This is a genomic window from Mesorhizobium sp. ES1-1 (assembly GCF_020164785.1).
In the GTDB taxonomy this organism is placed as follows: domain Bacteria; phylum Pseudomonadota; class Alphaproteobacteria; order Rhizobiales; family Rhizobiaceae; genus Mesorhizobium.
Genome location: NZ_JAIUGX010000006.1, coordinates 1 through 57,671 on the forward strand (window position 1 = coordinate 1; position 57,671 = coordinate 57,671).

Consider the following 57,671-nt stretch of genomic DNA (forward strand, 5'->3'; position numbering starts at 1 on the left):
AATCCAGCCAGCATCTTGAATCACAAACAAGCCTCGATGGGAATCCTACGATTCTCCCAAAACAGGAAACGCTCTAGAATCCAGCAACCGGCCGCAGCCGAGGAGGAGCGACGGCGGCCAGAAGACAGAAGCATGAACAGATTTCACATAACCCGCCATGGACAGGACGACTTCGCGGAAATGGTCTCCAAGCAGGTGGAGCACGCACTTGCCCGCTATGACGAGGCGATCAACCAATCGACCATGGTTTCGGTCGGCAAAATTGCTGGCGGGATCGCCGCCGCCGTCACCTCGCTGTCGCCCAAACACCGGCGTGCCATCGACACCATCCATGCCGACCTTCCCGCGTTGGCCTCGAAATTCGTCCGCGCCCTGGCGGCGGAGGCCGCGCGCCGCACAGAGGCCGGCACCGCCGATGCTTCCTCGGCTTTGTCCGCACCCTTGCAGGCCGGCACCGAGCTCTCGCCTGCGCTGCCGCGGACCGACGATCTCGAATCGATGCTGATCGAGGACTGGGCCGGCCGGGTCGCCGGCTCGACCTATCTGGAAGAAAACCTGCGCATCGCCCGCTCCACACTGCATCGCTGGCAAAGGCGGGGCGAGGTCATCGCCTTGCGCAAGGGCGGCCGCAAGCATGTCTTCCCGCTTGCGCAATTCGTGGACGGCAGGCCGGTCGCCGGCATAAGCGACGTGCTGTCCCTGATCGGCAATCCGAGGCTGGCCTGGCTGTGGCTGACACGCCCGGCGGCGGAGCTTGACGGGCGAAATCCGATCGACCTGCTGCGAGCGGATCAGGTCGGCGAGGTTATTCAGGCCGCCCGGGTTTTCGCGCCGGGTTAGAGCTGGCGCCTTGCGGCTGTACAGACGACTTTCGTCCGGGGTTGGACTCCTTCCTCAAGTCCCCGCCGTATAAGCCGCGATCGCCGCCATGTTGACGATATCGCTGTCCTTGGCGTTCAGCGACACGATCTGCACCGGCTTGTTCAGGCCGACCAGGAGCGGGCCGATGACGGTCGAGCCGCCGAGCTCCTGCAGCATCTTGGTCGAGATCGAGGCCGAGTGGAAGGCCGGCATGATCAGCACGTTGGCCGGGCCGGTCAGCCGGATGAACGGGTACTGCGCCATGGCGCGGGCGTTGAGGGCGACGTCGGCGGCCATTTCGCCGTCATATTCGAAATCGACGCGCCGCTTGTCGAGAATGCGTACGGCCTCCTGCACGCGTTCGGAGCGCTCGCCCTGCGGATGGCCGAAGGTGGAGTAGGCGAGCATGGCGAGCCTCGGCTCGTAGCCCATGCGGCGGGCGAAACCGGCTGCTTCCTCGGCGATGTCGGCGATCTGCTCGGCATTGGGCATATCGTGCACAGCGGTGTCGGCGACGATCACCGTCCTGCCGCGCGCCAGAACGATCGACACGCCGATGACGCGGTGGCCGGGCTTGGCATCGATGACGCGCCTGATGTCGTCGAGCGCGGTCGAATAGTTGCGGGTGACGCCGGTGACGATGCCGTCGGCATCGCCCAGCGCCACCATGCAGGCGGCGAAATGGTTGCGGTCGTTGTTGATCAGCCGCTGGCAGTCGCGGAACAGGAAGCCCTTCCGCTGCATGCGCTCGTAGAGATAGTCGGTGTAGATCGAGTTGCGGCGCGACAGCCGGGCGTTGATGATCTCGACGCCCTGCCTGTCGAGGTCGATGCCGGCATGCCGGGCGTTCTCCTTGATGACATCGTCGCGGCCAAGCAGGATGGCGGTGCCGAGCTTCTGGTTCACATAGGCGACTGCGGCGCGCATGACCTGCTCCTCCTCGCCCTCGGCGAAGACGATGCGCTTGGGCTGGCGGCGGACGCGGTCATAGATGCGCTGCAGGGTCGAGGCGATCGGGTCGCGGCGGGCGGAGAGCTCCTGCGCGTAGCGGTCGAGGTCGAGGATCGGCTTGCGGGCGACGCCCGAATCCATCGCCGCCTTGGCCACAGCGATCGGGATGGCCGAGATCAGGCGCGGGTCGAACGGCACCGGGATGATGTAGTTGGGGCCGAATTTCGGCCGGTTGCCCTGATAGGCGGCAGCGACATCGTCGGGCACATCCTGGCGCGCGAGCGTGGCCAGCGCGCGGGCGGCGGCGATCTTCATGTCGTCATTTATGGTGGTGGCCCGCACATCCAGCGCGCCGCGGAAAATATAGGGGAAGCCGAGCACATTGTTGACCTGGTTGGGATAGTCCGAGCGGCCCGTGGCCATGATGGCGTCGGTGCGGATCTCGGCCACTTCCTCGGGCGTGATTTCGGGGTCGGGATTGGCCATGGCGAAGATGATCGGGTTCTTGGCCATCGACCGCACCATGGCCGGCGTCAGCGCGCCCTTGGCCGAGAGGCCGAGGAACACATCGGCCCCGTCCAGCGCGTCGGCCAGGCTGCGCGAATCGGTCTTGACCGCATGCGCCGACTTCCATTGGTTCATGCCTTCGGATCGGCCCTGGAAGACAACGCCCTTGGTATCGCACAGGATGATGTTTTCGGGCGAAAAGCCCATCGCCTTCATCAGCTCGATGCAGGCGATGCCTGCGGCACCGGCGCCGTTGCAGACCATCTTCGTGGTCTTCATGTCGCGGCCGGTGATTTCCAGCGCGTTGATCAGGCCGGCGGCCGAGATGATGGCGGTGCCGTGCTGGTCGTCGTGGAAGACCGGGATGTCCATCAGCTCGCGCAAGCGCTGCTCGATGATGAAGCATTCCGGCGCCTTGATGTCCTCGAGATTGATGCCGCCGAAGGAAGGCCCGAGAAAGCGCACGCAATTGATGAATTCGTCGGCGTCCTCGGTGTCGACCTCGAGGTCGATGGAATCGACGTCGGCGAAGCGCTTGAACAACACCGCCTTGCCTTCCATCACCGGCTTCGAAGCCAGGGCGCCGAGATTGCCGAGGCCAAGAATGGCGGTGCCGTTGGAAATCACGGCGACCATGTTGCCGCGCGTCGTGTAGTCGAAGGCGCGGCTGGGGTCCTCGGCGATAGCCAGGACGGGGACCGCGACCCCGGGCGAATAGGCGAGGCTCAGATCGCGCTGCGTCGCCATCGGCTTGGTGGCGACGACCTCCAGCTTGCCGGGACGGCCCATGGCATGGAATTCGAGCGCTTCCTGCGCGCTGACGGACGGGCCGCTGTTCTCGGTTTTCCTGGCCATGATGTCTTGATTTCCTCGCCGATGCAGCACCTCCTTGACATGGGTGCCTGTGTCCTTCCGAATTAAGACCACGCGCCGCTCGTGTAAACCGCCAAGCTCGGCAAAGCTGCTTCAAAGCGGATGGGGGCTGTCAGGGCTGCGAGCTGCAATGCAGTCTTCCCCTGCTTTTCTAGGCCTCGCCATTAAACCCGGCCATCACATCTGCTAGCTTACCGCGCATGAACATGCACATTCCGAACGAGCCCGACGGTTCCGAGGCGATGACGACGTTGCCAACGGCCTCTGCTGCCGTCACGCCGATGATGGAGCAGTTCATCGAGATCAAGGCGGCGAACCCGGATTCGCTGCTGTTCTACCGCATGGGCGACTTCTACGAGCTGTTCTTCGACGACGCGGAAAAGGCCAGCCGGGCGCTCGGCATCGTCTTGACCAAGCGCGGCAAGCACCAGGGCCACGACATTCCGATGTGCGGCGTGCCGGTGCATGCGGCCGACGATTATCTGCAGAAGCTGATCGGCCAGGGATTCCGCGTTGCCGTCTGCGAGCAGATCGAGGATCCTGCGGAGGCCAAGAAACGCGGCGGCAAATCCGTGGTGCGCCGTGACGTCGTGCGGCTGGTGACGCCGGGCACGATCACCGAGGACAAGTTGCTCGCGCCGTCGGAATCGAGCTTCCTGATGGCGCTGGGCCGGGTGAAGGGCGGAGCGGAACACGCCTTTGCCCTGGCCTGGATCGACATCTCAACCGGCGCCTTCCGGGTCTCTGAAACCACCGCCGACCGGCTGCTGGCCGACATCTTCCGCGTCGATCCGCGCGAACTGATCGTCGCCGAGCCGGTGTTCCATGATCCCGCGCTGAAAGCCGTGTTCGACGTGCTCGGCCGCGTCGCCAATCCGCAGCCGCCCTCGCTGTTCGATTCGGCCTCGGCGACGGGGCGTATCGCCCGCTTCTTCGACGTGGCGACGCCCGACAGTTTCGGCGCATTCTCGCGCGCGGAGTTGTCCGCCATCTCGGGCGCCATCGCCTATGTCGAGAAGACGCAGAAGGCCGAGCGCCCGCCCCTGTCGCGGCCAGAGCGCGAGGAGCAGGGCTCGACCCTGTTCATCGACCCGGCGACGCGCGGCAATCTGGAACTGCTGCGCACGCTCTCGGGCAGCCGCGAAGGCTCGCTGTTCAAGGCCATCGACCGCACAGTGACCGGCGGCGGCGCCAGGCTGCTCGCCGACCGGCTGATGGCGCCGCTGACCGATCCGGCCGCGATCGGCGCCAGGCTGGACTCGGTGTCGTTTTTCCGCGCCGAAACCAAGCTGTGCCAGGCGGTGCGGAGCAGCCTCAAGAGCGTCGCCGACATGCCGCGCGCGCTGTCCAGGCTGGCACTGAATCGCGGCGGGCCGCGCGACCTCGGCGCGCTGCGCGCCGGCTTCGAGGCGGCAGCGGCCATCGCCGCGACGTTTGCCGGGACCAGCCTGCCGGAAGAACTGACGTGCGCGCTCGCTGCCATCCAGGCGCTGCCCGAGGCGCTCGCCCGGCATCTGACGCAGGCGCTTGGCGACGAACTGCCGCTGCTCAAGCGCGACGGCGGCTTCCTGCGCGGCGGCTACCATGCCGATCTCGACGAGATGCGGGCGCTACGCGACGAATCGCGCAAGGTCATCGCCGGGCTGGAGCGCTCGCTGATCGAGGAGACCGGCATCCGCTCGCTGAAAATACGGCACAACAATGTGCTCGGTTATTACATCGAGGTGACCGCCAACCACCACGCCATCATGACCGGCAGCGATGGCGCCAAGGCGCGCTTCATCCATCGCCAGACCATGGCCAATGCCATGCGTTTCACCACCACCGAACTCGCCGAACTCGAGACAAAGATCGCCAATGCCGCCGACCGGGCACTCAGCATCGAGCTTGCCGCCTTCGATGCGCTGACGACGGAGGCGGTCGGCGAAGCGGAAAAGATCCGCGCCGGCGCAGAGGCGCTCGCGGTCCTCGACGTGTCGGCTGCGCTCGCGCTTTTGTCGGAGAGCGAGGCCTGGTGCCGGCCCGTGGTCGATTCCAGCCTCGCCTTCGAGATTGCGGGCGGCCGCCATCCAGTGGTCGAACAGGCATTGCGCCGCTCGGGCGACGGCCCGTTCGTCGCCAATGACTGCGACCTGTCGCCGGAAGGCAACGCGAAGAACGGCGCGATCTGGCTGCTGACCGGTCCCAATATGGGCGGCAAGTCGACCTTCCTCAGGCAAAACGCGCTGATTGCGATCCTGGCCCAGACCGGCTCGTTCGTGCCTGCGACCTCGGCCCATATCGGCGTGGTCGATCGACTGTTCTCGCGCGTCGGCGCTTCCGACGATCTGGCACGCGGCCGCTCGACCTTCATGGTCGAAATGGTCGAGACAGCGGCCATCCTCAACCAGGCCGGCGAACGCGCGCTGGTGATCCTCGACGAGATCGGCCGCGGCACGGCCACTTTCGACGGGCTGTCGATCGCCTGGGCGGCGGTGGAATATCTGCACGAGAAGAACCGTTGCCGGGCCATCTTCGCCACGCATTTCCACGAAATGACCTCGCTCGCCGGCAAGCTGGCGCGCCTGCACAATGTGACGATGCGGGTCAAGGAGTGGGAAAACGATGTCGTCTTCCTGCATGAGGTGGGCAAGGGCGCCGCCGATCGTTCCTATGGCGTGCAGGTGGCGCGGCTGGCGGGACTGCCGGAAGCGGTGGTCGACCGGGCCAAGGAAGTGCTGCACCAGTTGGAGGAAGGCGAGGTTTCCGGCAAGACCAATCGCCTCGTCGACGATCTGCCGCTGTTTTCCGTGGCGGTCCGACGCGAGGCGCCGAAGCCGGTAAAGAGCGATGCCGTCAGCGCGGCGCTCGGCGACATCAACCCGGACGAGATGACGCCGAGGGAGGCGCTTGAAGCGCTGTACCGGCTGAAGGGGCTGGTCGGGAAATAGTCAGATCATCTCCAGCCCGCGCTTGCGCGTCGGCGGCGGGAAGGCGCGGTCAAGATCGGCCAGATCCTCGCCCGTAAGCGCAATGTCGAGCGCTGCGACATTCTGGCGAACATGGTCCTGGCTGCTGGCCTTGGGGATGGCGATGACGCCCTCCTGGTGCATCACCCAGGCAAGGGCGATCTGCGCCGCCGTCGAATTGTGGCGGGCAGCGACCGCGTCGAGCCTTGCATTGCTCGCCAATGCGCCCTGCTCGACCGGCGAATAGGCCATCAGCGGAATGCCGCGCGCTCGGCTCCAGGGCGCGAGATCGTATTCGATGCCGCGCCGGACCAGATTGTAGAGCACCTGGTTGGTCTGGACATTGTCGCCGTTGGCCAAGCCAACCAGCTCTTCCATCTCCTCGGTGTCGAAATTGCTGACGCCCCAGTGGCGGATCTTGCCGGCGTCCATCAGGGCCTCGAAGGCGGAGACCGTCTCAGCCAACGGGATGCTGCCCGGCCAATGCAGCAGATAGAGATCGATGCGGTCGGTCCGCAGGCGCTTCAGGCTGTTCTCGCAGGCGCGTTGGACGCCTGCGCGCGACGCGTTGGACGGCAGCACTTTCGAAACCAGGAAGACTTCGTCGCGGCGCCCTGCAATCGCCTCGGCCACCACCTCCTCGGCGCCGCCGCCAGCGTACATTTCGGCGGTGTCGATCAGGGTGACGCCAAGATCGAGGCCGAGCTTGAGCGCGTCGACCTCAGCTACGCGACGGCGCGAATCCTCGCCCATCTTCCATGTACCCTGTCCGAGAACGGCGATGGCTTCGCCGGAGGGCAGCGTGGTGGTCCTGATGGTCGAAGGCATGGCAAACTCCATTGAGCTCAGATGGCGTCACAGGCCGAAAGATCCGGAATGGCCCTCGCGACGGGCATGGCCGCGGAAATTCTCACTTGGCCGGGTGGGCGGCGAGCCAGGCTTGCATCTGCTTGATCTCGGCCTCTTGCGCGGCGACGACGCCTTCGGCAAGTTTGCGGATCTCCGGATCCTTGCCATTGGCGAGCTCGACCTTGGCCATGTCGATGGCGCCCTGATGATGGGGGATCATGCCCCGGACAAAATCGACATCGGCATTGCCGGTATAGTCGATCATCATGTCGCCATGCATCTTGTCCATCGCGGCCTTGTAGCCCTGCGTCGACGGGCTTTCGGCACCCATCGCCATACCGGTCATGTCATGTTTCGCCTCCTCCGCCTGCGCCGGAACGCTTTCGAGGAAGACTGCAAGCAGCATTCCAGCCGCCATCAGCAACAGCACGATCTTCTTGGCCAGGGTCATTCAAGGTCTCCTTTGTTCGGGTTGGTATTTGGGGGCTGGGATCAGAGTTTCAACGCCCGCAGCCGCAACGCGTTCGATATCACCGAGACCGACGACAGGCTCATTGCCGCCGCAGCCAGCATGGGCGACAGCAGCGTGCCGGTGAGCGGATAGAGCACACCGGCCGCGACCGGCACGCCGAGCACATTGTAGAGAAAGGCGAAAAACAGGTTCTGGCGAATGTTGCGGATCGTCGCCTGGGCGAGGATGCGCGCCCTGACGATGCCGTTGAGATCGCCCTTGACCAGGGTGATGCCGGCGCTTTCCACCGCCACATCGGCGCCAGTGCCCATGGCGATACCGACATCGGCCGCGGCCAGGGCCGGCGCGTCGTTGACGCCGTCACCGGCCATGCCGACGATCTTGCCCTCGGCTCGTAAATCCTCGACCAGCGCGGCCTTCTGCTCCGGCAATAGGCCGGCGCGGACCTCGTCTATGCCGAGACTTCTGGCGATCGCGCTGGCCGTGCGCTCATTGTCGCCGGTCGCCATGACGATCGTCAGCCCCCTGGCGTGCAGCGACCTGATCGCCTCGGCCGTGGTGGCCTTGACCGGATCGGCGACGGCAACGATGCCGCCCAACACCCTGTCAACCGCAACGAAAATCACCGTTCTGCCTTCCGTCTGCAGAGAAACGGACCTGGCAGAAAGGGGCGTGATATCGATGCCGAGGTCAGCCATCATGGCGGCATTGCCCAGCGCGACCTTCCTTCCCAATACAGTTCCGGCCACACCCTTGCCGGTGATCGCCTCGAAGCCGCCGGCCTCGTTCACGTTCAAGCCACGGCTCGCGGCGCCCTCGACGATGGCCTCGGCAAGCGGATGCTCCGACCCCTTCTCCAGGCCAGCCGCCAGCACCAGCAATTCGTCTTCGGAAAAGCCGTTCGCGGCGAGGACGTCGGTCAGCTTCGGCCGGCCTTCCGTCAGCGTGCCGGTCTTGTCGACGATCAGCGTGTCGACGGAAGCGAAGCGCTCCAGCGCGGCGGCTTCCTTGATCAGCACGCCGGCGTGCGCGCCGCGTCCGGTGGCGGTCATGATCGACATCGGCGTGGCCAGGCCGAGCGCGCAGGGACAGGCGATGATCAACACGGACACGGCCGAGACGATGGCAAAGGCCAGGCTGGGCTCGGGGCCAAGGATCGCCCAAATCGCAAAGGCGGCGACCGCGACCAGCACCACGGCCGGGACGAAGTAGAAAGAAACGCGATCAGCGAGCCCCTGGATCGGCGCGCGCGAGCGTTGGGCCCTGGCGACCAGTTCGACGATGCGCGCCAGCGTCGTTTCGGCGCCGATCCGCTCGGTGCGCATGACCAGCGACCCGTTCTTGTTTAGCGTGCCGCCGGTCAGGGCATCGCCTTCGGTCTTCTCGACCGGCAAGGGTTCGCCCGTGATCATCGATTCGTCGACGGAGCTGCGGCCCTCCAGCACCGTGCCGTCGACCGGCACGGCGTCACCGGGGCGGAGGCGCAGGCGGTCGCCGGCCTTGACCGTGTCGAGCGGCACGTCGCGCTCGGAGCCGTCGGCGCCGATCAGCCGGGCGTTTTTGGGCGCGAGATCGAGCAGCGCGCGGATCGCCGAACCGGTCTGTTCGCGGGCGCGCAACTCCAGCACCTGTCCGAGGAAGACCAGCGCGACGATGACCGCAGAAGCCTCGAAATAGACCGGCACCGCGCCGCCATGGTCGCGGAACTGGTGCGGGAAGATGTCCGGGAACAGCGTGGCAACGAGGCTGTAGAGATAGGCCGCGCCAACGCCGAGCGAGATCAGCGTCCACATGTTGGGACTGCGATTGAGGATGGACTCCCAACCGCGATGGAAGAAGGGAAAGGCCGCCCAGAGCACCACCGGGCTGGCCAGCGCCAGTTCCAGCCAGACCATCATCCGTTCGTCAATCAGGCCCCGGAAGGTTAGGCCCAGCATCGGCGCCATGGCGATGACCAGCAACGGGATCGATAGGACGGCGCTGACCCAGAATCGCTTGGTGAAATCGATCAGTTCGGGGTTCGGCCCCTCGTCGCCACCCGGCACGCCCATCGGCTCCAGCGCCATGCCGCAGATCGGGCAGGAGCCGGGCTTGTCGCGGATGATCTCGGGGTGCATCGGGCAGGTGTATTGCGTGCCCTTGGGCATCGGCACCGGCTTCGGCCTGTCGCCGAGATATTTCTTCGGCTCCGCGACGAATTTCGTGCGGCAGCGCTCGCCGCAGAAATGATAAAGATGACCCTCATGTTCGGCGGTAGGTTTGCCGGCCGCCGGATCGACGGTCATGCCGCATACAGGGTCCCGCACCACGGCGGCGTCGCCGGCCGTAGCCTTCGGGACGCAGCAGCCGCCATGAGTGCCGTGCGCGTGATGAGCGTGGTCTGAATGCGTCATGCAAAAATGCCCAATGCCAGTGCTTAAACGCGGAGGTAGTGCTTCCAGTAACTGGAAGGTCAAGGGCGTATCCCGCTTTTTCCCGGATGACGCGGCTTGGTCTTGCGATCGCTGCAAGAAATCCGGACGCAGCCAGCGCCCCCGTGCTATTCAGCACCGCTTTCAGCCGGTTTCGATACCAATGTCGATTTGCCCAAAAATGAAATGCCTGCTCATCAACCTCGATCGGTCCCTCGACCGGCTCGCCCATATGAAGAGCGAGTTTGCCCGAATCGGAATTCAGTTCTCGCGGATCGAGGCGGTTGATGCCGAGAGCCGGCCGGATCTGGCCACAATGCCGCTGCGTGCCAAACGCCGAACGAAGATCCGTCTTGCCGACACCGAAATCGCTTGCCTGCTCAGCCACAGGGCTTGCTGGGAGATGATCGCCAAAGGCGGCGACCGCCATGTCGCCGTCTTCGAGGACGACCTCGTCTTCACAACGACGGCCGGGGCCTTGCTCCGCGATACCGGCTGGATTCCAGCGGACGCCGATATCATCAAGCTGGAAACCGTCTTCCAGAAAACCCTCGTCGGCCGCAAGCGCCTGGCGGCCGGCCATGGCTTCTTCTTGTCCCGGCTTCATGACGTGCATATAGGCACGGGAGGTTACATTATCTCGAGGCAGGCGGCTCGAGATCTCGTGGACGCGACCAGGGACATAGGAATTCCGGTCGACCAGTTAATGTTCAATCCGATCTTTCCGACATCGTCCGGCAAGAGGATCTACCAACTTGTGCCGGCTCTGTGCCTACAGGATCAGTACCTGGGCGAGAAATCCTTAGGCCTGCCAAGCCTGCTCAAGCTGGACCGGGTGAACGCCTGGAAGGAGAGTGGCCTGGCAGGACGCCACGCGAAAGCTCTTGGCAAGAAAATCACAAGCGAGTTCAATCGCCTGGGACGGCAGATAGGCAATTTCTGCCGGATGAGACGCAAGATGATCATCCCATTCGACCACCAGGACGAACGGATCCTTTCGCCCATACCCAGCGACACGAAAACGCGCTATAGACGCCGCCCAAAAGGCAAGGCCACCCATTACCAATGGCGAAAATCTCCCTGAAGCTTGAAGAACTGATCGACGGCGAAGCCTTGCGCCGCGAGATGACGGCGTTGACCGCCGCCACCGCCGGGGATGGCTCTTCACAAGCCGTGCGTTCCGCTGCCCTCCAACTGCTCAAGGGCAGATTGGCCGAAGGCCGCAGGACGGCCGAGCGGATGCTGAAGGAAGATGGCGGCGGCAGCGCCTGCGCGGCGCGGCTCTCCTATCTCATGGATGAGATCATCCGAGCCCTCTATGATTTCGCCGTCAAGCATGTCTACCGGGTCAAGAACCCGTCCTCGGCCGAGCGCATGGCCGTCGTCGCTGTTGGCGGTTACGGGCGCGGCACGCTGGCGCCCGGATCCGACATCGACCTCCTGTTCCTGCTGCCCAACAAGCAGACTCCCTGGGGCGAACGGACCGTCGAATACATGCTCTACATGCTGTGGGATCTCGGCCTGAAGGTCGGCCACGCCACACGCAACATCGACGAGTGCCTGCGGCTGTCGCGCACGGACGTCACCATCCGCACCTCGATTCTGGAGGCGCGCTTCCTGTGGGGCGAACTCAAGCTCTATGACGAGTTGATGCTGCGCTTCGACCACGAGGTGGTGCGCACGACCGGGCCCGAATATGTCCAGGCCAAGCTTACCGAACGCGACGAGCGTCACGCCAAGGCCGGCGAAAGCCGCTATCTCGTCGAGCCCAATGTCAAGGATGGCAAGGGCGGCCTGCGCGATCTGCAGACGCTGTTTTGGATCGGCAAATATTTCTACCGCGTCCGCACGGGCGAGGAGCTGGTCGACAAGGGCGTCTTCACCGAAAGCGAGTATCGCGAGTTCCAGAAAGCCGAGGATTTCCTGTGGGCGGTGCGCTGCCACATGCATTTCCTCACCGGCAAGGCCGAGGAGCGGCTGCATTTCGACATTCAGCGAGAGATTGCAGAACGTCTGGGCTATACCAGTCACCCCGGCCTGTCGGCCGTCGAGCGGTTCATGAAGCACTACTTCCTCGTGGCCAAGGATGTCGGCGACCTGACCCGCATCTTCTGCGCCGCGCTGGAAGAAGAGCAGGCCAAGCATGTGCCGGGCTTCAACCGCATCTTCCTCACCTTTCAACGCCGCAAGCGCAAGCTTGCCGGCACTTCGGATTTCATCGTCGACAACCACCGCATCAACATCGCCGACGACCTGGTGTTCGAGCGCGATCCGGTCAATCTGCTGCGATTGTTCTGGTTCGCCGACAAGCATGGGCTGGAATTCCATCCCGATGCGCTCAAACTGCTGACCCGGTCGCTCGGACTGGTCAACAAGTCGCTGCGGCGCGACGAGGAGGCCAATCGGCTGTTCCTCGACATCCTGACTTCGGACCGAAATGCCGAGCTCAATTTGCGGCGCATGAACGAGGCCGGACTGCTGGGCAAACTGATCCCTGATTTCGGCAAGATCGTCGCCATGATGCAGTTCTCGATGTACCACCACTATACGGTGGACGAGCACCTGATCCGTTGCATCGGCGTGCTGGCCGAGATCGAGCGCGGCGACGGCGAGACCGTCCACCCGCTGTCGCACACGCTGATGCCGGGGCTGAAGAAGAGCCGCGAGGCGCTCTATGTCGCCGTGCTCCTGCACGACATCGCCAAGGGCCGACCGGAGGACCATTCCGAGGCCGGCGCCAGGATCGCCCGCCGCATCTGCCCGCATATGGGGCTTTCGCCCGCCGACACCGAGACCGTCGCATGGCTGGTGGAGAATCATCTGGTGATGTCGATGACGGCGCAGACCCGCGATCTCAACGACCGCAAGACGATCGAGGATTTCGCCTCGATCGTGCAGTCGGTCGAGCGGCTGAAGCTGCTCCTCATTCTCACCGTCTGCGACATCAGAGGCGTCGGCCCAGGGGTCTGGAATGGCTGGAAGGGCCAGTTGCTGCGCACGCTCTATTACGAGACCGAGCTGCTGTTGACCGGCGGCTTCTCGGAAGTGTCGCGCGCCCAGCGCACCGCCGCGTCCCGTGAACGCCTTGCCGAGGCGCTGGCCGACTGGCCGGACGCGGCGCGCAAGCGTTATGTCGGCCTGCACTATGAGAACTATCTGCTGACCGTCGACCTGCCGGACCAGTTGCGCCACGCCGAATTCATCCGTGACGCGGACGCGGCCGGCAACAGGCTGGCTACAATGGTCAAGACTCACCAATTCGAAGGGGTTACCGAAATCACCGTGCTGGCGCAGGATCATCCGCGCCTGCTTTCGGTGATTGCGGGGGCTTGTGCGGGGGCCGGCGGCAACATCGTCGATGCGCAGATCTTCACCACGGCGGACGGCCGCGCCCTGGACACGATTCTCATTTCGCGGGAATTCGATCGCGACGAGGACGAGCGACGGCGCGCCGAGCGCGTTGGCCGGTTGATCGAGGACGTGCTGTCGGGCAAGAGCTGGCTGCCGGAGATGATCGAGAAGCGTACCAAACCCCGGCGCGGCGCCAAAGTGTTCAAGATTCCGCCGCGCGCCGAAATCCGCAACACGCTCTCGAACCGGTTTTCGGTCGTCGAGGTCGAGGGCCTGGATCGCCCGGGATTGCTATCGGAAATCACCGGGACGCTGTCCGACCTTTCGCTCGACATCGCGTCGGCCCACATCACCACTTTCGGCGAAAAGGTCATCGACACCTTCTATGTGACCGACCTTACCGGTCAGAAGATCGACAGTCCGGCCCGCATCGCCACCACCCGCAACCGGTTGATCGCTACGCTGGAGGGCATCGTGCCCGAGCGGGGCGCCAAGGCCAAAGCCGCCGCCGAGTGACGACAGCGCTCTCCTTGTCCCAATTTCGCAGGCAGTTTCCAGACTTATGAGCCTCATGAAGAAATTCGCAACGGTCGCGTCCGGCACGCTGATGAGCCGCGCGCTCGGTTTCGGCCGCGAGATGCTGATGGCCGCCGCCCTCGGCACCGGGCCGGTCGCGGACGCCTTCAACGCCGCGTTCCAGTTCCCCAACACTTTTCGCCGGCTGTTCGCCGAGGGTGCGTTCAACGCCGCCTTCGTGCCGCTGTTCGCCAAGGAGATCGAGACCCATGGCACAGACGGCGCCAAGCGCTTTTCGGAAGAGGTGTTCGGCGTGCTGTTCACGGCGCTGCTGGCCCTGACCATCGTCATGGAACTGTCGATGCCGCTGATCGTGCGCTACCTGGTAGCGCCGGGTTTTGCCGGCATTCCGGGCAAGTTCGATACCACGGTGACGCTGGCGACGATCATGTTCCCCTATCTGATCTGCATGTCGCTGGGCGCCATGATGGCAGGCATGCTGAACTCGCTGCGCCGTTATTTCGCGGCCGCCGTGGCGCCGGTGTTCCTCAACATCATCCTGATCGGCGTGCTTGCCTATGCTTGGTACAAGGGCTCGGACGCAGTGACCGTCGGCTACGCACTGTCCTGGGGCGTGCTCGCCGCCGGCCTCGTTCAACTGGCGATCGTCTGGGTCGCCGTGCGCCATGCCGGCATCTCGATCGGCTTCCGTCGCCCCAAGATGACGCCAGCCGTCAAGCGTCTGCTGGTCTTGGCGCTACCGGCGGCGATCACCGGCGGCATCACCCAGATCAACCAGCTGATCGGCACGGCGATCGCCTCGGCGCAGAACAGCGCGGTTTCCTCGCTCGCCTATGCCGATCGCGTTTATCAGCTGCCGCTCGGCGTGGTCGGCGTCGCCGTCGCGATCGTGCTGCTGCCTGAGCTGTCGCGGGCCCTGAAATCCGGCAATCTGATCGAAGCGGCCAATCTGCAGAACCGCTCCGTCGAGTTCACGCTGTTCCTGACGCTGCCCGCTGCCGCCGCGCTCTGGGTGATGTCGGAGCCGATCGTGCGGCTGGTCTATGAGCGGGGCGCCTTCGCGGCCAACGGCTCGACGCCGACGGTTGCGGCGATCCTGGCGATCTTCGGCCTCGGCCTGCCGGCCTTCGTGCTGATCAAGGCATTTACCCCAGGCTATTTCGCCCGTGAGGACACGCGCACGCCGATGATCTTCGCGGCTATTTCCGTTGCCGTGAACGTCACCACGGCCCTGACCTTGTTTCCTCGCATGGGAGCGCCAGGCATCGCCGTCGCTTCCGCGGTAGCCGGCTGGGTCAACGCCTCGATGCTGCTCGGCGTGCTGATCAGGCGCGGCCATTGGGGGCGCGACGTGCCGCTCCTGAAGCGCATCCCACGGCTTGTGCTTTCAGCCGTGATCATGGGCGTGGCGCTTTACTTCGCCGAGCACTGGTTCGCCGTCAGGCTTGGCCCCGGCTCGCCGCTGGTCGTCAAGGCGACGACGCTGCTGTCGCTGGTGGCCGGCGGGGCGCTGCTCTACTTCATCGCGGCCTTTGCCACCGGCGGCACCGATTTCGGCATGATCCGCCGCAATGTCGGGCGCAAGGCCGCGCCGGCCGCCGCAAAGACCGACATCGAGGAATAGCGCCCCTCGGTCCACCTTTAGGATCATCTTGATCGTAACGGTGTCTTCGTCCATAAGCGCGCCGTCGCAAGACTTTCGCCGCGCGCGAAACGGCCCTCCACAAGCCAAAGGAACAAGAATGTCCGCCTTCAAGCCACTCGTCTTTTCCGGTGTCCAGCCGACCGGCAATCTGCATCTCGGCAATTATCTCGGCGCCATCAAGAAATTCGTCGCCCTGCAAGACACATCCGACTGCATCTATTGCGTCGTCGACCTGCATTCGCTGACCGCGCAGCTCGTCCATGAAGACCTCGCCGACCAGACGCGGTCGATCACCGCTGCGTTCCTCGCCTCCGGCATCGATCCGAAGAAGCATATCGTCTTCAACCAGTCGCGGGTGATGCAGCACGCCGAACTGGCCTGGATCTTCAACTGCGTGGCCCGCATCGGCTGGATGAACCGCATGACGCAGTTCAAGGACAAGGCCGGCAAGGACCGCGAGAACGCGTCGCTGGGCCTGCTCGCCTATCCCTCACTGATGGCCGCTGATATCCTCGTCTACCGCGCCACGCATGTGCCTGTCGGCGACGACCAGAAGCAGCATCTCGAGCTGACCCGCGACATTGCGCAGAAATTCAACAACGACTTCTCCGACCGCATCGCCAGGCTCGGCGTCGGTGTCGAGATGCAGGTCGGCGAGGAGACCGTGCACGGCTATTTCCCGCTGACCGAACCGGTGATCGGGGGGCCGGCTGCGCGCATCATGTCGCTGCGCGACGGCTCGAAGAAGATGTCGAAATCGGACCCGTCCGACCTGTCGCGCATCAACCTGACCGACGATGCCGACGCCATCTCCAAGAAGATCCGCAAGGCCAAGACCGACCCGGAAGCTTTGCCGAGCGAGCTTGACGGTCTGGCAGCCCGGCCGGAGGCGGAGAACCTGGTCGGCATCTATGCCGGTCTCGCCGAAATGTCGAAGGCGGACGTGCTGAAGGAATTCGCCGGCCAGCAGTTTTCGGTGTTCAAGCCGGCGCTGGCCGACTTGGCGGTGGAAAAGCTGGCGCCGGTTGCCAGCGAAATGCGTCGCATTTCCAATGACCGTGCCTATGTCGACGCGGTGCTGAAGGACGGCGGGGAGCGCGCCGGCGTGCTCGCCGAGGGGACGATGAAGACGGTTCGCGACATTATCGGGCTGCTGCAGGCTTGATGGCGCCGCACCGGAATCGTACCGGCGCTTGCCGCCGGTACGCGGTGGTGGCAGATTGCGGCCCAAATGATACCGAGTAGATAGACATGGTCTCCAAACGCCTCAGCCGCGAAGCCGGTCATCGCAGAAAATTCCTGACGATCATCGACGATACGCCGGAATGCGAGCGCGCCGTCGCCTATGCTTCGAAACGCGCGCAAAGCACCGGCGGAACGCTGGTTCTGCTCTATGTCATCGAGCCTGATGATTTCCAGCATTGGCTGGGCGTCGAGAAGATCATGCGCGAGGAGGCGACCGCCACGGCGCGCGCCGCGCTCGACGTCTATGCCAACAAGGTGCGCCAGAAGCTCGGGATCGAGCCGGAGATCGTGGTGCGAGAAGGCAAGCCGACGGATGAGATCCACAAGCTGATCGAGGAAGACCAGGATATCGCCATCCTGGTGCTGGCGGCCGGCGCCGGCAAGGAAGGCCCGGGGCCGCTGGTCGGCGCCGTGGCCGGCAAGGGCGCTGCCTTCCCCATCCCGGTGACGGTGGTGCCGCAGAACCTTTCCGACGAGGAGATTGACAGCCTGGCGTGACCTGCCGATCGTCAGGTGGCTGGCCGGCGCCGCTCGAAGTGCGTGGCGGAGAACGCAAAAACATTCCGCCAGCCGAGTGTTGAGCCAATCTGTTCGCTTGAATGTCCGGCTGACTCGGCCTATTTAGAATTATTCCAAACTGGTTGCCCCAGACGGGCACGGAGACGGCCATGTTCATCCAGACAGAATCGACGCCAAACCCGGCGACGCTGAAATTCCTGCCGGGCAAGGAAGTGCTTCTGGAAGGCACTGCGGATTTCCGCGACGCCGACGCGGCCGCCGCGGCCTCGCCGCTGGCCGGCCGGCTGTTCGAAATCCCCGGCGTCACCGGCGTATTCTTCGGCTATGATTTCATCACCGTGACCAAGGATGGTCCCGACTGGCAACATTTGAAGCCGGCTATCCTCGGCGCCATCATGGAGCATTTCATGTCCGGCGCGCCTGTCATGGCCAAGGCAGGCCCTGCCGCCGAGACAAGCCAGACCGGCGAGTTCTACGACAAGGCCGACGAGGAACTCGTGGTCACCATCAAGGAGCTGCTCGACACGCGGGTGCGCCCGGCGGTCGCCCAGGATGGCGGCGACATCACCTTCCGAGGCTTCGAGAACGGCACGGTTTTCCTGCACATGAAAGGCGCCTGCGCCGGCTGCCCGTCGTCGACGGCGACACTGAAGCACGGCATCCAGAACCTATTGCGGCATTTCGTGCCCGAGGTGCAGCAGGTCGAACAGGTCTCGTAAAGACCGTTTCCCATCCGCTTTGCAGACAACAAAAAACCGGGCCAGATTGCCCGGTTTTCTGCTTGGGACGTCCGTTGTTGCCTAGACGGTCCGCGTACGAAACTTGTCTTCCTGCCAGACCATGATCCCGCCAGGGATCTTGGTCTTTACATCACGATGACCTTGGCGCCGACGGAGGCGCGGTCATAAAGGTCGATGATGTCCTGGTTGATCAGGCGGATGCAGCCGGACGACATCGCCTTGCCGATGGAATTCCATTCCGGGCTGCCGTGCAGGCGGTAGCCCATGTCGCCGCCCTTGTTGAACAGATAGAGCGCGCGGGCGCCAAGCGGGTTGTGCAGCCCAGGCTCCATGCCATCGGCGTACTGGGCCAGTTCGGGCTGGCGCTTGATCATCTCGCGCGGCGGCGTCCAGGTCGGCCATTCGCGCTTGAGCGCGATGTGGGCAGTACCATGCCATTCGAAGCCCTCGCGGCCGACGCCGATGCCGTAGCGGATCGCGCGGCCGTCGCCCTCGATGAAGTAGAGGAACTTATTCTGCGTATCGACGATGATCGTGCCGGGTCGCTCGTTGCTGTCGTAGTTCACTTCCTGCCGATGGTATTTCATCGGCACCTTCTCGATCGGAATGCGCGGAAGCTGGTAGCCGGCGTCGTTGACCGCGGCGTAGTCGTTGGTGAACAACTGCGAGCCGACTGTGCTGCAACCGGCAATAGCAGAGGACAGCGCCAGGGCGGCGACAATAGCAAACGACTTCATGCGCATGTGGTGATCCGATGCCCGTCCAACCAGCGGCACGAGTCGGCCGCTTTCTCGCCGACATTCATGCTGTCATTTGCTTTGCTTGCCAAGCGCACGATGCCTATATGTGGGAACTGACGCGCGGGTAAGCGGATCACTATGGCATTTCGGCAACAGGCCTCACAGGATTGTGAAGTAAATTCAATGGCCCAAGCGCACCACATGCCTGAAAAGGGGAATGCGCCGTGAATGTCGGTGATGCAGCCAAGCGCTCAGGCCTGCCGGCCAAGACTATCCGCTACTATGAAGAGATCGGGCTGATCAGCCCTCGCCGCGCCGACAATGGCTACCGCGACTATTCCAGCGACGACATCCACCGGCTGGCCTTCCTGCGGCGGGCCCGCAATCTCGGCTTTTCCATCGACGATTGCCGCCAGCTGATGGCGCTCTACCAGGACCGAAGCCGCGCCAGCCACGATGTGCGCGAGATCGCCGCCGCCCATGTCAAGGCGATCGAGGACAAGGTACGCGAACTGCAGTCTATGCGCTCGACCCTGCGCACACTGATCGACGCCTGCCATGGCGACCAGCGTCCGGACTGCCCGATCCTCGACGACATGGCGGGAGCAGAGCCGTCCGCCGGCCTTACCGCGCAAGCCTGACCGGTTTCGCTTTAGCCGAGACCTTCACCGGTTTTGCGACGAAACTAATCTGATGCCCTTCCGTTATATTAGCGCTGGCTTGCCTCCGAGCGGACGCTTGGAACGCAGATGCCGGCAGGGATCAGTGCCTGCGCGCAGATGGAATTGCCTTGAAGAAACCGCCTCTGCTACGAACGGCGCTGGAATATCTGTTACTGGTAGCCTTGATTGGGATGACTGCCTGGCTGGGCCTTTCGCATTCGCCTTGGCAATAAATGGCTGAGCAGCGTCCAGGGCGGCGCCGTTCGGCTACCGGGCGATGTCGCCGGACGCTCAAGTTCGGCCGCCGAACTCCATCACAAGACGAACCGCACCGCAGAAACAGGTTCAAACCGTGAACAGAATCTGGCATGCTGCCGGCATGCCAATCGTGTCTCCGATTCCCTTGAACCCGCTCATCGACGGTCGTCAGTCCGAGCGCGCCATGCTGGTGCGGCGCGGGGTGCAGCGGCTGTTGCGGGAGATGGGCGCGCATGTGCTGCCGGAGTTGTCGCTAGCCACCGGGCGCCGCGCCGACCTTGTCGCGCTGACCCGTCAGGGCGACATCTGGATCATCGAGATCAAGTCGTCGATCGAGGATTTCCGGGTCGACCGAAAATGGCCCGACTATCGGCTGCATTCGGACCGCTTCTTCTTCGCCACGCATCCCGGCGTGCCTTCGGATATCTTTCCGCAGGAATGCGGCTTCATCCTTTCCGACGGCTACGGCGCCGAGATCATGCGCGACGCGCCCGAGCACCGCATGGCGGCGGCGACGCGCAAGGCGCTGATGCTGCGCATTGCGCGCGCCGGCGCTTCGCGGTTGCTGGCGGCGGAACTCGCCGGTGTGTCGGTCCCGGCGTCGGACGGCGAGAGCGAGTAGCGCGCTACTCTTCCGCTTTGTCCGTACCGGTTGCGACAGGCGCCATCAGCAGCACCACGGCGCCGAGGATGGCGGCGATGAAGGAGCCGGCGAGGATGCCGACCTTGACAGCATCCTGGAGAGCGACGTCGCCTGCGAAGGCGAGCAGGCCGATGAACAGGCTCATGGTGAAACCGATGCCGCAGAGCAGCGAGATGCCGACCATGTGCGACCATGTGGCATTGGCCGGCAGGTCGGCGAGACCGAACCGTATGGCGAGGGCAGAGGAGCCGAACACGCCGACCAGCTTGCCGACGACGAGGCCGGCGGCAACGCCTAGAGTCAGCGGCTCCACCAGTGCGCTAGGGCTGAGGCCGGCGAGCGAGACGCCGGCATTGGCAAAGCCGAAGATCGGGATAACGACGAAGGGCACGATCTTGTGCAGGCCATGCTCGAGCCGGTGCAGCGGCGAGCGATCGAGATCATGGCCCGTACCCGCGGTGCGCTGGAGCGGGATGGTCAGCGCCAGGGCGACGCCGGCAAGTGTCGCGTGGACGCCGGATTTCAGCACCAGCACCCAAAGCACGACCCCAAGCACGAGATAGGGCAGAAGCGTCATCACCCGCATGCGGTTGAGCAGGGCAAGCAGGGCGATGACGACAAAGGCCGCGCCGAGATAGGCCAGTGACAGGCCGTTCGTATAGAAGATGGCGATGATGATGACGGCGCCGAGATCATCGATGATGGCCAGCGCCGTGAGGAAGATTTTCAAAGAGGCCGGCACGCGGCTCCCGAGCAGCGACAGAACGCCGAGCGCGAAGGCGATGTCGGTGGCGGTGGGAATGGCCCAACCGGAAAGCGCGGCGGTATTGCCCCGATTGATGGCGACGTAGACCAGTGCTGGAACCAGCATGCCGCCGGCGGCGGCGATCCCCGGCAATGCGCGCCTTGACCAGGACGACAGCTGGCCGTCCAGCATCTCGCGCTTGATCTCGAGCCCGACGAGCAGAAAGAACACGGCCATCAGCCCGTCATTGATCCAGTGCGAGACCGACAGCGGACCGAGATAGGCATGCAGGGCGGTGAAATAGGTCTCTGCCAGCGGCGAGTTGGCGACGATCAGTGCAAGGGCAGCAGCCGCCATAAGGATGATGCCCCCGGCAGCCTCGCCGTCGAGGAATGCGCGCAGGACGGAAACCGGCCGCTGCTTCAGGTCCTGCATGTCGCCTCCGTTAAGATGCAAATTCCGACTTTGCCCGATTAGTCTCTCTTACAAGCGTTTGCGCTGCCCCTCACCTGCCTGCCGGCATCCTCTCCCCGTAAGTGACGGGGAGAGGGACGCTCTTGCCGGCAGTTTGGCCAATCAGCAGCGTTTCAGGTGAACGCCGAAATTGCGGCCAGCCCCCTTCTCCCCCCACACTATACGCGAGAAGTGCCCGGCAGGGCGATGAGGGGCGGCGCCGACTTCTCCAACGGAATGCTCCGCCATAGAGAAACTGGTTCGAAGCAATTGCTCCGCGTTTTTGGCGATCCTAGCGCGGGGCGCGCTTGGCCAGGATGCGCTGTAGGGTGCGGCGATGCATGTTAAGCCGGCGCGCTGTTTCGGAAACGTTTCGCTCGCACATTTCGTATACCCGCTGGATGTGCTCCCAGCGGACGCGATCGGCTGACATCGGGTTTTCCGGCGGCGCGGCGCGCTCGCCTGCCGTGCGGGTGAGTGCTGCGAAGACGTCATCGGCGTCGGCCGGCTTGGACAGATAGTCGACCGCCCCCAGTTTCACGGCGGTCACCGCCGTGGCGATATTGCCGTAGCCGGTCAGGATGATGGTGCGCGAGTCGTCGCGCTTCTCACGGATGGCGGCGACCACGTCGAGGCCGTTGCCGTCCCCCAGGCGCATGTCGACCACGGCGTAGGCGGGCGGATTGGAGCGCGCCTTGGCGACCGCCTCCTCGACGCTCTCTGCCGTCTCCACCACGAAGCCCCGCGCTTCCATGGCGCGGGCCAGGCGCGTCAGGAACGGCTTGTCGTCATCGACGAGGAGCAACGAGGTGTCGTCGCCTTCGACCATTGCGCCAATATGTTCTTCGCCAGTCATAATGTTTGAAATTCCTGCTGCCTTAATTTTACGCAAATAGGCTTCCGTGCCTTCATTGTCCAATTTTAAGAGCTTCAAACGTCATCAGGCGGTGTCGAACATACTGGCGGATGTCACTTCCGGATTGAGGAAGACGCTGCGCGGCCAGGATATGTTGACCACGGCGCCCTCGCCCAGGCCGCTCGAATTCCGAAAATCGAGCGTGGCACCCGAGCGTTCGAGCAGCGTCTTGGCGATGAACAGGCCGAGGCCGAGGCCACCTCCGGCCTCGTTGCCCTGTCGCGTCGACATATAGGGCTCGCCGATGCGGTCGATGATCTCGGCGGGGAAACCGGGTCCGTCGTCGATGATCGAGAAGCTCACGGTGGCCTCGTCCCAACTCCAGCGGACGCTGACGCTCTCGCGGGCGAAATCGACCGCGTTCTCGACCAGATTGCCGAGGCCGTAGATGACGCCGGGGTTGCGACGTCCGACCGGTTCAGCCCCCTTACGCTCGCCGGGACGAAGCTTGATCGAGATGCCGAAATCGCGATGCGGGGCGGTGACCTCCTCGACCAGCGAGGTCAGCGGCAGGCGCGAGAGATGCGCCTCGCCCTCGGACGACAGGCTCGTCAGGCGCTTGAGAATTTCCCGGCAGCGTTCGCTCTGCGAACGAAGCAGGGTCACATCCTCGCCATAGACCGGGTCCTTGCCGAGCGCCCTTTCCATCTCCTTGGCGACAAGGGCGATGGTGGCCAGCGGCGTGCCGAGTTCATGCGCGGCGGCCGCGGCAAGTCCATCGAGCGCCGAAAGATGCTGCTCGCGTTGCAGTACGAGTTCGGTGGCGGCAAGCGCGTTGGCCAGAAGCCTCGCCTCGGCCGCAACGCGGAAGGCGTACATGGCGGTGAAGGCGATCGAGGAGAGCACCGCCATCCATAGGCCGGCGACATAGATAAAGGGCATCTCCAGGGGCGCACCGTCATACCAGGGCAGCGGCAGATGGATAAACACCAGCAGGGTTGCGGCCGACATCACCAGCACGCCGAGAATGGCGGTCAGGCGCAGCGGCAGGGACGTCGCCGAAATGACGACAGGCACGGTCATCAGCAGCGCGAATGGATTGGTGAGGCCGCCGGTTATGTAGAGCAGGCCGGCAAGCTGCAGGCTGTCGAAGACGAGAATGCCGAAGGCCGCAAAGGGGGTGAGCCGGTGCGCCGCGGGAAAGCGGAAGGCGAGAAACAGGTTCATCCAGGCCGAGCAGGCGATCAGCGCGAAGCAGAGGCTGACCGGGAGCGGAAACTTCAGACCATAGGCGACAAAGACGACCGTCACGCTCTGGCCGACAATGGCGAGCCAGCGCAGCCGGATCAGCGTGTTTAGCCGCAGCCTCTGGCTCTGCTGGAAGTCGGGAGAACGCAAAACGTTGATCATGGCCATGGATTACAGCCGCGGAGGCCGAAGCGCTAGGTCCCGCGCGGCTTGGCCCGGGCCGTGGCGGCGGCGAGAAGCGGGTTTTCCGGCCAGACATGCCTGGGATAACGCCCGCGCATTTCGGCGCGCACCTCTGCCCAGGAGCCGCGCCAGAAGCCCGGCAGGTCGCGCGTCGTCTGGATCGGGCGATGCGCCGGGGACAGGAGTTCGAGCGTCAGCGGCATGGTGCCGTTGGCGATCGAGGGATGGCTATCGAGTCCGAACAGTTCCTGCACGCGCACGGCCAGCACCGGCCATTCGCCGTCATAACGGATCGGCACATGGCTGCCCGAGGGCGCGTTGAAATGGGTTGGCGCCAATGTGTCGATCTTGCGCTGCAAACCATGCGGCACCAGCGTCGCCAGCCCGGCCGAGACAGCGCCGGCATCGATCGCGGCAAAAGATGCAGCACCCGACAGGAACGGCAGCAGCCAATCGTCGAGGCGCTCGAGCAGAGCCGCGTCGGACATATCGGGCCAGGGTTCTCCAAGACCGCGATGCAGCCAGCCAAGGCGCTGGCGCAGCGTCTGCGCCTCCTTGCTCCAGGTCAGCAAAGAAACCCCATGCTCGCGCAAGGCATCGAGGATGGCGCGGTCGGCTTCTGCGCCGGTCGGCGGCGGCAGCATGCGCTCTGCAAGCGTGATGGCGCCGAGGCGCACTGTTTCGCGCACGCGCACTGCTCGCTTTTCGCGATCGAAGCTCGTCTGCCTTCGCGTCTCGATCCGGTCGGCCAGCGTGGCGCGGATATCGTCCTCGCCGATCGGCGCCGCCGCCGCAATGCGCGCGTTCTGCGCCTTGCCCTGCAGATCGGCGACCACCAGAAATGGCTCTCCCGCCAGCGGGTCGGCGGCGTCGACCATGGCGCCGGAGCCATTGGCCAGGACAAAGCGGCCGCGCTCGCCACGCGCCTTGGCCACGCGGTCGGGCCATGCGTGGACGAGCAGGAGACCGGCGGCAACAAGCTGGCCGTTCTGCACGCCTCCGGCCTGGCTGGCCAGCCGCTCGGCCAGTTGTCGTGCGGCTGTCGCCCGCGGCGATCGTTCGGACCGGAACCTGGCTAGCCGCCGCTCAAGATCGGCGCCCTCCCCGCCGAGGCCACGCTCGGTGAGCAGTACGGCAAGCATCGCCGCTTCGGCGGCATGGCCGTTCCGGGCGGCCTCGGCGACCATGTGCGCCAACCGGACCGGCAAGGCGAGCTTGCGCATCGCTGCGCCTGACTGCGTCAGGCGACCTGCCTCGTCGATGGCATCATGCGCGCGCAGCAGCGCCCTTGCCTCGTTGAGCGCAGGCGCGGGCGGAGTGTCGAGGAAGGCTAGGCGAGCGGGATCGGAGACGCCAAAGGCAGCGCAATCCAAAAGCATGCCGGAAAGGTCGGCTTCGAGGATTTCAGGTGGAGTGAAGGCTGGCAGTGCCGCCATCTGCTCCGCCCGCCACAGCCGAATAGCGACGCCGGCCTGCGTTCGCCCGGCACGGCCGGCGCGCTGGTCGGCGGAGGCCTTGCTGACGCGAACGGTTTCCAATCGGGTCAGTCCGCTGGCCGGCTCGTAGCGTGGCAGCCGCGACAGGCCGGAATCGATGACGACGCGCACGCCATCGATGGTGATGGAGGTCTCGGCGATGGAGGTCGCCAGCACCACCTTGCGGCGGCCCGCGGGCGCCGGCTTGATCGCGGCGTCCTGCGCCTTGCCGTCGAGCTGGCCATAGAGCGGGACGATGTCGGTATCGCCGCCGACCCTGCCCGCCAGCCGCTCGGCAGTGCGCTCGATCTCGCGCTGGCCGGGCAGGAAGGCGAGCACGCTGCCGCTCTCATCGGCAAGCGCGGCGCGGATGGCCTTGGCCATGGCGTCCTCGACGGCAATGCCAGCCGGCCGTTCGTCGTAGCGGATATCGACGGGAAAGGCGCGACCCTCGCTCTCGATCACCGGCGCGCCGGACAAGAGCTTGGCGACGCGCGCGCCGTCAAGCGTCGCCGACATGACCAGCAGGCGCAAGTCCGGCCGCAGCGCGCCCTGCACGTCAAGCGCCAGCGCCAAGCCGAAATCGCCGTCGAGCGAGCGCTCGTGGAATTCGTCGAAGATGACCGCCGAGACGCCAGGCAAGTCGGGATCGTCGAGGATCATACGCGCCAGCACGCCTTCGGTGACGACGAGGATCCGTGTCCGGGCCGAGCTGCGGTTCTCCATGCGCATGGCGTAGCCCACCGTGGCGCCCGGCTCCTCCCCCAGCAAGTCGGCCATGCGGCGCGCCGCCGCCCGCGCGGCGAGCCGGCGCGGTTCGAGAAGCACGATCTTGCCGTCACCCAGCCAGTCCGCGTCGAGCAGTGCCAGCGGCACCAGCGTCGTCTTGCCGGCGCCCGGCGGGGCCACCAGCACGGCGCTGCTGCCATGGCCGAGCGCTTCGCCCAGCGCCGCCAGCACGGCTGACACCGGAAGTTCTGGCAGGGGTTTCGTGGTCATCGCGGTCGCATATCAGCGGTCACCATGTCCGTGCAACCGGCTCAAAGCCTGGTGCGCGAAAACGGGTTCCAGCGCACCGTGCCGAGCCTCGCCTCCTCGCGCACCATCGTCAGCAGGCCGGAGCCGCCGACGACCGCGAGGCCGACCAATGACAGCCAGTCGGGATATTCCTGGAAGAACAGCGCGCCAAGGATGACCGCCCAGATAATTTGCGAATAATGCGTCGGCGCGACGCGGTTTGCCGGCGCGTATTTGGCCGCCAGCAATTGCAGCAGCTGTCCGCCGGCGGTGAAGGCGCCGGCTATCACCAGCCACACCAATTGCCTTGCATCGGGAAGCGTGAACGAGGTGGCTGCGGCGCCGATGCCATTGAACAGCAGCCCATACCCGACCAGCACGCCCAGCATCGTGGTGCGCTTTTCCTCCTGCGCCAGCGACCGCATCAGGATGACATTGGTGGCGGCCAGGAACGCGATGGTGAAGGCAGCGAGATGGCCAAGTTGCAATTCGCGGAAACCCGGCCTGACGACGAGCATGACGCCCGCGAACCCGAAGACGACCGCCAGCCATCGCCACGGGCCGACCTTCTCCTTGAGAATGATGGTGGACAGGATCGTGACGCAGAGCGGCGCCAGGAACACCAGCGCATAGACTTCCGCCAGCGGGATGGTGGTGAAGGCATAGACGCTGAGCACGCCCGACGCGATGCCGGCCCAAGCGCGGGCCTGCACGGCCCAAGGCCGGTTCGTACGCCAGAAGTCACGCCAGCGCTCATTGGCCGGCCTGCTGAAGAACAAGAAGCAGCCGGCGAACAATGTCGAGAAGAAGCCGATCTCGAATACCGTGAACTGCCCGCCCAGGCTTTTGACAACGGCGTCCCCGCACGAATAGCTTGCGTAGGCGATCAGGGCGAGCAGGATACCGTTCGTCACGTGTTTCCGTTCCGGGGGAGAGAGACTTGAAGATACTGGCCCTCGGCGCGCATCCTGACGACATCGAGATCTTCATGTTCGGTACGATGGCCGCCTATGCGGCGCAAGGCGCACAACTGGTTTTTGCCATAGCCACGGACGGCGCCAAGGGCGGCATGGGCGATCCGGCGGCGCTTTCCCGGGCACGCCGGGAGGAGGCAAGCCAGGCAGCCGGCCTGCTCGGCGCCGAGCTACGCTTCCTCGACTTCCCCGATGGCGCGCTGGTCGCCGATGCCGCGCTGATCGCGGCGCTCAAGGCGCTGATCGCCGAGACGAGTCCGAACCTGGCGATCACGCACGCGCCCAACGACTATCACGGCGACCACCGCGCGCTGTCGGATGGGGTGCGCATCGCGGCCTCGTTCGCAGTTCCGGTTCTGCATGCCGACACGATGGGCGGCACCGGCTTTGCCCCGACGCATTATGTCGATATTTCCGCCCATGCCGACATCAAGGCTGCGGCGATCCGAATGCATCAGTCGCAGGATCCGGAGCGCTTCGTCGATATCGCGCGAACGCAGAACGAATTTCGCGCCGGACAGTGCAACGGCGTTCAGGGCTCTTTGGCGGAAGCGTTTCGCTTCGAGCCGACCTTTCCTTTCGCCGACGTCCGCGCGCTGCTGCCGCCGGCACCGCCGATCCGGACAGTGATGGTGAGCGCCAGGCGCTTAGACTGATTGCTTGGCGCATTCGCGACGGACGCGGTTTCGCACGATCTTCAAATCGAGCTTGCAACCGGCGTTGGGAATGAGTGACGATTGCGGATGATCGGGGGGATACAATGAAGCATTTTTTCAATCGCAGGGAAACGATCGTCAGCGAGGCGCTGGATGGGCTGCTGCGGACCAGCGGCGCCGGCGATCTCGTGCGGCTCGACGGCTATCCCGAAATCAAGGTCATCCTGCGCGCCGACTGGGACAAGTCGAAAGTCAGTGTCGTGTCCGGCGGCGGTGCGGGCCACGAGCCCTCGCACGCCGGCTTTGTCGGCAAGGGCATGCTGACGGCCGCGGTTTCGGGCGAGATCTTTGCCTCGCCCAGCGTCGAAGCGGTGCTGGCGGCCATTCGCGCGGTCACCGGTCCGGCGGGCTGCCTGCTGATCGTCAAGAACTACACGGGCGACCGCCTTAATTTCGGTCTGGCGGCCGAGAGGGCGCGCGCGGAAGGCTTTGCCGTCGAGATGGTGATCGTGGCCGACGACATTGCCCTGCCTGACATCAACCAGCCGCGCGGCGTTGCCGGCACGCTGTTCGTACACAAGATAGCGGGCCATTTGTCGGAGACCAGCCATGACCTCGCCGAGATCGCGGCGGTCGCACGGGCAGCAGCCAAGGACATCGTTTCGCTTGGCATGTCGCTGTCGTCCTGCTCGATTCCGGGCCAACCGCATGAGGACAGGTTCGGCGCAGACGATGGTGAGCTCGGCCTCGGCATCCATGGCGAACCCGGTGTCGAGCGCATCGCTGTGCAGAGCGCCGACAGGCTGGTTGCGATCATGGCCGAGCGCCTCTCCGAACGGCTTGATCCCAGGGCTGCCTATGCGCTTCTGATCAACAATCTGGGATCCGTGCCGCCGCTCGAAATGTCACTGATCGCCAATGCGGTGCTTGGCTCGCCATTCGCCAAGTCCGTCAAGATGACGATCGGCCCTGGGCCGCTGATGACGGCGCTCAACATGAATGGCTTCTCGCTGTCGCTGATCCGGCTGGATGCGGCGCGCCAGGAAGCCTTGCTGGCGCCGGTGGGGCCGCACGCTTGGATGCCGGCGAAGCCGATTGCAGCACCAGTTGTCGTGCCCATCGTGAAAGCGGCCGAACAACCCGCCTCGCATAGGGCAAGCCAGGATGCTGGTACGAGGCGCCTGATCGTCGCGGTGTGCGAAAGACTTATCTCACTTGAAGCCGCCTTGAACGGACTGGACGCCAAGTCGGGCGATGGCGACACAGGCTCCACGGTGGCAACCGGCGCGCGCAGCATCCTCGAACGGCTCGATACACTGCCGCTTGCCAATCCTGCAGCGACCATGGGCGCGATGGGCGATATATTGAGCTCGTCCATGGGCGGTTCGAGCGGAGTGCTGCTGTCGATCTTCTTCACGGCCGCGGCCCAGGCCCGTTCAGGTGGCGCAAGCCTGGCCAACGCACTGCTTTCAGGTCTCGAACGTATGACCTTCTACGGCGGCGCAAGCCCCGGCGACCGCACCATGATCGATGCGCTTGAGCCGGCGCTGAAGGCGCTCGACGCCAATGGCCTGGAGGAGGCGGCAAGAGCGGCACGGGTCGGCGCCGAAGCCACCTCGGCCATGGACAAGGCAAAGGCCGGGCGTTCCGCCTATATAGGCGCCAAGCTCCAGGGCGTGATTGATCCCGGAGCCCATGCCGTTGCCGAGGCCTTCGCGGCGGCTGTCAAGATCGCGTCAGCCTGATGACATGCTTCATGGCCGCGTTGCACCTCTCCGGCAGGTCGGCGCAGCCTGCGTAAGCTTCGGGATGCGCGCAGCCAACGGCACGGTGTTGGCCTCTTCCCGGCTTTTCTGTAATCATCGGAAGATTCTTCCGCCATGACTGTCCAAGGTTGATGCTGCCACACCTCGCTCCCGTTGAAGAAAGATTGCTGCTGCGCTACGCCGATCCGGCTGCCCCGGCGGTCGAGGATGCCATGTCGGCGAAGACGTTGTGTGCCCTCCTCGATAATGCGGAATTCCATGGCGTCCTGCCGATCATGCTGCGCAAGCTCAGGGAGCGCGGCGATGCGCATCTGCCCGGAGATTCGGCGCTGCAAGCCAGGCTGGAGGATCTGCGCCACAAAGCAACAATCGCCACCGGGCAATCGATGCTGCTCCAATTCCATGGTGGTCGCATCATGAAGGGACTGGCGGAAGAGGCCATTCCGGCGCGGATCGTCAAGGGGCCGGTCTTCGCGCGAAAGCTCTATCGCCACGCGGCCGACAGGCCATTTACCGACATCGACATCCTCGTCGAGCCCGCCAATCTGTCGCGGGCCAACAAGGTAATCGCGGCGTGCGGTTTCGAGCTCGGCGGCGACGAGGCCGGATCCTACCAGTTGCAGGAGTTCAAATGGCTGGAAAAGGAAAACTCCAGCCTGCTGGTCGAACTGCATGGCGATCTCGTACACGACACCGGCATGCGGCGGCGGCTGTCGCTGGGGTTCCGCGAGCTGGGCATCATCGATGGCGAGGCGACCGACACGCCGGCGGCGCTGCTGACGATTGCTATCGTGCATGCCGCCGGCGGTCACAAATTCCACCGCCTACAGCTTTGCGTCGACGTGTTGCAAGGGGTGAGATCGCTGCAAACTCCTGAAGAGGAAGCCCGCGTGCTTGACGCTGCCCGAATGACAGGCATCGAACTGGAGCTGGCGATCGTGCTCGACGTAACCGGCCGACTGTTCGGCGAGCGACGCGCACTTGAACTCGCCGGCCGGATCAAGCCCGACCTCTCGATCCGATTGGCCAAGCGGCTGATCACCGCCAACACGCTGCTCCGGGTCAATTCCAGGGACAAGATCGGCTCGCGGCTGCGCCGCGATGTCTTCCGTTGGATCCAGCGGCTGGCCAAGCCCAGGCCGCAAGCCGCCTGACCCGATCGCTCAGTCGCGCGACGCCAGGGCTTCGCCGATCAGGGAGGCGCTGTCCGCCGGACGAGCGCCGACCTCCAGCCTGAAGGTCGGCACCGACGAAACCAGCTTGGCGATGGTTTCCAGCCGGCGCTTCTGCAGTGGCAGCAGGCCGGTCATCCCGGTGCGGACATTGTCCATTGCCAGCGCCACCATCGCGTCGGTGCGAGCCATCGGAACGAGCCGGCTCTGGCTGTCGGCCGATCGCGCGAGGTGCAGCAGCGCGGCCACCGGCCGGGCGGCCGCGTTGTCGACGCGCACGATCTCGCTCAGCCGTTCGAGCGCGATGGGCTGTTCGCCATTGCGATCCCAATCCGGGCCGAGGCATGGGGCGACCTGCGGGATCATTTGTGCCGTCTTCTGGTGGATTTTGACCGCGCGCGGCAGACCCCAGGCAACGACGCTGCCCGAAGCGGCATCCAGGATCATGGCGTCGTCCGAGCACAGGCCGAAACCTTGTGTCGCCAGCGCCAGCGACGTGGTCGTCTTGCCGGTGCCGCTGGGGGCGTGGATCAATACCACCGCCTCGTTGCCAGGCAGCGTCAGACCCGCCGTGTGCAGCATGTGCTGGCCGCCTGCGTCGAGTGCCGAATCCAGCACCAGCATCGAGGGCGTCCACGGCGCTTGCACGCCGGGACGGGTTCGGATTTCGGCCCACCCTTCCTGGCCATTGATCGAAGCGGTCTGGCGGGCGGGAAAAATGAGGTGGATGGTGCCGCCGTCCTGGATCATCCGGCAGAAGCCGTCGTCCGGTATCTCGCCGTCGAAGACCAGCGATCCGTTTGGCGTCTCGTCCAGCGGCTCGGTTTCACCGATGCGCAGGCGGAAATTTGGCCCGGCGGTTTCGGCAACGCGCAGGCTGCCGAGCATCCTGTCGAAAATCCGCAACAGGCCAGGGTTTTCGGCATGGATACCGAGGACGCGACCATTGAGGTCGTAACACGCGGAAGGCCCGGTCAAGCTGGTCGCGCCTGGCGCGAAGCTGCGTGGTGACGATAGATCTCAACCATGCCTGGCAGGCTGTCGCTGACCACCGGCCTGCCGTCGAGGCATACCCAGCAATGGGCCGACAGGCGCTGCGCATCCATGGATCGAGGGTCGATGCCGAAGCGCAGCTCCGGATCGAAACCCGCCAGGCGCAGGAAGCGATGGCCAAGCAGCCCTTCCCGCAGGCATCTGCGGTCGCGCATCAGCCAGGGATGGCGCACGGTGCGGTTGACGCTGGTCACGATGTAAGCGGCGGGCAAGCCGCGATAGGGGGTTGGAGAGGCAAGAGGCGCCCATCTAAGCACCTGTTCGAAGCTGCGTCCCCGGACCAGCAACGGCATGAGCCGCGCGCTCGCCCAGAGGTGACAGCGAAACAGGGCGCGCAGGAGAGAACCCGTCACCGTCATTCAACAGGAGCGGCGAGGATGCCTTCGGAAAGCAGATCCGTGGCCAGCGACGCCATGTCTTCGTCGAGCGTACCCTTGTCGACCTCGAACTCCTCGCTGAGCAGGCCGACGATCTGATCGAGGCTGCGCTGGCCGTCCACCTTGTCGAGAAAGGCTTCGGTCGTGCCATTGCATGTATAGAGCTGGCCGCTGCGCGCCAACAGCACGACGGCGCCGTCACCGACATGCTGAACAGAGGCGTCATCCGCCAGCCGCAGAACCGTTCCAGAGGCGATTTCCATTCCGACTCCCACCAAGCAATCGATATCCCAAGAATGCAGATAGCGCGGCGGTGGGACGCTGTCTATCGGTCCGACAGTTCAACCCGCCGGCGGCCGGTATGGCTGCGGCCGGTGCTTTTCCGGCCAAGATATCCCAGCTTGCCAGCCTTCTCCCGTCGGCACCGTTTCTGGAAAAGGGTTCAGCGCGAGAGGTCGACGCGTGGACCGGCAACGGGACGGCTGGTTGATTTTCTTCCCTAGAGTAAGGTAATATCGACCGGGTTCTTTGGGGGGTACACTATGCGTTACAATTGGAAGCGGGCTCCGACGAGCTTTGAACGGCACAGGAAAGCGTTGGCGGCGGCCCTTCTGATTGCCGGCGGCGTCGGCCTCATGCTCGTGGCCTTGCCCATCTAGAACAAGCGGCATTTTCGAATCTCAGAACGGCTTCGGCGGCGAACCTGTCGGCAAGGCTGACCGGCTACGGCGATTGGCGCCGATCGAACCCGTGGCCGATGCCCTGCGGCGAGCAGGTCCCCGGTCCAGCCATACCCATGTTTCCCTGCAGATGAAAATCAGGGAAGACATGCTCCAAAAAAACAGCTTAGGCTGTTCCCAAAGACAGCAAATCGTTCCTGGGGAGGGCACGGATGGCTTCACGCTATCACGAGGTCTATGACGGCTGGAAACGCGATCCGGAAAAATTCTGGGCGGACGCGGCCGAGGCCATCGACTGGTACTCGCCTTGGGACAAGGTCTTCGATGCCGGCGCCGGCGTCTACGGACGCTGGTTTACCGGCGCCACCTGCAACACCTGCCACAACGCCATCGATCGCCATGTCGCGGGCGGCCGCGCCGACCAGATTGCGCTGATCCATGACAGCGCCATTACCGGCCAGGTCCGGAAATTCACCTATGCCGAGATGAAACGCGAGGTGGTGGCCCTGACCTCGGTGCTGAAAAACCGTGGCATCCGCAAGGGCGACCGCGTCATCATCTACATGCCGATGGTCGCGGAGGCCGCCTTCGCCATGCTGGCCTGCGCCCGCATCGGCGCCGTCCATTCAGTCGTCTTCGGCGGTTTTGCCTCGCACGAGCTTGCCACCCGCATCGACGACGCCCAGCCGAAGCTGATCATTTCGGCTTCCTGCGGCCTGGAGCCCGGCCGCGTCGTTGCTTACAAGCCGCTGCTCGACAAGGCGATCGAGATGTCGCGGCACAAGCCGGACGCCTGCCTGATCCTGCAGCGCGACCAATTGCGCTGCGAGTTGAAGGATCATTACGACATCGACTACGCCGACGCCGTCGCGCGCGAGCGCGCGGCCGGCGCCAATGTCGACTGCGTGCCGGTGCTCGCCACGGACCCGCTCTACATCATCTACACGTCGGGCACGACCGGCCAGCCGAAGGGCATCGTGCGTGACAATGGCGGCCATATGGTCGCGCTGAAATGGACGATGGAGAACGAGTTCGGCGTCAAGCCGGGCGAGGTTTTCTGGGCGGCATCCGATGTCGGCTGGGTGGTTGGTCATTCCTACATCGTCTATGGGCCGCTGCTGCATGGCTGCACCACCGTGCTGTTCGAGGGCAAACCCGTCGGCACCCCGGATGCCGGAACTTACTGGCGGGTGATATCCGACCATGGCGTCGTCGCGCTGTTCACCGCGCCGACGGCGTTCCGGGCCATCAAGGGACAGGACCCGAAGGGAGACTTCATTCCCAGATACGACCTGTCGAAATTCCGCACGCTGTTCCTGGCCGGCGAGCGCGCCGATCCCGACACGATCAAATGGGCCGAGCAGAAGCTGAACGTGCCGGTGATCGACCATTGGTGGCAGACGGAGAGCGGTTCGCCGATGACGATCAACCCGGTCGGCCTCGGCGTGTTGCCGGTGAAATACGGCTCGCCGGGCGTGCCTATGCCAGGCTATGACATCCGGGTGCTTGACGATGCCGGTCACGAAGTGCCGCGCGGCACGCTGGGCAATGTGGTGGTCAAGCTACCGCTGCCGGCCGGCTGCCTGCCGACGCTGTGGAATGCGGATGAGCGTTTTCGCCAAGCCTATCTCGAGGAGTTCCCCGGCTTCTACAAGACGGCCGATGCCGGCATGGTCGACGAGGACGGTTATCTCTATGTCATGGCCCGCACCGACGACATCATCAATGTCGCCGGCCACCGCCTGTCGACGGGAGCCATGGAGGAAGTGCTGTCCGCCCACCCCGACGTCGCCGAATGCGCCGTGATCGGCATTGCCGATGCGATGAAGGGCCAGGTGCCGCTCGGCTTCGTGGTGCTGAACGCCGGTGTCGCGCGCGATTTCGGTCTCATCGAGAATGAGGTGGTCGCCTTGGTGCGGGAGCGTATCGGTCCTGTCGCCGCCCTGAAGACCGTTGTGACGATCAAGCGCCTGCCCAAGACGCGGTCAGGCAAGATCCTGCGCGGAACAATGCAGAAGATCACCGACAGGGAAGATTGGACGATGCCGGCGACCATCGACGATCCGGTTATTCTTGACGAGATCATCGCTGCCTTGAAGGAACGCGGATTCAGCCTTTGAGGGCATCAATCCGGCGTCAGACGGATTCCTTGCCGCGCACGTCCGACTTCTCCAGGTAATAGGACGAGTACCTGTCGAAGAACTTCTCGGATCCGCCGAACGATCCGTATCTGGCCAGTTTTTTCAGATCGACCTTGTTCAACACCAGACCAACGATCTTGTTTGCGACATAGGGTTCGGCATGTAGCAAGGACTGCACCATCGCGCGCGGCGTGCGCCCCCATTCGGTGACGAGGACGAAACCGTCCACCAGCGGCGCAAAGGCCTTCGCGTCGACGACCGGGCCGAGCGGCGGCAGGTCGACGACGATGTATTCGAATGTTTCCTTGGCGTTCTCGATGAAACGCCGCATTCCGGCCGAGGAGAGAAGTTCGCTGGTGTGAGAAAAGTGGCCGCGCGGCACGGCCGGAACAATCGCCAGCTTCGTCTGCCGGTCGATCTTGCCGACCGACTGCCAGGTCTGGCCGCTCACCACCGCTTCCATCAAGCCTTGCTCGGCCTCCATGCCGAGGCCGCGGCTGAGGCCGGGATTGCGCAGATCGCCGTCGACGAGCAGCGTCCTGGCACCATTGGCGGCAAGCAGCCCGGCAAGGTTCGCCGCGACCGTCGACTTGCCCTCGCCAGGGAGCACCGAGATGATGCCGATGACGCGGCTGCCTTGCCCTTCCATGACGACGTCGAAGGCGATCTTGGCGCTACGCAGCGTCTCGGAGAACATCGACGCGGGGGACTCGATGCTCACCCGCATGCGGGCCCGGTTTTCGGCGGCCGCCATCGATTTGGCGGCTTTGGAATCACCCCGGCTATCGCCCGGTTTGTCCTGCTTGCCGAGCTTGCCGCCGATTGTAGGCAGATAGCCTAGGAATTTGAGGCCGACGCGGTCGCGGACATCCTCTCCTGTCCGGAAGAACCGTTCGTTGAATTCGTTCAACCCGCCAAGGCCGGCGCCCATCACCAGACCAAGCACCAACGAGAGCCCGAGAACTACGACCGTGCGCGGGCTCGAGGCCGTGCGCGGCATCGAGGCGTCCGAAATGATGCGGATCTTGCCCACCGGGAAGGATTGCTGTTGCGCGGCCTCCTCATAGCGGCCGAGGAATGTCTGATAAAGCGTGGTGAGGGCCGTCGCCTTCTGATCGAGATCGCGAAGTTGCACGCGCGACTGGTTGTCGACGGAGCTCTTGCCCTGCGCCGCCGCCACATTGGCCCGGAGCGCGGTCTCGCGCGCCTGCGCCACCTCGTATTCGTTGCGATAGCTTTCGGTCAGCTGTTTCAGCTCGCCGAAAATCTGCGTCGATAGATCAGCCTTCTCCTTGGCGAGTGCCACCGCCTGCGGATGCTCGGAGCCGAAATTGGCCTCTACATCCTGCAGCCGCTTGGAGACGGCGAGATAGCGGGTCTTGAGCGCCGAGATGACCGAGCTGCTCGGCTGGTCGCTCGATATGGCGGCATCGTTGAACGCGTTGTCGGAGCCGCTCTCGATGATCGTCTTGTATTGCTGGTAACGGGCGCTGGCGCGCGCTGTGTCGGCCTGCGCCACGATGAGTTGCGCGTTCAGGTCCGAAAGCTGTTTGTCGCTCATCAGTTGGCCATCGCTGTTGGCGGCCAGACCGTGTTGAGCCCGGAATGTCTCGACCGCGAGCGAGGCTGCCTGGGAACTCTCTCGCAGTTCCGTCAGCCGGCCCTGGAGCCAGACCGCGGCGCGCTCGGTGGCGTCGAAGCTGGCATCGAGCTGATCGGCGAGGTAGGCATCGGCATAGGCCTTGGTGACATCGTGCGCGAGCGCCGGGTCCGTCGCCTGGTAGCCGATGGCGATCACAAAGCTTCGCCCAACTCGTTCGGCCTTGATCTCGCTCTGCAGCTTGAGGATCGCATAGTCGCGGCGCGACGTGGCCATCATCGCCTCGCGCGTGGCCGCGTCGGCCTTGGTGATGTCACCGCTGTCGGCCGGCGAACCGGGGCGGACAGACTGGATAAGCCCCCGGACAAAGCCGACACCAGTGGCAAGCGCCGACTGGGGAGGGTTCATGAAGGCGTCGTTCTGGTCGAGCTTCAGCTTGTCGACGACCACCGCGGCGAGACGTGTCGAGGTCAGGATCTCGATCTGGCTCAAAATGGCGGAATCGGTCTGCATCGTCGTCGACGCCGCGGAGATGTCGTCGACGATCTTGTTCAGGCCTTCGTCGATCAGCACGCTGCTGGCCGACTGGTATTTGGGTGGCGTGGTCTGCAAATAAAGCACGCCGAGGATAAGGCCGATGACGGCGCACACCAGGACCGCCTTGGCTTGCCGCGCGGCCATGCCAAGCAACTGCTCGACATCGATAAAATCCTCGCCGTTTTCCTGATCTGAATTCGGCAATGGCATTCTCTTGTCGAGAGGGAAGTTGGCATAATTCATGATCGGTCCAATTCCATAGCGTGCCCTATCCGAGGGTCGGGATGAGGCTCCATCTCAGTGTTCAGGCATGAGCCTTTCCAAAAACCGGAACGCGCTTTTGGAAACATGCTGCGGCTTGCAGGCGCCTCGATGGTTGGCAGCATCATGGCGAATGGCCGACGCTTCCCCGTGGACGACGGACGGCCCGCCCACGGCGGCGCCGCTTTCTGAAAATGCTCCCGGAACATGGGCATTATGCGGCTTCTTCCTGGCGTTCGTGCGATTGAACGAATGTCTGAAGCATGCCGACGGTCAATTCCAGCGCTCCGAATTCAAGTTCTTCACAGGCAAAGGCCGTCCTTTCATCGAGTTGCATCTTCATCTCCCCGCCCCGACGGCAAACCTTGCCGCCATTCTTCGAAACCGCGCCGCGATCGGCATGCTCATGTGGCCGACCGCCGCCGGATCGCTGAGCGCCGTCCCGATCGCCTTGAGCGGGGACCGCGCCTTGATGTGCTGGACCATCGACAGGAAGGAGATTGCCTTGCGCAGACCGCGGGCGCGCCGCGCAAACGCCGCCCGTGCATCGGCATCCATAGAGACGCCGCGGGCGAACTCGGCATCGGCCTCGCGCATCGCCTCGACATGGTGAAGCTCGAGCACGCGCGAGATGGAGCCGCCGCGGATATGATAGGCATAACCGATATCGGGCTCGGCCACGCACCTGCCACCTTTGGCCAAGGCGTTGGCCAGCAGGATGTAGTCTTCGCCGATCCTCAGTTTCTCATCATAGCGCAACCGGTTTTCATCCAGGAAACGGCGCTGGAAGATCGGCTTAAGATAGCCGAGGTTGAAGGTCGATTCGAAGACGATGTTGCCGGCGATGTAGGTCGCCAGCGATATCTCGCGCAGGTCTTCCAGATATTGCCTCGGAAACATCGCATCCCCGGCGACACCGTCCTCGCCGATGACCCGCAGATTGTCGACGGCGATCTGGGCATCCGCCTTTTCGGCGCGCGCGATCATGGCGGCGATCCGGCCGGGATAGACCGCGTCGTCGGAATCGAGAACCGCGATCCATCGGCCGCGTGCGGCCTCGATACCGGCATTGCGGGCCCCTCCTGGGCCCCGATTGCCGGCAAGGGCGACGACGCGGACGATCTCCGGCGGGTAGGCCCGCGCCACGTCCAGCGTCGCGTCGCTCGACTTGTCGTCGACGACGATGATCTCGACGCTGACATCTTTCTGAGCGATGGCGCTGCCGATCGCACGGTCCAGCGTTGCCTCGGCGTTGTAGGCAGCGATGACGAAGGAAACATCGGGTACCAGGCTGGCGTCAGGCACGCTTGCCTCCCTGCGGCGACGGCTGGCCGTAGAGGCGGATTTCGCGAACGCCCAAAAGGCCGCTGACGACGCCGACATGCATGATGCCGCGCAGCACGCTGCGGTTCCTGCGCACCGGATCGACGACAACCGGAAGCGCGACGGCGAAGCAGTAGATCGCCTTGGCAAAGGCCAGACCAACCTGCCTGGCAAGGTGAACCTGCCGGGCTAAGCCGAAGCCGCCGGCGCTGCTGCCTAGCAGGTGACCATGCGTCTGGCCGACACGGAAGCGGCGGCGGCCGAGCCAGTCGAACGCGGCCCTGGAGCGCGGCACCATTTCGTCCACCCAGGCCTCGGGCGCGAAGGCGATGCGACCGCCGGCCTTGTGCATCTGGTCGAAGAACTCGGTGTCCTCGCCGCCGGTCTGGCCGCGGGCCAGGCTGAAGCGCCGGCCACGCAGACTGTCGGCGCCGGTCCTGAGCAGCACATTGCAGGTGTAGCCGGTGCGGATCTCGCCGCGCACCCAGACGGGCAAGGTCGAGTGGAAATCGCCCTCTCGCATCCAGTCCGGCGCGTCGGGCCGATAAAGCGCTCTGACGGGGCCGAGCACGGCCGCGGCGTCGCTAGACTGTGAGGTCTCTACCAACTCGGCCAGCCAGCGGGACGTGGCCGTCTCGTCATCGTCGATGAAGGCGACGAGATCGGCCGAGCTGGCATCGAGGCAGGCGTTGCGCGCGATCGAAATGTTGCGCGCCGGGCAATGCCGGTAGATGACCGGCAGCGACAATTCCGCTGACAGCGCCGCTACCAAGTCGCGGGCGCTCGGCGTGTCGTCATTGTCGGCGACAATGATACGCACGTCGAACCCTTCGGGCACGTCCATGGCGCCGAGGGAGCGCAGCGTGTCGGCCAGTTCCGGCCGGCGGAACGTGCATACGCCGATGTCGATACTCCGGTTCCTGCCCGCCATCAGGCCACCTCGCGCCGGGCACCGAGGCGCAGAAGCTGCAGCCAGAAGCCGACGGACCAGCCGAGATGCATGATCATCGCCGAGATGCCCGCCAGCGCGATATCGGGATTGCGTTGGCGAATGGCCGTCCACAGACCGTAGCCCAGGCACACCGACGCCCAAAGCAGAAGCGGCACCGCCGCCAGCCAATGCACGAAAGAGAGGACCGACAGGAGAACGACGGGAAACACAAGCAGCGGCACCATCTGCCGGACCTTGGGGACGACCCGGTGCTTCAGCACATTCCTGGCGCGGCCCCGGCCATAGCCTAGATACTGGACATAGAGACCCTTCAATGAGGTGCGCGGATAGTACACCATCCTTGTCTTGCCGCTCAGCCAGATGCGGTAGCCAGCCTGTTTCAGCCGATAGTCGAGTTCGGCATCCTCGTTGTGGCTGAAGGTCTCGTCATAGCCGCCGACGGCTTCGAAAGCCGATATCCGCATCAGCGCGTGATGACCATGGTCGGCCCACTCGCCGGCTGAAAGATGCCGGTGCCTGGAGCCGCCCGTGCCAAGCCTGGAATTCTGCGCCGCAGCGGCAGCCTTTTGAACGGCGCCGCTGCCGCTTGTGAGCATCGAGACGACAACCGAATCGGCGCCCGTGGCCAAAGCCTCTTCGACCAGCCGCTCGCAATAATCCTCGGGATAGCCGCCATGCGCGTCGATCCGGACGAGATAGTCGGCACCCTCGCCGAAGGTCGCCACCGCGAGGTTGATCGCCGCGCTTTGGATGCGCCGATTGTTGTGAAGCAGCGTAACCCGCGAATCCTTGCCAGCGATATCGGTCACGATGGCCAGGGTGCCGTCGGTGCTGCCGCCGTCGGCCACAACGATCCTGGCACCAAGCCTCGCGGCCGATGGCCGCAGCCGATCGAGTAGCGCGCCGATATGGGCCGCTTCATTCAGGCAAGGAACAACGATCAGGATGGCGGGGAGCGCTTGCGTCATCGGGCGATGTCGATCCTTATGCCAAGGCTTCGGCCGGCAGCGGGCCTCGCAAGCTGGTCAGATGGCGAAGCCTTTCGACCAGCGCCCGGCAGTCGCCGCGATCATGGCTCCACATGCTCGGATCGTGAGCGGCCACGCGCGACGTCAAGCGGCTGAAGCGGTTCTGGTCCATCCCGCCGAGGGCGGCGTCGAGGGCACCTGCCGTTGCCTGCGGCAGCAGGACGCCGATTCCCTGCCGGTTGAGGAACCGCCCTGTCTCGGTGTTGCCCATCGAGATCGGTACAGCACCAAAGCGGCAGCCCTCATAGAGCCGGTTGGGCAGAAGCCATTCGGAGTTCCGCCCCGCTTCGAAAAAATCGATCGCCCATGAAAAATGGATATCCCTGTAGATCGCCGCCATGTCCTCAGGATTGCGGTAGGGCCCGCGAAACGACAGAAACGGCTCCGATTCAACATAGCCGTGAAAGTCGGGGAATTCGGACAAGGCCGGCCGGCCGCGCAGCACGATCTCAAAGCGCCCCTCCATGCGGCGCGAAAACTCGGCCAGCAGTTCGAGCGAGCGGCGGCAGCGTAGCGCGCCGAACCAGCCGATTCGCCACGGCGGAGCCGCAAGATCGCGTGCGCCGGGGTTTTCATCGGGCAGAACAGCGACGGCGTTGAAATACTTGTTCTCGAGCAACTCGATCGGCGCCGCGACCTGACCGTAGGGGTCGAAATAATTGGAAATGAAGGCCGGCGAACTGGTCACAAGAAGCTTCACGTCCCGGGCCAGAAAGCGTTCGGTCGCGCGCAGCCCCTTCCCCAGCATGTCGCCGCGCAGCAACAGACGATGGATATCGAGGCATTCGTAGACGATCGGGACCGAGGCACCGAGGGCCGAGTTTGCGCGCCGCGCAAGCGCCAGCATTTCCAGATTGCGAGCGATGATGAGGTCGGGCCTGGGGATTTGGCCGAGCGTTGACCCTATTGAGACGGCCGCCCTCGCGACCGCCGCGATGCGTTGAGCAAAGTGTCCGTCGCGTGTCGCACCGAGGTCTATCGGCCGCAATCCCTCGATAGCCACGATCGGATCGGCGCTTCGGCGGAAGCCCGCCAGGGTCACCCGGGCGCCGCCTGCCCTGAGCATCGTAATCCGTCGGCGCACCGCCGGGTCCGACACGTCATGGACTAGGTACAACACGTGCAGCATCAAGACTCTACCGCTGTTGGCCCACCCAGGGAGGATCGTAGTACAGGTCTTGCTGCATCGCAACATTTTTGGTGCAGCGTAGCAAGAATCGACGTTTTCTGTTGCGCTGCAAAATTATTGTCGTAGTTTGTCCGAGGCGGCGGTCACGGATTTTCGGGTTTGGAATCCGTGCAAAAATCAGGAATCCTGAATTTGGAAGCCAATGCATTCGACCCGCCGGAAGGTTCGCTGCGCAAGTCCGTCGGACGCGGAGCAGTCGTGACCGCCATTGCGCAATCGGTGCGGGTCGGCACGCAGATCGTATCCGTCATCGTGCTGTCGCGGCTGTTATCGCCTCAGGATTTCGGCGTCCTGGCGATGTGCGCGCCGGTGCTGGCATTTATAGCGTTGTTCCAGGATTTCGGTCTGACCCAGGCGACTGTCCAGAAAACCGGCCTGCGGCGCGAGGAGGTAAACTATCTTTTCTGGATCAATGTCGCGGTCAGCACCTCCCTGGCTTGCGTGCTCGCCGGCGCGGCGCCCCTGGTCGCGGCGTTCTACGGCGAACCGCGCGTCGCCGGCCTGGTGGCCGCGTTCGGGCTGCAAATCATAACCTACGGGCTTGGCGCCCAGCATCTTGCACTGCTGACGCGCCGCATGCAGTTCGGCCGCCTGGCAATCATCGACATCATCGGTGCCGTAGCCGGCCTGGCCGTCTCGATCGCCTGGACCTTCATAGACCGCTCCTACTGGGCGCTTTTCGCCGGCACGCTGACCTCAGCCGTGCTGCCGACGCTCTGCTATTGGGGGAGTTCGCATTGGAGGCCTGGTCTGCCGCGCAGGGTTGCCGGAATCAGCACGCTGATCAATTTCGGGGCCGGGATCACCGGCTTCAACTTCGCCAATTTCTTTGCCCGCAACCTCGACAATGTGCTGATCGGAAAATATTGGGGCGAGGCCCAGCTTGGCCTTTACGACCGCGCCTACAAGCTGCTGCTGTTTCCACTGAGCCAGATCACCAACCCCCTGTCAAAAGTGATGGTACCGGCTCTGTCCAGGCTGAAGGACGAACCTCACCGTTACCGCAGCGCCTATCTTCGCGTCATTCCGCTTATCCTGATGGTCGCTCTTCCCGGTGTCGCCTTCGCCACCGCGATGTCGGATGTGCTGATCCCGTTCGTGCTGGGCGAGCAGTGGCGCGGCAGCGCAAGCATCTTTCTGGCGCTCGGGTTTGCGGGCTTGCTTCAGCCGCTCAACAATCCGGCGGGCTGGCTTTTCGTCAGCCAGGGCCGCTCCGGCGACTTCATGCGCTGGGGTATTGTCACTGCCGTGACCTCGGTGCTGGCCTTCATCATCGGCCTGCCCTACGGCGCGCTGGGCGTTGCGATCGCCTATGCGGTCAGCGAATATCTGAGGACGCCATTTCTCTGGCTTTATATCGGCAAGACCGGTCCGCTGCGTGCGATCGACATGCTGCGCGCGGCGACACCGTTCGTCCTTGGCGCCCACCTGGCGCTGGCGGCGGTCTGGTTTGCCAGATCGATTCTGCCCGAGCCCCGGCTCGCGGCGCTGGTGGCGGCCGTGGTGCTGTCCTACGCGGTGACCTTCGCCGTGGCGATGCTGTTTGCGGCCGGGCGCGAAGCCATGCGCGAGGTGCTGAAGTTCCTCCCGGCCAGAAGTCCGCGCCTGATGGAAAGAGACGCAAACTAGCCTTGCCGGACTGACGAGGTCAGCGGCCTCGGCATCCTCCATGAACGAACGATAAGGATTTGGACCATGCATTATCGCTCGATAGCCGACATGAACGACACGATCGTCGCCCATTTGCATCGTTTGCCGCGCGACATCGATCTCGTGGTCGGCGTGCCGCGCAGCGGCATCCTGGCGGCCAATTTGGTGAGCCTGACCGCCAACATCGCGATGACCGACCTCGACAGTTTCATCGACGGGAAGATCTACACGTCCGGAATCAGCACCAAGCGTCGGGCGTCCCTTGATCGGGGGGTGGCCGAGATGCGCAAGATCCTGGTGATCGACGACAGCGTGAACCGTGGCGACGCCATGCGCGAAGCGCGCCGCCGCATAGAGGCGGCGGGGATACGGGCGGACTTCATCTTCGCGTCGGTCTATGGCCATCTGCCCCGCCATGACGACATCGATTTCGTGTTCGAGACGGTGCCGCATCCGCGCATGTTCCAATGGAACTTCATGCACCACATCTTCCTGGAACAAAGCTGCGTCGATATCGACGGTGTGCTCTGCCTTGACCCGACCGAGGCGGAAAACGATGACGGACCTGCCTATGAGAAATTCCTCGGCGAGGCGCGGCCGCTGCATGGGCCGACCCGCAAGATCGGCTGGCTGGTCACCAGCCGGCTGGAGAAGTACCGGAAGCTTACCGAGGCATGGCTCGACAAGCATGAGGTGCGATACGACAAGCTGATCATGCTCGACCTGCCAAGCAAGGCCGAAAGGCAGCGGCTTGGGGTGCATGGGAGCTTCAAGGCCGACTTCTACAGGAAGTCAGGCGCCCTCCTGTTCATCGAAAGCGAGTATCGTCAGGCGGAGAACATCGCCAGGCTCTCGGGAAAACCCGTCCTTTGCGTCGAGACGCATCAGGTGATGCTGCCGCAGCCCATGTCGCTGGCGGCGCTCGGCCAAGCGACCAGAAATCTGCCCAATAGGCTGAAGCATGCGGGCGAGCCCGCCGGACGCCAGGCGATGTTGAAAAAGGCGGCGCGGACCGTGCTCGGCGAGAATGGCTATCAGGCGCTCAAGGGCAGGCTGAAGAGAGCCAATTGATGGTCGCGGCAACCGCGAGGAGCGTTTTCCATGGCTGAAGATCCCTACATCAGCATCATCATCCCGGTGTGGAATGGCGAAGACCGCATCGCGGCGACGCTTCAATCGATTGCCGAACAGACAGCGCCAAGGGACCGTTTCGAGGTCATCGTCGTCGACAATGGCTCGACCGACGGCACGGTGGCAATTGTGAACCGGTTCGATTTCGTCACATTGCTGTCTGAACCGCAGCCGGGCTCGTACCGGGCGCGCAATCTCGGACTTGCCGCCGCCCGCGGCGACTATGTGCTGTTCACCGATGGCGACTGCGTGGCGGACCCGGACTGGGTCATGCAGGCGATCTCCGCGACCACGCGCCTTCCCGATGTAGACCTCCATGCCGGCCACATCACGCTGTTTCGGGAGGACAAAGCGGGGCCGTTCGCCGCGCGCTACGAGGAACTGACCGCCTTCAATCAGGAGGTCAATGTCCGGTTCGGCCATTGCGTCACGGCCAACTGGCTTTGCAAGCGCGAGCTCCTGCTCTCGATCGGTGGCTTCAATCAGGATCTGCTGTCGGGCGGAGATATCGACTGTTCACGGCGCATCGTGGCGGCAGGGCACAGGCTGCGCTACCTGCCTGAAATGATCGTCAGGCATCCCACGCGCGCGAAAATGATCGATCTTATCCGAAAGCGTCGCAGGGTGGTCGGCGGACGCTGGCACCTGGAAAGGATGAAGCCGGCAAGGATCGTCGGGGCCGCCAGGATGTTTGCCAGCGAGTCCATCCAGCAATCGCGGTGGACGGTCAGGGCAAGCATGGAGAATTGGGCCAAGCCGGGGGTCGTGGCGGTCATCATGGTGCTGATGCTGACCGCGCAATTCGAGCTCCTGCGCCTGGCCGCGGGCCGTCCGGCCTATCGGTCCTGATTGCCGAGGAACGATACGCGTCGGCTTGCAGCCAGAGTTTTGCAGCCCTGAAGCGCGTGGAGCCGCTGAGAGGGGCTCGCTTAGAGCAATTCACCGTTTACCTGGAATTGCTCTAGGCCACCTGGAGAGAGCGACGCTGCGAAGCGTGTTCGAGGACACCAAGCAGATCGGCGAACTGCCGTGCAGGATCCATCGCCGGTCGCCTGGAAAATTCCGATGCTGCCGCTGACAGCCCGTCGTAGCGGGCCCGATCATTCCAGAGGGCCCTGACCGCGCCGGCCCAGTCCTCTATGGGAGCGTCGTAGTCCAGCACGACGCCGCCGGGCCCGATCGCCTCCGGCAGTCCGCCGCGATTCGACCCGATGACGGGAATTCCGCTGCAATGCGCTTCCGAGGCAACCCGCCCCCAGGCCTCTTCCCATTTGCTCGGCGCAAGCAATATCCTGGTTCGCCCGTAGACGGTTCTCATGTCGCTGGTGCGGTTTTCCAACCTGACATTGGCCAACGGGGCAATCGTCTGCTCGATCAGGGCCCTGTGGTCATCGTTGAGCTTCCAGCTTTCCACGAAGAGAAACGGGATTTCGGGACATTGGCGAGCAATGGATACCGCCAGTTCGAAACCTTTTTCATTGTACGGATTGATGAAAGTGACGAAATCCCTTGTGGTTGCGGTGGCGTAGAGCTCCGGATCGACGGTCGGCGGGATGACGGTCGAATCGATTCCGAACTCCCGCTTGTATGTTTTCGCGGTGAAGTCGGAATTGGCGACATAGACGGCCGAATGCAGGTCGCGGGGATCGCCGCCCAGCTCGTGAAATTCGACGTTTCTCAAATAGACCACGAGCGGAACGCCCAGGCTCTGCAGGGCTTTGCCTATCGGAACCGACTGGTGGCACTGGACGACGGCAACGTCGGGCTTGAACCAATCCTTGGCAAACCCGACGGCCTCCCATGGAAACCATGCGCGCGCGACGGGGTAACCTGGAAAATTGTCGATGGCGGCCGGCTGGCGCAGCAGCTTCATCTTGAGCCGCGCCCTCATCCCAAAAAGACCATCGCCAAACAGCGACGCCAGGACAGCGGCTTGGTGACCGCGGCTTTGCAGCTCCTGGACCAGGTGATGGGTGCTCGATTGAACTCCGCCGCTGAATTCGGGCAGATAGCCATTGCCGATCGCGAACAGAACTTTCATGGCTTAGACCTCCTCGCGTTTCGTCGGCGCGGCCGAAAAGACGTCCGCGTCATCGACCTCAATTTACCCCGAAGCCCGCGCCGTCACGGAAGTGGCGACGGGCTCCGGGATCGAGTGATCCCGGCTGACCCAATCCTGGTCATGCCGCCATTCTGCCGATCGAGTGGTACTCGATGCCATGCCGGGCGAGGACCTTGGGGTCGTAGAGATTGCGGCCATCGAAGATGACCGGCGTGGTCAGCGCGTCCTTGAGCGCATCGAAGGATGGCGCGCGGAAACTCTTCCACTCGGTGGCGATCAGCAGCGCATCGGCGCCGCGTAGCGCCGCCTCCTTGGTGCCGCACAGAAGCAGGTCGTCGCGCAGGCCGTAGATGGCCTGGCACTCCTGCATCGCCTCGGGATCATAGGCCTGCACCTTAGCACCGGCCTGCCAGAGCGCTTCCATCAGCACCCGGGCCGGCGCCTCGCGCATGTCGTCGGTGTTCGGTTTGAAGGCCAGGCCCCAGAGCGCAAAGGTCTTGCCTTTCAGATTGCCCTTGAAATAGCCGGTCACCTTGTCGAACAGCACCGACTTCTGCGCGTTGTTGCGCTCCTCCACGGCACGCAGCAGCTTGGCGTCGAACTGCACCCCCTCGGCCGTCTTGATCAGCGCCCGCACGTCCTTGGGGAAGCAAGAGCCGCCATAGCCGAGGCCCGGATAGATGAAATGGTAGCCGATGCGCGGATCGCTGCCGATGCCCTTGCGGACTTCCTCGATGTCGGCGCCCAGCTGCTCGGCCAGATTGGCCATCTCGTTCATGAAGCTGATCTTGGTCGCCAGCATGCAATTGGCGGCGTATTTGGTGAATTCGGCGCTGCGCACGTCCATCACGATCATCTTCTCATGGTTGCGGTTGAATGGCGCGTAGAGCTCGCGCATCACCGCCTCGGTATCCTCGCTGTTGGTGCCGACGATGATGCGGTCAGGCTTCATGCAGTCGGCGACCGCGGACCCTTCCTTGAGGAATTCCGGGTTGGAAGCCACGTCGAAAGCGAGGTCTTCGCGGCCTCTCTTCTTGAGAGTCTCGGCGATCCTGGCCTTGACCTTCTCGCAGGTGCCGACCGGGACGGTGGACTTGCCGACGACGATCTTGGGCCTGTCCATCTCGCGGCCGATGGTCTCGGCGACCGCCAGCACGTATTTGAGGTCGGCCGAACCATCCTCGCCGGGCGGCGTGCCAACCGCGATCATCTGGATCTCGCCATGCCTTACCGCGGCGGCCGCATCGGTGGTGAACTTGATGCGGCCGGCGGCGTGGTTCTCCTTGACCAGGCTCTCCAGCCCAGGCTCGAAGATCGGGACGAAGCCCTGGTTGAGGCGCTCGACCCTCTCCGCGTCAATGTCGACGCACACCACCTGGTGCCCCACTTCGGCAAGCACCGCGGCCTGTACCAGACCGACATAGCCAATTCCAAAGACCGTCAAATTCATTCGGTTTCGTTCCCATGCAAAGCGGCCGAGCGCCGGTCCAGCCAGTTCAATTCATTCTCGACTATTTTACGGTGCATGCCAGCGATTCGGGAAACTGGCAGGGATCGCCAAGGGCGGTGAAGGCGACGCGCTCTATCTGCATCGTGACCTTGCGGCCCGGATCGGCGAACGCCCCCAACCAGCCCTTCATCGTATCGCTTCCCCAAAGGCTGAAGAAAATCTTCTGCGCATGGCTCGGCAGCTTCGCCGGATCGGTGATGGTGTTGACCAGCTGACCGTTGAGGTACCAGCGCAGGCTGTCCTTCTGCCAGACAAAAGCGTAGTCGTTGAAAGCGGTGTCCGTCCCGCCTGGGACGGGGACCAGCTTTTCGTTCTTGCCCTTGCCATCGATATAGGCGTTGACCTGCACCTTGGAGGTGTCCTTGGTGAGTATCTCGAAATCGATCTCGTCCCAGGGCTGCTTATCGTTCGGTCCGATATAGGAAAAAAATGCCGCGTTGAGGCCAGAGCCGGTGTCGGTCTTGATCCGCGCCTCATAGGTGCCGTAGCCGAAGCGCTGCTTGGTCTGCACCTCGCCGCAGGCGAAGTCGCGATCCTTCAGCTTCTGCTTTTCGAAGCCGAGTGACAGAACGCCCTCGGAAACGGCGACCTGTCCCTTAGACCATGTGCAATTCTGATGGCTGCCATTGTTCCATCCGTCGGAAACATACCAGCGTCCCCGGTCGAAGCTCTTGAAATCATCGACGAATGACGGCGACGTGGGCATGTCCTGCGCCAAAGAAGGGGTCGTCGACAGGCCCCCGAGAGCGGCCGCAGCAAGCATCGCCAAGACCGGACTGAGCCGTGTGGGGTCAGCCTGGGTGAATGGCTTTGCGGGGCTTGGCATGGTGGCCGTTGTTTTTAGATCCGAACTCATTTCAAACTCACCTTTGTGCTGCTTGCCCCCAACCCAAAGTCGACGTTTCGGACCGCGCTTGAACGGGCCAACCTCGATTTCCTCCGTCACCCTCCCGAAAAACCTCTCCGCGGGGTATGAGATTGAACGCGCCATCCGTTCTCTTCACCGACCGGCCGATTCGCCGGTTCGCAGGGCCAATTTCGCTTGTCGCTAATTTGCTGCACCGCAACATAGAGTGCCATCCACGGGGCCGCGAGGCAACCATCCAATTCGTAAACTCATGATTCCGACCGAAATGGTCCGCCGTTCGGCGGATGCCAGACGGCCACGCCATCTGTCTGACCGGGGTCACGGCTGTTCGGCTAGACCTCTGCCAGCCATGAGAAAACGCAGTGGCGGTACTTGCCTGTTGCTTGACACCAGGCCGACGCGCCGAGACAGGCCGTCGAGCTTGTCGGCGGCTAGACCGCGAAGGATGGGCATAAGGTTGGACCGGCTGGACAACGCATAGGCCCCGGCCGCTGCCAGGCCGCTCTCGGCCTTTACATCGAGGAAGTTGCGCAGCCGGTATTTGTCGCGCACGTGCCGCTCGTGACGCCGCAACACCGCCCTTGAAGCTTCAGGCAGGCGGTCGATCGACAGCAACGCCAGATCCGCATCGGCAAGGCGCTTCAAATCCTGCGTCTTGTGGCGACCGCTGAGCGAATCGGCGCGGACGATGGCGCCGTAGCCGCAGGAGCGGATGATTTTGAACCGCGCACCACACGCGACCGCGCGCGCATAGAGCTCATAATCTTCGCCGAGGCGCAGACTCTCATCGTAGCGCAGGCCGTGGCGGTCAAGGAACTCACGGCTGATCACCGGCTTGAGAAAACCAAGTTCTCCTCGTTGTACCCGACGCCTGGAAATATTGCCTTCGACAAAGCGGTCGAAATCAAGGAATTCCGGATCGGCGGCAAATCGCGGGGCGACGATTTTCGTGGCATCCTCCGTTGTGCCGTCCCTGATGAGCATGATGTTGTCGGCCGCGAAGTCCCAGTCGGAGGCTGCAAACAGATTGCGGAACCGGCCCTCGAGGAAGAAGTCGTCGGCGTCCAGAATGCTGATGAAGGGCGATCTCGAGCCGGCTATCGCGGCGTTACGTGCGACCGAAGGGCCGCGATTGTTGTCAAAACGCATCACAATGAGCCGCCCGCTTCCGTCATCGGCGGACCTGGCGACCGCCGCGGTCTCGTCGGTGGAGGCGTCGTCGACGACGACTATTTCCACCACCTCCGGTTCGCGCAAGGCTGAGGCAATGGCAGTTGCAATTGTCGGCGCCGCGTTCCTGGCCGCGATGATGACGCAGACTTCAGGTGATGTCATCGACATGGATTTGCCTCCTGACAGGTAATCGACTTGTGTTCGCCCTCACCAGCAAAGCCCGCGCGAATCTCCATAACGGGATAAGATGTCGATGTCATCGGAGATGGCGCACGCCCAGGCCGGCCGGTCCGGTCGGCAGAAACCAGGCACGGTTAGCGGCAGCCATGGCGAAGAGACCCGACCGATGGGCATCAGAGAACGCTCTCATGCGAGGAGAAATGACCGCTTGGATCCATTCGGACAGATTCAGCTGCCGAGGACGCGCGGCAGCCAGCCTCAGCGCGGGTTTGCGTCGAGCTAGTGCAGGCTGCGCCTGGCGCCCAATTTCTCGCTTTCGCGGACCTCGGACGACTTCAGTTTTCTTTCCGCGTCGCGAGCCAGGTCGGCAGGCGTGGGTGTGCTGGTGGCGATCAAGGCATAGACAAGCACGAAGTAGCCTGCCTGGATGACAATGGCGCAGACGATGACGCGCACCAGCGTCGTGCCCACCGACGCTCCGCCCAGCCACGACCAGCCAATGACGATCGCAAGCGCGAACAGCATTCCGACGATGAATTTTGGAAGCGCCATAAACCCAACAGCCCATAAACCGGCCCGGGTCCTTTGAATGATTGCCCCACCCGAGCGTCGTCCCTTGTGGCATGGGCCTTTTTAGTCGCCCACACTCGGCCGGTTGTTTCCGGCCTTTCAAACCCGTCGCCACACTGACAGGTAATAGTCTGCAATTGTATTAAGGCGAACAATGTGCGGCAAGGGCAACTCCAGATATTTTTGGTTAGTATTTTGCCAGGGATTCCAGCATGCTGCAATGCACACCGAGGACTTGGGATCGGACAAACTTTGCCTCCTCCTGAGCGGATTTTTAAGACGACTGACAGTAGTTTTCCTGGGTTAGCGCGACCATCATGACATTCCAAAGCACTAATATGCCATTCAGAACCTGAGATCGACCAGGTGGCCTAAAATCCGCCGCAAACCAGCCTTCGTTCTTCCGATGGCGCCCATTTATTGTCGTAAATCTGTTTCCCGTTCTGAAATTTGTGCATGACTAGCTTATTATTTAGTCAAATCCTAACGAGACTATTTCGAGGCTGCGGGAAATCGTGTGTTGCGCTGCAACATTTTTTTGGTATCGTGCGCTGAACCATTCGTTCAACGCATGGAGTTTTCGGCATGAGGGATGTTGCCAAGTCGGCCACCGCGGACTTTTCGCAGGCCGACACCGATGTTCCGCCGCCGATCGGCGGTCTGGTCAAACGTGGCTTCGATATCGTTGGCGCTCTAGTGGGGTTGATCGCCCTCAGTCCGCTGTTCTTGATGATAGCCTTGCTCGTCAAGTTTTCGGACGGTGGTTCGATCATGTATGGCCACAGGCGCATCGGACGCGGCGGGCGGGTCTTCCATTGCCTGAAGTTTCGCACCATGGTTCCGGATGGTGACAAAGCGCTGGCTGCCTATCTTGCCAGCAACCCAGAAGCCAAGGTGGAATGGCTGACGACGCGCAAGCTGAAGAACGACCCGCGCGTGACGCGTGTCGGCGCGGTCTTGAGGAAGCTCAGCCTTGATGAGCTGCCGCAGATCCTGAACATCCTGCAGGGAGACATGAGTCTGGTCGGCCCTCGGCCAGTCGTGCTCGAGGAACTGGATATCTATGGCACCTCCGCGGTCTATTACCTTAAGTCGCGCCCGGGCCTGACCGGCCTGTGGCAGGTCAGCGGCCGCAATGATGTCTCCTATGACAGCCGCGTCGCTTTCGACCGCCACTATGTCGAGAACTGGTCGCTGATCGAGGACGTGCGAATCATCATCAAGACGGTTCCGGCGGTCTGGATGTCGCGCGGCTCTTATTGACCGGCCGGGCTCCGGGACCAGCTCCGGCTCGACATTCTGCGGCTAGCGCATCGGGCGATGGGGCTAAAGCGGATCGGATTGTTCAGTTGAAAAACGCTAAATTGAAAGCCTTTCGCGGCGGCCCTTGTTCGGCCCGCCTGAGTGTACGGCTTGCGGCTACGTGCCTCGCCATGTCGCTGCTCGTCCCTGGCGTCGCCGCCGCCGACGAGTATCACCTCGGCTCGCAAGACAAGCTCACCATCCGTGTTGCGGAATGGCAGACGGTCGAGGGCACATTCCGCGACTGGTCTGCGGTCAATGGCGAGTACACGGTCGGCCCTGCCGGGACGCTCTCGGTGCCGTTCGTCGGCGAGCTGCCCGCGTCGGGAAAAACCACATCCGAAGTCGCCGCCGCGATCGGGGAAGCGCTGCAGCGTAAGCTCGCGCTGCCGGACAAGCCCGAAGCCTCGGTCGAAATGGCGCAGTTCCGACCGTTCTATATTTCAGGCGAGGTGCAGACGCCCGGGCAGTTCCCCTATGTGCCCGAGTTGACGGTGCTGAAGGCTGTCAGTGTCGCCGGTGGCATCAGGCGGATTGCCGATTACGGGCCTCAACTCGGCAAGGACCTGGTCACCGCCAAGGGAAATTTCGACATTTATGACGACCAGCACGTCCGGCTTATCGTCAGGCGCGCGCGCATCGACGCCGATATGGCTAACCAGGCCAGCTTCGAAGTGCCGAAGGAGGTCGAGGGCGATCCGAGACTGCCGGCGATCGTTGCCGACGAGATGACGATCCTGGCGGCCGACCAGAAGGCGTTGAAGCTGAAACTCGAGGCGCTCGACGAATTGAAAAGCGTCTTGCAGGCAGAAATCGAGTCGCTACAGAAGAAGGTCGTCAACCAGCAGAAACAGGTCGACCTGGCGCAGCAGCAGCTCGCCGGCATCGGCCCGCTGGCACAGAAAGGACTTGTCGCCAATTCACGGCTGCTTGATTCGCAGCAGACGGTCGCCGACCTTCAGGGCAAGATCCTGGACTATGAAACCGCCATCCTGACTGCCCGGCAATCGATCAGCAAGGCGACGCAGGACGCCATCGATGCCCGGAACTCCTTGAGTTCCACTCTTGCCGTAGACCGCCAGCAGACCGAAGCCGACCTCAATGAGGCAGCGCTCAGGGTGAACATGCAGAAGGGCCTGATGGTTGTGGCCAACGATCCATCGATCAGAGCCGCCGGCGACAATGACCAGCCGAGCCTTGTCTATTCACTCGTGCGGGTCGTCGATGGCAAGAGCAGCGAGATCGCCGCTCAGGAAAATACACCCGTGTTGCCGGGCGACGTGATCAAGGTGAAATTGGCGCCGTTGGCCAGCCAATAAGCATTGGCCACCTCGCGCGCCGATTAGCCTGTCAGGGTCCGTGTCCTTCAACCTTGCAGAAGGGCAGCCCGCGAATGCTCCCGCCCACGGCATGATCAATACGGCCCAGAAGGGTTACGTCATGAACGTCCATCGTGTCCGACGGTTTATCAAGGGCAGGATCTATACCTCCCTGTGGCGCGCTCGAGGCATTCGGATCGCCGATCGCGTGTCGGTGTTCGGCATCGCGCCGCACATTGCGGGGAGAGGTCTCGTCGAACTTGGATCCCTTGTCTCCTTCAGGGGATTCGGATCCCGTTCCTGGTTCCACGTGCTGCGGAATGCCCGCCTCTCCATCGGCGCCAGGTCCTTCATAAACAGCGGCGTCATGATCGACGTTTCGGAAGCGGTCAGCATCGGCAAGCACTGCCTTGTCGGCGATTGCGTCGTCATCCAGGATTCGAACTATCACGAGATCGATGAAGGCGCCGGCGTCAAGACGCGAGCCGTGGTGATCGGCGACAATGTCTGGATTGGCCGCAATTCCATCATCCTGCCAGGGGTCGAAATTGGCGACCACAGCGTGGTTGGAGCCGGGTCCGTGGTGACCAGGAATGTGCCGCCGCGCAGCCTGGTCGCAGGAAACCCCGCCCGCATTATCCGTGAGATCACGGCATCGCCGGGCTATTTGCGTCGTTAGGCCGGGTTCCTGCTCAACCCTTTGCCGGCTCTGCTTCCGCGACGCCAATCGGAGTCCGTCGGCGCTGCGCAACCGGTACCGGCGCGAGCCTGAAATAGCTGTAATACAGCAGGAACGACCCCATGATGTAGGGGTTGAGAATGTCGACCTCGACGAACGATCGGATCAGAAGCAGCACCATCACGCCGGCCAGGACGACGGGATCGGCCTGCCAAGACCTCAGCACGACGGCCGCGAGATGACCGAAGAGCGTGCGCAGGATGATGAGCGAGACCATCGCCGCGCCGATAAAGCCAAGTTCCACCAGGGCTTCGATGTAGGTGTTGTGGAAATGGAACCCGCTTCGCGCGGTGATGTAGAACTCGTTCCACAGTCGCTCAGCCTCGGAGGAGCCCTGGACCCAGTAAGCAGCATAGCCGACGCCAAGGGCCGGCGATTTCCAGGCCGCGTTCCAGCCCTGCTCCCACAGATAGGTGCGTCCCGTCAGCGTCGAATCCTTGCCGAACAGGCCGAGGACGAAATCCATCAGCCCAAGGTTGAGAGCGACGACGGCGACGACGGCCAGCAGGCCGGCGCCGACAAGGACGAGCACACGGCGATAACGGCGCGACAGGGCTTTGCTCATGGCAAGCAGCGCCACCAGCGCCAGTACGGCCGGGATCGAGGCCATCGAGGTTGCCGAATGCGAGATAGCCAGGAGATACGCCGACAACAGCACGACAGGCGCCGTCAGGATCAGGCTCAGCCGCCCCCGCCTGTAAAAGGCGAGAAACACCACACTGAAATAGAGACCGAGCGAGCCGACAAAGCCGATCTGGTTCTTCGAGGCGAAGGCTCCGACGAAATTGTAAGTGCCGTCGAGGACGTCGGCTGAATAGGCGCCGACCTTGAGCGAGTAGAGAAGGACGGCGAATATCCCGATCAAGGCCCCGATCGTCAGGGTCCGCACGCTGACGGTGCGCGCGGCGACGTAGGCGCAGAGGATGTGCGAGAAATACTGGACCGAAGTCCGCGCCGTGGTTCCGGGCGCCGCCGACCAGAAAATCGAAAGGCAGATATAGGCGGCAAACAGGAGCGGCAGCCAGGCACTGGAGAGGCGCCGCATGAACCGCCGGTGATCGACCAGGATGAGAGGGAGCCAGACCGCATAATAGGCGAGGACCAGCACTTGGCCGAAGATCACCGAATAGGAAAACGTCCAGACCGACACGGCTACGGCAAAGCTGCCATAGGCCGAGTTCTTCGCGGGATCGACCAGGATGGATTTCGGGATCTTCATCTCAGCACCCGATCGGCCGGACCCGTGGACGGTCGCGAACAAGGACGAGCAATAAACGGCTTCTCCATTGTGCAGTGCAATATAGCCTATAGGAGCCGACGCTCAATGGCCAGTCCAGTCACCTTATCTTACAGCCGGGTGCATGCGGAAAGGTGAGCCGCCGACCCGGATCCGTCCAACCATTGCCATGTTCTACCAGGGTGACCGGTCGCCTGGTCCTCCAAATTGATGCCATTGGCACGGTCCGGGCACAGGACGGTGACCGGAGCCGGGGCCTGCCGAGCGGGAGCTGGTGCCACTGATCCTGGCCGGCCATCCACGGCCAAGATAACGGATGTGTCGGCATCGCCGTCGGAGAGTCGACGGCGATGCATGCCGCCATGATGATGCGTTGGCCCAGCGATATCTCCCGGTCGATACCATTCCCTGCTTGAACTCGGCGGCATCTGACTTCACATTCGCGCCGGCCGGAGGGAGATCATATGTCGAAGTTTGCAGGACGGTTTGCCGGTCGATCGGCCGTGATCACCGGCGGGGCCTCGGGGATCGGCCTGGCGGTGACGCAGAGGATTGTCGACGAGGGCGGACGCGCCAGCGTCTGGGACCGCGATCCGGTCCAGATCGAACAGGCGAAAAGCCTGATCTCCGGGCTGCACGGGGTGGCGGTCGATGTCGCCGATGCCGCCGGCGTCGAAAGTGCGGCACGGTCTACGATCGAAGCCCTTGGCGGTGTCGACATCCTGGTCACCAGTGCTGCCATCACCGGTCCCAATATGACGACCTGGAACTATTCGGTCGAGGATTGGCGCAAGGTCATCGAGATCAACATCAACGGCGTCTTCCACTGCAACAAGGCGCTGGTACCGCATATGCTCGAGCGCAATTACGGCCGCATCGTCAACATCGCCTCGATCGCGGGCAAGGAAGGAAATCCCAATGCGTCGGCCTACAGCACATCCAAGGCCGCCGTGATCGGGCTGACCAAGTCGCTCGGCAAGGAACTGGCCAAGACCAAGGTGACGGTAAACTGCGTCACGCCGGCGGCGGTACGCACGGCGATCTTCAAGCAGATGAGCCAGGAACACATCGATTTCATGCTGTCCAAGATTCCAATGGCCAGGTTCGGCGAGGTCGAGGAGGTAGCGGCCCTGATCTGCTGGATCGCGTCGGAAGAGTGCTCTTTCACGACCGGGTCCGTGTTCGACGTGTCCGGCGGCCGCGCCACCTACTGAGCGCGTCGGCGCAACTACAAATCCGCGTGATAAGGCAACGAACGGAGCGCGCACGGATTTTAATGTCCAGCGCGCAGCATGCAATCCGGAAACATGCCTTCAGACAATTCCACGAACATCGTGTTTCGCTGCGGTCCCGGAGGTTTGGGCAAAGACGTCCCCCATTTCGAGAGCATGGAGTGGGCAGTGGCCACACGACGCTGCCGCTTCCCCAAAGCGCGGATGCACCTACCGCGCCTTCCCATCGGCTGGATGGGAAGAGCGGACTATCTCAGTCCGGCGATGGTCACTGAGCGGCGAGGCCCGAACGGCGACTGCCAGTCAGCGGGCGCGACCGCACCCTTGCATCAGGCCTGATCCTCCCGCCTTTGAGAGCCGCGGCCATCAGTATGGAGTTTGCATCGCTTGCTTAGAACAGAACCCGCCGCGCTGTCCGACGACGATCTTCTGGACCGCTATCAGCGCGCCGCTTTCGACTATTTCCGTGAAAACGTTAACCCGGAGAACGGCTTGGTCGCCGACACATCCCGGCCGAATTCGCCGGCCAGCATTGCCGTCGTCGGCTTCGCCCTGTCCTGCTATCCGATTGGGGTCGAGCGCGGCTGGATAACGCGCGATGATGCCGCCGAACTGACCCTCGCGACGCTGCGCTTCTTCTGGACAAGCCGGCAAGGCAATGGCGAGGATGTCACCGGCCACAAGGGCTTCTACTATCACTTCCTGGACATGCATACGGGCCTTCGCGCCTGGCGCTGCGAACTGTCCATGGTCGACACGGCCTTGCTGATGGCCGGCGTGCTCGTAGCCGGGACTTATTT

Annotated in this window: 47 protein-coding genes (1 of these 47 running past the window's edge); 22 read left to right on the plus strand and 25 right to left on the minus strand. The window is 63.6% G+C overall.

Annotated features, from left to right (window positions below; translation table 11 throughout):
• Positions 1-132 precede the first annotated feature (132 nt).
• A complete protein-coding gene (locus tag LB513_RS11810) occupies positions 133-840 on the plus strand; it encodes an antitoxin Xre/MbcA/ParS toxin-binding domain-containing protein (protein ID WP_224663687.1) in 708 nt (235 codons plus the stop codon).
• Between the two features lie 54 nt (positions 841-894).
• Here the strand turns inward: LB513_RS11810 and LB513_RS11815 are convergent, their stop codons facing one another.
• Positions 895-3,174, minus strand: a complete 2,280-nt coding sequence (locus LB513_RS11815; protein WP_224663688.1) for an NADP-dependent malic enzyme — start codon at positions 3,172-3,174, stop codon at positions 895-897.
• Positions 3,175-3,392: 218 nt separating this feature from the next.
• Here LB513_RS11815 and mutS point away from each other — a divergent pair, with 218 nt between their 5' ends.
• Positions 3,393-6,122, plus strand: a complete 2,730-nt coding sequence (gene mutS / locus LB513_RS11820) for a DNA mismatch repair protein MutS (protein WP_224663689.1) — start codon at positions 3,393-3,395, stop codon at positions 6,120-6,122.
• On the opposite strand, the gene LB513_RS11825 is transcribed toward mutS, so the two are convergent.
• The 3 genes from LB513_RS11825 to LB513_RS11835 form a co-directional block, all read right to left on the minus strand.
• Positions 6,123-6,968, minus strand: coding sequence for an aldo/keto reductase (locus LB513_RS11825; protein ID WP_224663690.1), 846 nt, complete (start codon positions 6,966-6,968; stop codon positions 6,123-6,125).
• 82 nt (positions 6,969-7,050) lie between these two features.
• Complete coding sequence (locus tag LB513_RS11830) at positions 7,051-7,440, minus strand: DUF305 domain-containing protein (protein WP_224663691.1); 390 nt, start codon at positions 7,438-7,440, stop codon at positions 7,051-7,053.
• A gap of 41 nt (positions 7,441-7,481) precedes the next feature.
• Entirely contained in the window at positions 7,482-9,854 is a 2,373-nt protein-coding gene (locus LB513_RS11835; RefSeq protein WP_224663692.1) for a heavy metal translocating P-type ATPase, read from the minus strand.
• Between the two features lie 13 nt (positions 9,855-9,867).
• On the opposite strand from LB513_RS11835, the gene LB513_RS11840 reads away from it, so the two are divergent.
• The 6 genes from LB513_RS11840 (at position 9,868) to LB513_RS11865 (ending at position 17,888) form a co-directional block, all read left to right on the plus strand.
• Positions 9,868-10,956 carry a glycosyltransferase family 25 protein gene (locus LB513_RS11840; RefSeq protein WP_224663693.1) on the plus strand — a complete coding sequence of 363 codons (1,089 nt, stop codon included), beginning with the start codon at positions 9,868-9,870 and terminating at the stop codon, positions 10,954-10,956.
• Entirely contained in the window at positions 10,938-13,739 is a 2,802-nt protein-coding gene (locus LB513_RS11845; protein ID WP_224663694.1) for a [protein-PII] uridylyltransferase, read from the plus strand. Before LB513_RS11840 ends, LB513_RS11845 begins: the two co-directional genes overlap by 19 nt.
• Before the next feature lie 46 nt (positions 13,740-13,785).
• Positions 13,786-15,384 (plus strand): murein biosynthesis integral membrane protein MurJ, encoded by a 1,599-nt coding sequence (gene murJ / locus LB513_RS11850; RefSeq protein WP_224663695.1) that lies wholly within the window; start codon positions 13,786-13,788, stop codon positions 15,382-15,384.
• A 118-nt stretch (positions 15,385-15,502) separates the two neighbouring features.
• Complete coding sequence (gene trpS, locus LB513_RS11855; RefSeq protein WP_224663696.1) at positions 15,503-16,570, plus strand: tryptophan--tRNA ligase; 1,068 nt, start codon at positions 15,503-15,505, stop codon at positions 16,568-16,570.
• Positions 16,571-16,656: 86 nt separating this feature from the next.
• Positions 16,657-17,148, plus strand: a complete 492-nt coding sequence (locus LB513_RS11860; RefSeq protein ID WP_224663697.1) for a universal stress protein — start codon at positions 16,657-16,659, stop codon at positions 17,146-17,148.
• Between the two features lie 170 nt (positions 17,149-17,318).
• Positions 17,319-17,888, plus strand: a complete 570-nt coding sequence (locus LB513_RS11865; RefSeq protein ID WP_224663698.1) for a NifU family protein — start codon at positions 17,319-17,321, stop codon at positions 17,886-17,888.
• A 146-nt stretch (positions 17,889-18,034) separates the two neighbouring features.
• On the opposite strand, the gene LB513_RS11870 is transcribed toward LB513_RS11865, so the two are convergent.
• Positions 18,035-18,652, minus strand: a complete 618-nt coding sequence (locus LB513_RS11870; RefSeq protein WP_224663699.1) for a L,D-transpeptidase — start codon at positions 18,650-18,652, stop codon at positions 18,035-18,037.
• Between the two features lie 221 nt (positions 18,653-18,873).
• Here LB513_RS11870 and cueR point away from each other — a divergent pair, with 221 nt between their 5' ends.
• Positions 18,874-19,290, plus strand: a complete 417-nt coding sequence (cueR, locus tag LB513_RS11875; RefSeq protein ID WP_224663700.1) for a Cu(I)-responsive transcriptional regulator — start codon at positions 18,874-18,876, stop codon at positions 19,288-19,290.
• A gap of 400 nt (positions 19,291-19,690) precedes the next feature.
• Positions 19,691-20,191, plus strand: a complete 501-nt coding sequence (locus tag LB513_RS11880; protein ID WP_224663955.1) for an MmcB family DNA repair protein — start codon at positions 19,691-19,693, stop codon at positions 20,189-20,191.
• A 4-nt stretch (positions 20,192-20,195) separates the two neighbouring features.
• On the opposite strand, the gene nhaA is transcribed toward LB513_RS11880, so the two are convergent.
• The 5 genes from nhaA to LB513_RS11905 form a co-directional block, all read right to left on the minus strand.
• Positions 20,196-21,392: a Na+/H+ antiporter NhaA gene (gene nhaA, locus LB513_RS11885; protein ID WP_224663701.1), complete on the minus strand. Its 1,197-nt coding sequence runs from the start codon at positions 21,390-21,392 to the stop codon at positions 20,196-20,198.
• 310 nt (positions 21,393-21,702) lie between these two features.
• The gene (locus LB513_RS11890) at positions 21,703-22,266 is read right to left on the minus strand and encodes an ActR/PrrA/RegA family redox response regulator transcription factor (protein ID WP_224663702.1); all 564 of its coding nucleotides are present in this window, start codon (positions 22,264-22,266) and stop codon (positions 21,703-21,705) included.
• A gap of 84 nt (positions 22,267-22,350) precedes the next feature.
• The gene (locus LB513_RS11895; RefSeq protein ID WP_224663703.1) at positions 22,351-23,682 is read right to left on the minus strand and encodes an ActS/PrrB/RegB family redox-sensitive histidine kinase; all 1,332 of its coding nucleotides are present in this window, start codon (positions 23,680-23,682) and stop codon (positions 22,351-22,353) included.
• A 26-nt stretch (positions 23,683-23,708) separates the two neighbouring features.
• Positions 23,709-26,171, minus strand: coding sequence for an ATP-dependent helicase HrpB (gene hrpB / locus LB513_RS11900; protein WP_224663704.1), 2,463 nt, complete (start codon positions 26,169-26,171; stop codon positions 23,709-23,711).
• 41 nt (positions 26,172-26,212) lie between these two features.
• Complete coding sequence (locus LB513_RS11905; protein WP_224663705.1) at positions 26,213-27,103, minus strand: DMT family transporter; 891 nt, start codon at positions 27,101-27,103, stop codon at positions 26,213-26,215.
• A 26-nt stretch (positions 27,104-27,129) separates the two neighbouring features.
• On the opposite strand from LB513_RS11905, the gene LB513_RS11910 reads away from it, so the two are divergent.
• From LB513_RS11910 to LB513_RS11920, 3 genes are all read left to right on the plus strand, one after another.
• Positions 27,130-27,819, plus strand: a complete 690-nt coding sequence (locus LB513_RS11910; RefSeq protein ID WP_224663706.1) for a PIG-L deacetylase family protein — start codon at positions 27,130-27,132, stop codon at positions 27,817-27,819.
• A 104-nt stretch (positions 27,820-27,923) separates the two neighbouring features.
• Positions 27,924-29,564 carry a dihydroxyacetone kinase subunit DhaK gene (locus LB513_RS11915; protein WP_224663707.1) on the plus strand — a complete coding sequence of 547 codons (1,641 nt, stop codon included), beginning with the start codon at positions 27,924-27,926 and terminating at the stop codon, positions 29,562-29,564.
• A gap of 152 nt (positions 29,565-29,716) precedes the next feature.
• Positions 29,717-30,739, plus strand: a complete 1,023-nt coding sequence (locus tag LB513_RS11920; protein ID WP_224663708.1) for a nucleotidyltransferase family protein — start codon at positions 29,717-29,719, stop codon at positions 30,737-30,739.
• Between the two features lie 9 nt (positions 30,740-30,748).
• Here LB513_RS11920 and LB513_RS11925 read toward each other — a convergent pair whose 3' ends face one another.
• The 3 genes from LB513_RS11925 to LB513_RS11935 are packed head-to-tail and all read right to left on the minus strand — an operon-like array spanning position 30,749 to position 32,450.
• The gene (locus LB513_RS11925) at positions 30,749-31,735 is read right to left on the minus strand and encodes a serine kinase (RefSeq protein WP_224663709.1); all 987 of its coding nucleotides are present in this window, start codon (positions 31,733-31,735) and stop codon (positions 30,749-30,751) included.
• Entirely contained in the window at positions 31,732-32,169 is a 438-nt protein-coding gene (locus LB513_RS11930; protein ID WP_224663710.1) for a lasso peptide biosynthesis B2 protein, read from the minus strand. The genes LB513_RS11925 and LB513_RS11930 overlap by 4 nt, the downstream gene beginning before the upstream one ends.
• Entirely contained in the window at positions 32,166-32,450 is a 285-nt protein-coding gene (locus LB513_RS11935; protein ID WP_224663711.1) for a PqqD family protein, read from the minus strand. The genes LB513_RS11930 and LB513_RS11935 overlap by 4 nt, the downstream gene beginning before the upstream one ends.
• Positions 32,451-33,079: 629 nt before the next feature.
• Here LB513_RS11935 and LB513_RS11940 point away from each other — a divergent pair.
• Complete coding sequence (locus LB513_RS11940; protein ID WP_224663712.1) at positions 33,080-34,987, plus strand: propionyl-CoA synthetase; 1,908 nt, start codon at positions 33,080-33,082, stop codon at positions 34,985-34,987.
• A 16-nt stretch (positions 34,988-35,003) separates the two neighbouring features.
• Here LB513_RS11940 and LB513_RS11945 read toward each other — a convergent pair whose 3' ends face one another.
• From LB513_RS11945 to LB513_RS11965, 6 genes are all read right to left on the minus strand, one after another.
• On the minus strand, positions 35,004-37,388 hold the full coding sequence (locus LB513_RS11945) for a polysaccharide biosynthesis tyrosine autokinase (RefSeq protein ID WP_224663713.1): 2,385 nt from the start codon (positions 37,386-37,388) through the stop codon (positions 35,004-35,006).
• 232 nt (positions 37,389-37,620) lie between these two features.
• A complete protein-coding gene (locus tag LB513_RS25180; protein WP_263482087.1) occupies positions 37,621-37,743 on the minus strand; it encodes a hypothetical protein in 123 nt (40 codons plus the stop codon).
• 2 nt (positions 37,744-37,745) lie between these two features.
• Positions 37,746-38,696 carry a glycosyltransferase family 2 protein gene (locus LB513_RS11950; RefSeq protein ID WP_224663956.1) on the minus strand — a complete coding sequence of 317 codons (951 nt, stop codon included), beginning with the start codon at positions 38,694-38,696 and terminating at the stop codon, positions 37,746-37,748.
• A 7-nt stretch (positions 38,697-38,703) separates the two neighbouring features.
• Positions 38,704-39,660, minus strand: coding sequence for a glycosyltransferase (locus tag LB513_RS11955; protein ID WP_224663714.1), 957 nt, complete (start codon positions 39,658-39,660; stop codon positions 38,704-38,706).
• Positions 39,660-40,649, minus strand: a complete 990-nt coding sequence (locus LB513_RS11960) for a glycosyltransferase family 2 protein (protein ID WP_224663715.1) — start codon at positions 40,647-40,649, stop codon at positions 39,660-39,662. The genes LB513_RS11955 and LB513_RS11960 overlap by 1 nt, the downstream gene beginning before the upstream one ends.
• 16 nt (positions 40,650-40,665) lie before the next feature.
• Positions 40,666-41,838 (minus strand): glycosyl transferase family 1, encoded by a 1,173-nt coding sequence (locus LB513_RS11965; protein ID WP_224663716.1) that lies wholly within the window; start codon positions 41,836-41,838, stop codon positions 40,666-40,668.
• A gap of 192 nt (positions 41,839-42,030) precedes the next feature.
• On the opposite strand from LB513_RS11965, the gene LB513_RS11970 reads away from it, so the two are divergent.
• The 3 genes from LB513_RS11970 to LB513_RS11980 all read left to right on the plus strand — a co-directional run bounded on the left by LB513_RS11970 (position 42,031) and on the right by LB513_RS11980 (position 45,528).
• Positions 42,031-43,527: a lipopolysaccharide biosynthesis protein gene (locus LB513_RS11970; RefSeq protein ID WP_224663717.1), complete on the plus strand. Its 1,497-nt coding sequence runs from the start codon at positions 42,031-42,033 to the stop codon at positions 43,525-43,527.
• Between the two features lie 66 nt (positions 43,528-43,593).
• The gene (locus LB513_RS11975; protein ID WP_224663718.1) at positions 43,594-44,619 is read left to right on the plus strand and encodes a phosphoribosyltransferase; all 1,026 of its coding nucleotides are present in this window, start codon (positions 43,594-43,596) and stop codon (positions 44,617-44,619) included.
• Positions 44,620-44,649: 30 nt separating this feature from the next.
• The gene (locus LB513_RS11980; protein WP_224663719.1) at positions 44,650-45,528 is read left to right on the plus strand and encodes a glycosyltransferase; all 879 of its coding nucleotides are present in this window, start codon (positions 44,650-44,652) and stop codon (positions 45,526-45,528) included.
• A gap of 112 nt (positions 45,529-45,640) precedes the next feature.
• Here the strand turns inward: LB513_RS11980 and LB513_RS11985 are convergent, their stop codons facing one another.
• From LB513_RS11985 to LB513_RS12005, 5 genes are all read right to left on the minus strand, one after another.
• Complete coding sequence (locus LB513_RS11985) at positions 45,641-46,720, minus strand: glycosyltransferase (protein WP_224663720.1); 1,080 nt, start codon at positions 46,718-46,720, stop codon at positions 45,641-45,643.
• A gap of 139 nt (positions 46,721-46,859) precedes the next feature.
• Positions 46,860-48,191, minus strand: a complete 1,332-nt coding sequence (locus LB513_RS11990) for a UDP-glucose dehydrogenase family protein (protein ID WP_224663721.1) — start codon at positions 48,189-48,191, stop codon at positions 46,860-46,862.
• Between the two features lie 61 nt (positions 48,192-48,252).
• Complete coding sequence (locus tag LB513_RS11995; RefSeq protein WP_318011186.1) at positions 48,253-49,107, minus strand: family 16 glycosylhydrolase; 855 nt, start codon at positions 49,105-49,107, stop codon at positions 48,253-48,255.
• Between the two features lie 330 nt (positions 49,108-49,437).
• Complete coding sequence (locus LB513_RS12000) at positions 49,438-50,460, minus strand: glycosyltransferase family 2 protein (RefSeq protein WP_224663722.1); 1,023 nt, start codon at positions 50,458-50,460, stop codon at positions 49,438-49,440.
• Positions 50,461-50,751: 291 nt separating this feature from the next.
• Positions 50,752-51,024, minus strand: coding sequence for an exopolysaccharide production repressor exox (locus LB513_RS12005; RefSeq protein WP_224663723.1), 273 nt, complete (start codon positions 51,022-51,024; stop codon positions 50,752-50,754).
• A gap of 603 nt (positions 51,025-51,627) precedes the next feature.
• Between LB513_RS12005 and LB513_RS12010 the strand changes: the two genes are divergently transcribed.
• From LB513_RS12010 to LB513_RS25240, 3 genes are all read left to right on the plus strand, one after another.
• Entirely contained in the window at positions 51,628-52,305 is a 678-nt protein-coding gene (locus LB513_RS12010; protein ID WP_224663724.1) for a sugar transferase, read from the plus strand.
• 170 nt (positions 52,306-52,475) lie between these two features.
• Entirely contained in the window at positions 52,476-53,663 is a 1,188-nt protein-coding gene (locus LB513_RS12015; protein WP_224663725.1) for a polysaccharide biosynthesis/export family protein, read from the plus strand.
• A 121-nt stretch (positions 53,664-53,784) separates the two neighbouring features.
• The gene (locus tag LB513_RS25240; protein WP_318011187.1) at positions 53,785-54,342 is read left to right on the plus strand and encodes an acyltransferase; all 558 of its coding nucleotides are present in this window, start codon (positions 53,785-53,787) and stop codon (positions 54,340-54,342) included.
• 13 nt (positions 54,343-54,355) lie between these two features.
• On the opposite strand, the gene LB513_RS12025 is transcribed toward LB513_RS25240, so the two are convergent.
• Positions 54,356-55,621 (minus strand): O-antigen ligase family protein, encoded by a 1,266-nt coding sequence (locus LB513_RS12025; RefSeq protein WP_224663726.1) that lies wholly within the window; start codon positions 55,619-55,621, stop codon positions 54,356-54,358.
• A 482-nt stretch (positions 55,622-56,103) separates the two neighbouring features.
• Here LB513_RS12025 and LB513_RS12030 point away from each other — a divergent pair, with 482 nt between their 5' ends.
• A complete protein-coding gene (locus LB513_RS12030; protein WP_224663727.1) occupies positions 56,104-56,853 on the plus strand; it encodes an SDR family NAD(P)-dependent oxidoreductase in 750 nt (249 codons plus the stop codon).
• A gap of 405 nt (positions 56,854-57,258) precedes the next feature.
• On the plus strand, positions 57,259-57,671 hold the 5' end (the start) of the coding sequence (locus tag LB513_RS12035) for a glucoamylase family protein (protein ID WP_224663728.1). 919 nt of this gene lie beyond the right edge of the window; 413 of the gene's 1,332 nt are visible here — the first part of the coding sequence; its start codon is at positions 57,259-57,261; its stop codon lies off the right edge, out of view.

Bases quoted from the DNA above. Each gene is read 5' to 3' on its own strand.
- LB513_RS11810 (WP_224663687.1), top strand. From the start codon at position 133: ATGAACAGATTTCACATAACCCGCCATGGACAGGACGACTTCGCGGAA.
- LB513_RS11815 (WP_224663688.1), bottom strand. From the start codon at position 3,174: ATGGCCAGGAAAACCGAGAACAGCGGCCCGTCCGTCAGCGCGCAGGAA.
- mutS (WP_224663689.1), top strand. From the start codon at position 3,393: ATGAACATGCACATTCCGAACGAGCCCGACGGTTCCGAGGCGATGACG.
- LB513_RS11825 (WP_224663690.1), bottom strand. From the start codon at position 6,968: ATGCCTTCGACCATCAGGACCACCACGCTGCCCTCCGGCGAAGCCATC.
- LB513_RS11830 (WP_224663691.1), bottom strand. From the start codon at position 7,440: ATGACCCTGGCCAAGAAGATCGTGCTGTTGCTGATGGCGGCTGGAATG.
- LB513_RS11835 (WP_224663692.1), bottom strand. From the start codon at position 9,854: ATGACGCATTCAGACCACGCTCATCACGCGCACGGCACTCATGGCGGC.
- LB513_RS11840 (WP_224663693.1), top strand. From the start codon at position 9,868: ATGCCAGTGCTTAAACGCGGAGGTAGTGCTTCCAGTAACTGGAAGGTC.
- LB513_RS11845 (WP_224663694.1), top strand. From the start codon at position 10,938: ATGGCGAAAATCTCCCTGAAGCTTGAAGAACTGATCGACGGCGAAGCC.
- murJ (WP_224663695.1), top strand. From the start codon at position 13,786: ATGAGCCTCATGAAGAAATTCGCAACGGTCGCGTCCGGCACGCTGATG.
- trpS (WP_224663696.1), top strand. From the start codon at position 15,503: ATGTCCGCCTTCAAGCCACTCGTCTTTTCCGGTGTCCAGCCGACCGGC.
- LB513_RS11860 (WP_224663697.1), top strand. From the start codon at position 16,657: ATGGTCTCCAAACGCCTCAGCCGCGAAGCCGGTCATCGCAGAAAATTC.
- LB513_RS11865 (WP_224663698.1), top strand. From the start codon at position 17,319: ATGTTCATCCAGACAGAATCGACGCCAAACCCGGCGACGCTGAAATTC.
- LB513_RS11870 (WP_224663699.1), bottom strand. From the start codon at position 18,652: ATGCGCATGAAGTCGTTTGCTATTGTCGCCGCCCTGGCGCTGTCCTCT.
- LB513_RS11880 (WP_224663955.1), top strand. From the start codon at position 19,691: ATGCCAATCGTGTCTCCGATTCCCTTGAACCCGCTCATCGACGGTCGT.
- nhaA (WP_224663701.1), bottom strand. From the start codon at position 21,392: ATGCAGGACCTGAAGCAGCGGCCGGTTTCCGTCCTGCGCGCATTCCTC.
- LB513_RS11890 (WP_224663702.1), bottom strand. From the start codon at position 22,266: ATGACTGGCGAAGAACATATTGGCGCAATGGTCGAAGGCGACGACACC.
- LB513_RS11895 (WP_224663703.1), bottom strand. From the start codon at position 23,682: ATGGCCATGATCAACGTTTTGCGTTCTCCCGACTTCCAGCAGAGCCAG.
- hrpB (WP_224663704.1), bottom strand. From the start codon at position 26,171: ATGACCACGAAACCCCTGCCAGAACTTCCGGTGTCAGCCGTGCTGGCG.
- LB513_RS11915 (WP_224663707.1), top strand. From the start codon at position 27,924: ATGAAGCATTTTTTCAATCGCAGGGAAACGATCGTCAGCGAGGCGCTG.
- LB513_RS11920 (WP_224663708.1), top strand. From the start codon at position 29,717: ATGCTGCCACACCTCGCTCCCGTTGAAGAAAGATTGCTGCTGCGCTAC.
- LB513_RS11930 (WP_224663710.1), bottom strand. From the start codon at position 32,169: ATGACGGTGACGGGTTCTCTCCTGCGCGCCCTGTTTCGCTGTCACCTC.
- LB513_RS11935 (WP_224663711.1), bottom strand. From the start codon at position 32,450: ATGGAAATCGCCTCTGGAACGGTTCTGCGGCTGGCGGATGACGCCTCT.
- LB513_RS11940 (WP_224663712.1), top strand. From the start codon at position 33,080: ATGGCTTCACGCTATCACGAGGTCTATGACGGCTGGAAACGCGATCCG.
- LB513_RS11945 (WP_224663713.1), bottom strand. From the start codon at position 37,388: ATGAATTATGCCAACTTCCCTCTCGACAAGAGAATGCCATTGCCGAAT.
- LB513_RS25180 (WP_263482087.1), bottom strand. From the start codon at position 37,743: ATGCAACTCGATGAAAGGACGGCCTTTGCCTGTGAAGAACTTGAATTC.
- LB513_RS11955 (WP_224663714.1), bottom strand. From the start codon at position 39,660: ATGGCGGGCAGGAACCGGAGTATCGACATCGGCGTATGCACGTTCCGC.
- LB513_RS11960 (WP_224663715.1), bottom strand. From the start codon at position 40,649: ATGACGCAAGCGCTCCCCGCCATCCTGATCGTTGTTCCTTGCCTGAAT.
- LB513_RS11965 (WP_224663716.1), bottom strand. From the start codon at position 41,838: ATGCTGCACGTGTTGTACCTAGTCCATGACGTGTCGGACCCGGCGGTG.
- LB513_RS11975 (WP_224663718.1), top strand. From the start codon at position 43,594: ATGCATTATCGCTCGATAGCCGACATGAACGACACGATCGTCGCCCAT.
- LB513_RS11980 (WP_224663719.1), top strand. From the start codon at position 44,650: ATGGCTGAAGATCCCTACATCAGCATCATCATCCCGGTGTGGAATGGC.
- LB513_RS11985 (WP_224663720.1), bottom strand. From the start codon at position 46,720: ATGAAAGTTCTGTTCGCGATCGGCAATGGCTATCTGCCCGAATTCAGC.
- LB513_RS11990 (WP_224663721.1), bottom strand. From the start codon at position 48,191: ATGAATTTGACGGTCTTTGGAATTGGCTATGTCGGTCTGGTACAGGCC.
- LB513_RS11995 (WP_318011186.1), bottom strand. From the start codon at position 49,107: ATGAGTTCGGATCTAAAAACAACGGCCACCATGCCAAGCCCCGCAAAG.
- LB513_RS12000 (WP_224663722.1), bottom strand. From the start codon at position 50,460: ATGTCGATGACATCACCTGAAGTCTGCGTCATCATCGCGGCCAGGAAC.
- LB513_RS12005 (WP_224663723.1), bottom strand. From the start codon at position 51,024: ATGGCGCTTCCAAAATTCATCGTCGGAATGCTGTTCGCGCTTGCGATC.
- LB513_RS12010 (WP_224663724.1), top strand. From the start codon at position 51,628: ATGAGGGATGTTGCCAAGTCGGCCACCGCGGACTTTTCGCAGGCCGAC.
- LB513_RS12015 (WP_224663725.1), top strand. From the start codon at position 52,476: ATGTCGCTGCTCGTCCCTGGCGTCGCCGCCGCCGACGAGTATCACCTC.
- LB513_RS25240 (WP_318011187.1), top strand. From the start codon at position 53,785: ATGAACGTCCATCGTGTCCGACGGTTTATCAAGGGCAGGATCTATACC.
- LB513_RS12025 (WP_224663726.1), bottom strand. From the start codon at position 55,621: ATGAAGATCCCGAAATCCATCCTGGTCGATCCCGCGAAGAACTCGGCC.
- LB513_RS12030 (WP_224663727.1), top strand. From the start codon at position 56,104: ATGTCGAAGTTTGCAGGACGGTTTGCCGGTCGATCGGCCGTGATCACC.